General features: G+C 65.8%; 42 protein-coding genes (2 of these 42 cut by a window edge). 19 read left to right on the top strand and 23 right to left on the bottom strand.

Annotated features, from left to right (window positions below):
• Positions 1-1,042: the 5' portion of a cation:proton antiporter gene (locus K7W03_RS00685; RefSeq protein WP_025549230.1), read on the bottom strand. The gene continues 308 nt to the left of window position 1, outside the view; only the first 1,042 of its 1,350 coding nucleotides appear in the window; its start codon is at positions 1,040-1,042; its stop codon lies off the left edge, out of view.
• Positions 1,043-1,349: 307 nt separating this feature from the next.
• The gene (locus K7W03_RS00680; RefSeq protein ID WP_082718661.1) at positions 1,350-4,295 is read right to left on the bottom strand and encodes a TonB-dependent receptor plug domain-containing protein; all 2,946 of its coding nucleotides are present in this window, start codon (positions 4,293-4,295) and stop codon (positions 1,350-1,352) included.
• A gap of 291 nt (positions 4,296-4,586) precedes the next feature.
• On the opposite strand from K7W03_RS00680, the gene K7W03_RS00675 reads away from it, so the two are divergent.
• Together K7W03_RS00675 and K7W03_RS00670 are read left to right on the top strand one after the other, a co-directional pair.
• Positions 4,587-5,831: an MFS transporter gene (locus tag K7W03_RS00675; protein WP_025549233.1), complete on the top strand. Its 1,245-nt coding sequence runs from the start codon at positions 4,587-4,589 to the stop codon at positions 5,829-5,831.
• Positions 5,828-7,459: a glycoside hydrolase family 43 protein gene (locus tag K7W03_RS00670; protein WP_222885230.1), complete on the top strand. Its 1,632-nt coding sequence runs from the start codon at positions 5,828-5,830 to the stop codon at positions 7,457-7,459. Before K7W03_RS00675 ends, K7W03_RS00670 begins: the two co-directional genes overlap by 4 nt.
• On the opposite strand, the gene K7W03_RS00665 is transcribed toward K7W03_RS00670, so the two are convergent.
• Positions 7,423-8,466: a LacI family DNA-binding transcriptional regulator gene (locus K7W03_RS00665; protein ID WP_222885229.1), complete on the bottom strand. Its 1,044-nt coding sequence runs from the start codon at positions 8,464-8,466 to the stop codon at positions 7,423-7,425. The genes K7W03_RS00670 and K7W03_RS00665 overlap by 37 nt on opposite strands.
• A gap of 253 nt (positions 8,467-8,719) precedes the next feature.
• Here K7W03_RS00665 and K7W03_RS00660 point away from each other — a divergent pair, with 253 nt between their 5' ends.
• The 6 genes from K7W03_RS00660 to K7W03_RS00635 all read left to right on the top strand — a co-directional run bounded on the left by K7W03_RS00660 (position 8,720) and on the right by K7W03_RS00635 (position 19,115).
• A complete protein-coding gene (locus K7W03_RS00660) occupies positions 8,720-10,384 on the top strand; it encodes a carboxylesterase/lipase family protein (protein ID WP_222885228.1) in 1,665 nt (554 codons plus the stop codon).
• 22 nt (positions 10,385-10,406) lie between these two features.
• Positions 10,407-11,399 (top strand): glycoside hydrolase family 43 protein, encoded by a 993-nt coding sequence (locus K7W03_RS00655; protein WP_222885227.1) that lies wholly within the window; start codon positions 10,407-10,409, stop codon positions 11,397-11,399.
• Positions 11,400-11,690: 291 nt separating this feature from the next.
• Positions 11,691-13,310 carry a glycoside hydrolase family 43 protein gene (locus K7W03_RS00650; RefSeq protein WP_222885246.1) on the top strand — a complete coding sequence of 540 codons (1,620 nt, stop codon included), beginning with the start codon at positions 11,691-11,693 and terminating at the stop codon, positions 13,308-13,310.
• Between the two features lie 11 nt (positions 13,311-13,321).
• Positions 13,322-14,881 (top strand): glycoside hydrolase 43 family protein, encoded by a 1,560-nt coding sequence (locus K7W03_RS00645; RefSeq protein WP_222885226.1) that lies wholly within the window; start codon positions 13,322-13,324, stop codon positions 14,879-14,881.
• A complete protein-coding gene (locus K7W03_RS00640; protein WP_222885225.1) occupies positions 14,878-17,211 on the top strand; it encodes a glycosyl hydrolase family 95 catalytic domain-containing protein in 2,334 nt (777 codons plus the stop codon). Before K7W03_RS00645 ends, K7W03_RS00640 begins: the two co-directional genes overlap by 4 nt.
• Complete coding sequence (locus K7W03_RS00635; RefSeq protein ID WP_222885224.1) at positions 17,208-19,115, top strand: NPCBM/NEW2 domain-containing protein; 1,908 nt, start codon at positions 17,208-17,210, stop codon at positions 19,113-19,115. Before K7W03_RS00640 ends, K7W03_RS00635 begins: the two co-directional genes overlap by 4 nt.
• Before the next feature lie 15 nt (positions 19,116-19,130).
• Here the strand turns inward: K7W03_RS00635 and K7W03_RS00630 are convergent, their stop codons facing one another.
• The 4 genes from K7W03_RS00630 to K7W03_RS00615 all read right to left on the bottom strand — a co-directional run bounded on the left by K7W03_RS00630 (position 19,131) and on the right by K7W03_RS00615 (position 24,095).
• Positions 19,131-21,092, bottom strand: coding sequence for a sialate O-acetylesterase (locus tag K7W03_RS00630; RefSeq protein WP_222885223.1), 1,962 nt, complete (start codon positions 21,090-21,092; stop codon positions 19,131-19,133).
• Positions 21,093-21,205: 113 nt separating this feature from the next.
• Entirely contained in the window at positions 21,206-22,267 is a 1,062-nt protein-coding gene (locus K7W03_RS00625) for an alpha/beta hydrolase (RefSeq protein ID WP_226869592.1), read from the bottom strand.
• Between the two features lie 62 nt (positions 22,268-22,329).
• Complete coding sequence (locus tag K7W03_RS00620) at positions 22,330-23,349, bottom strand: cupin-like domain-containing protein (RefSeq protein ID WP_222885222.1); 1,020 nt, start codon at positions 23,347-23,349, stop codon at positions 22,330-22,332.
• A 2-nt stretch (positions 23,350-23,351) separates the two neighbouring features.
• Positions 23,352-24,095, bottom strand: coding sequence for a SapC family protein (locus K7W03_RS00615; protein ID WP_226869585.1), 744 nt, complete (start codon positions 24,093-24,095; stop codon positions 23,352-23,354).
• A 234-nt stretch (positions 24,096-24,329) separates the two neighbouring features.
• On the opposite strand from K7W03_RS00615, the gene K7W03_RS00610 reads away from it, so the two are divergent.
• From K7W03_RS00610 to K7W03_RS00585, 6 genes are all read left to right on the top strand, one after another.
• Complete coding sequence (locus K7W03_RS00610) at positions 24,330-27,218, top strand: TonB-dependent receptor (RefSeq protein WP_222885243.1); 2,889 nt, start codon at positions 24,330-24,332, stop codon at positions 27,216-27,218.
• Between the two features lie 83 nt (positions 27,219-27,301).
• Positions 27,302-28,846 (top strand): tryptophan halogenase family protein, encoded by a 1,545-nt coding sequence (locus K7W03_RS00605; protein WP_222885221.1) that lies wholly within the window; start codon positions 27,302-27,304, stop codon positions 28,844-28,846.
• Between the two features lie 80 nt (positions 28,847-28,926).
• Positions 28,927-30,057, top strand: coding sequence for a glycoside hydrolase family 43 protein (locus K7W03_RS00600; RefSeq protein ID WP_222885220.1), 1,131 nt, complete (start codon positions 28,927-28,929; stop codon positions 30,055-30,057).
• 101 nt (positions 30,058-30,158) lie between these two features.
• Positions 30,159-32,783: a glycoside hydrolase family 3 C-terminal domain-containing protein gene (locus K7W03_RS00595; RefSeq protein WP_222885219.1), complete on the top strand. Its 2,625-nt coding sequence runs from the start codon at positions 30,159-30,161 to the stop codon at positions 32,781-32,783.
• Between the two features lie 39 nt (positions 32,784-32,822).
• Positions 32,823-34,391, top strand: coding sequence for an alpha-N-arabinofuranosidase (locus tag K7W03_RS00590; protein ID WP_222885218.1), 1,569 nt, complete (start codon positions 32,823-32,825; stop codon positions 34,389-34,391).
• Positions 34,392-34,412: 21 nt separating this feature from the next.
• Positions 34,413-35,384 carry an alpha/beta hydrolase gene (locus K7W03_RS00585; RefSeq protein ID WP_222885217.1) on the top strand — a complete coding sequence of 324 codons (972 nt, stop codon included), beginning with the start codon at positions 34,413-34,415 and terminating at the stop codon, positions 35,382-35,384.
• A gap of 52 nt (positions 35,385-35,436) precedes the next feature.
• Here the strand turns inward: K7W03_RS00585 and K7W03_RS00580 are convergent, their stop codons facing one another.
• Positions 35,437-37,224, bottom strand: coding sequence for an FAD-dependent oxidoreductase (locus K7W03_RS00580; RefSeq protein WP_226869584.1), 1,788 nt, complete (start codon positions 37,222-37,224; stop codon positions 35,437-35,439).
• Between the two features lie 139 nt (positions 37,225-37,363).
• A complete protein-coding gene (locus K7W03_RS27655) occupies positions 37,364-38,755 on the bottom strand; it encodes a sugar transferase (protein ID WP_044661119.1) in 1,392 nt (463 codons plus the stop codon).
• Positions 38,756-39,046: 291 nt separating this feature from the next.
• On the opposite strand from K7W03_RS27655, the gene K7W03_RS00570 reads away from it, so the two are divergent.
• The gene (locus K7W03_RS00570) at positions 39,047-39,463 is read left to right on the top strand and encodes a hypothetical protein (protein WP_140043460.1); all 417 of its coding nucleotides are present in this window, start codon (positions 39,047-39,049) and stop codon (positions 39,461-39,463) included.
• 215 nt (positions 39,464-39,678) lie between these two features.
• Here K7W03_RS00570 and K7W03_RS00565 read toward each other — a convergent pair whose 3' ends face one another.
• The 13 genes from K7W03_RS00565 to K7W03_RS00505 all read right to left on the bottom strand — a co-directional run bounded on the left by K7W03_RS00565 (position 39,679) and on the right by K7W03_RS00505 (position 53,278).
• Positions 39,679-40,305 (bottom strand): response regulator transcription factor, encoded by a 627-nt coding sequence (locus K7W03_RS00565; protein ID WP_226869583.1) that lies wholly within the window; start codon positions 40,303-40,305, stop codon positions 39,679-39,681.
• Entirely contained in the window at positions 40,292-42,235 is a 1,944-nt protein-coding gene (locus tag K7W03_RS00560) for a PAS domain S-box protein (RefSeq protein ID WP_044661118.1), read from the bottom strand. Before K7W03_RS00560 ends, K7W03_RS00565 begins: the two co-directional genes overlap by 14 nt.
• Positions 42,236-42,490: 255 nt before the next feature.
• Positions 42,491-43,951 carry a lipopolysaccharide biosynthesis protein gene (locus tag K7W03_RS00555; protein WP_222885216.1) on the bottom strand — a complete coding sequence of 487 codons (1,461 nt, stop codon included), beginning with the start codon at positions 43,949-43,951 and terminating at the stop codon, positions 42,491-42,493.
• A gap of 10 nt (positions 43,952-43,961) precedes the next feature.
• Positions 43,962-44,519 (bottom strand): acyltransferase, encoded by a 558-nt coding sequence (locus K7W03_RS00550; protein ID WP_025547651.1) that lies wholly within the window; start codon positions 44,517-44,519, stop codon positions 43,962-43,964.
• Positions 44,516-45,046, bottom strand: coding sequence for an acyltransferase (locus K7W03_RS00545; protein ID WP_025547653.1), 531 nt, complete (start codon positions 45,044-45,046; stop codon positions 44,516-44,518). The genes K7W03_RS00550 and K7W03_RS00545 overlap by 4 nt, the downstream gene beginning before the upstream one ends.
• A gap of 4 nt (positions 45,047-45,050) precedes the next feature.
• The gene (locus K7W03_RS00540) at positions 45,051-45,281 is read right to left on the bottom strand and encodes an acyl carrier protein (protein WP_025547655.1); all 231 of its coding nucleotides are present in this window, start codon (positions 45,279-45,281) and stop codon (positions 45,051-45,053) included.
• A complete protein-coding gene (locus K7W03_RS00535) occupies positions 45,281-47,077 on the bottom strand; it encodes an HAD-IIIC family phosphatase (RefSeq protein ID WP_222885215.1) in 1,797 nt (598 codons plus the stop codon). The genes K7W03_RS00540 and K7W03_RS00535 overlap by 1 nt, the downstream gene beginning before the upstream one ends.
• A gap of 3 nt (positions 47,078-47,080) precedes the next feature.
• Positions 47,081-48,298 carry a polysaccharide biosynthesis protein gene (locus K7W03_RS00530; protein ID WP_222885214.1) on the bottom strand — a complete coding sequence of 406 codons (1,218 nt, stop codon included), beginning with the start codon at positions 48,296-48,298 and terminating at the stop codon, positions 47,081-47,083.
• Entirely contained in the window at positions 48,295-49,485 is a 1,191-nt protein-coding gene (locus tag K7W03_RS00525) for a glycosyltransferase family 4 protein (RefSeq protein WP_222885213.1), read from the bottom strand. The genes K7W03_RS00530 and K7W03_RS00525 overlap by 4 nt, the downstream gene beginning before the upstream one ends.
• Positions 49,482-50,213: a hypothetical protein gene (locus tag K7W03_RS00520; protein ID WP_222885212.1), complete on the bottom strand. Its 732-nt coding sequence runs from the start codon at positions 50,211-50,213 to the stop codon at positions 49,482-49,484. The genes K7W03_RS00525 and K7W03_RS00520 overlap by 4 nt, the downstream gene beginning before the upstream one ends.
• Positions 50,206-51,369, bottom strand: a complete 1,164-nt coding sequence (locus K7W03_RS00515) for an FAD-dependent oxidoreductase (RefSeq protein WP_222885211.1) — start codon at positions 51,367-51,369, stop codon at positions 50,206-50,208. Before K7W03_RS00515 ends, K7W03_RS00520 begins: the two co-directional genes overlap by 8 nt.
• A complete protein-coding gene (locus K7W03_RS00510; RefSeq protein WP_222885210.1) occupies positions 51,362-52,339 on the bottom strand; it encodes a glycosyltransferase family 2 protein in 978 nt (325 codons plus the stop codon). Before K7W03_RS00510 ends, K7W03_RS00515 begins: the two co-directional genes overlap by 8 nt.
• A 3-nt stretch (positions 52,340-52,342) precedes the next feature.
• On the bottom strand, positions 52,343-53,278 hold the full coding sequence (locus K7W03_RS00505) for a glycosyltransferase family 2 protein (RefSeq protein ID WP_025547665.1): 936 nt from the start codon (positions 53,276-53,278) through the stop codon (positions 52,343-52,345).
• Positions 53,279-53,521: 243 nt separating this feature from the next.
• Between K7W03_RS00505 and K7W03_RS00500 the strand changes: the two genes are divergently transcribed.
• From K7W03_RS00500 to K7W03_RS00490, 3 genes are read left to right on the top strand one after another with little or no spacing between them, the layout of a single operon-like run.
• Complete coding sequence (locus K7W03_RS00500) at positions 53,522-55,246, top strand: ArnT family glycosyltransferase (protein WP_222885209.1); 1,725 nt, start codon at positions 53,522-53,524, stop codon at positions 55,244-55,246.
• Positions 55,243-55,971, top strand: coding sequence for a class I SAM-dependent methyltransferase (locus K7W03_RS00495; protein ID WP_222885208.1), 729 nt, complete (start codon positions 55,243-55,245; stop codon positions 55,969-55,971). Before K7W03_RS00500 ends, K7W03_RS00495 begins: the two co-directional genes overlap by 4 nt.
• Positions 55,968-56,963 (top strand): NAD-dependent epimerase/dehydratase family protein, encoded by a 996-nt coding sequence (locus tag K7W03_RS00490; RefSeq protein ID WP_025547668.1) that lies wholly within the window; start codon positions 55,968-55,970, stop codon positions 56,961-56,963. Before K7W03_RS00495 ends, K7W03_RS00490 begins: the two co-directional genes overlap by 4 nt.
• A gap of 5 nt (positions 56,964-56,968) precedes the next feature.
• Here the strand turns inward: K7W03_RS00490 and K7W03_RS00485 are convergent, their stop codons facing one another.
• Positions 56,969-57,541, bottom strand: coding sequence for a hypothetical protein (locus tag K7W03_RS00485; protein ID WP_222885207.1), 573 nt, complete (start codon positions 57,539-57,541; stop codon positions 56,969-56,971).
• Positions 57,542-57,609: 68 nt separating this feature from the next.
• On the opposite strand from K7W03_RS00485, the gene K7W03_RS00480 reads away from it, so the two are divergent.
• Positions 57,610-57,671: the 5' end (the start) of a glycoside hydrolase family 5 protein gene (locus tag K7W03_RS00480; protein ID WP_222885206.1), read on the top strand. Its footprint extends 964 nt past the window's final position; the window shows 62 of its 1,026 coding nt (coding positions 1-62); it begins with the start codon at positions 57,610-57,612; the stop codon falls past the right edge of the window.

The raw sequence follows: 57,671 nt of genomic DNA, 5'->3' as shown, positions 1-57,671 counted from the left end.
TGAGCAGGAAGGAAAGCGAATTCACCATGTCGAGGCGCGTGTTCAACCCGGAATAGGTGAAGAACATCGGCAGCAAGATGACGACGGCCAGCGGTTCGACCTTCTTCCTCAGTTCCTCCACGAACAAACCGCGCGGCATGAATACGCCCAGGATGAAGCCGCCGAATATGCCGTGAATGCCGATCGCGTCCATGATGAAGGCGGACAGGCAGAACAGCGCCAGCGTGATCGCCAGCACGGTCATGCTCATTTCGCCCTGCGCCTCTACCGCGCGCCCCAGCGGCGCGAGCAGGCGCCGACCGAACAGCAGCAGGAAGCCGACATAGAGGAAGGCGCCGACGATCGCCAGAACGGCGACGCCGCTGCCGCCGCCGAACAGGGCGAGCACCACGGCCAGCACGCACCAGGATGCGGCGTCGTCGAACGCCCCGGCCGTCAGCGAAAGGGTTCCGAGCGGGCTGTCGGCAAGGCCGCGTTCGTTGATGATCCGCGCCAGCATCGGAAAGGCGGTCAGGGCAATGCATGCGCCCATGAAGAGCGTCGCGCTGCCCTGACCTATGCCCTCCGCGAAAAGGCCGGGAACGGTGACAAGCCAGGGCGTGATCAGGATCGCGATGACGAAAGGCGCGAACAGCCCCGCGCCCGACACCATCGCCGCGTTCCGGGCCTTCGACTGGAAATGATCCAGGCGCAGCGTCAGGCCGACGAGGAACATGTAAAGCGCCACGCCGAACTGCGCGCCGGCGTAAAGCACATTGTTGGTTTCCCTGGGAAAGATCATCGCCTGCAGGTCGGGCGCGACGACGCCGAACAGCGAGGGCCCCAGGATCACTCCGGCGATCATTTCCCCGACCACCTGGGGCTGCGCCAGGAATTTGCGGCAGAACCAGCCCACCCCCCGGCAGGCGAGGACGATGAGCGCGAGTTGCAGGAAGAAATGGATGCTGTAGTCGCCGGGAGCGAAACTCAGCAGCTTCGCGCTGACCGGCGGCCCGTGGGGCGCCAATATGTTCGTCAGCGACGGAAAAATATCCCCAGCCATCCCACCCTCTCGCCTCTTATCTTGGGAGCGCTACCACATAATCCCGGTGGAAGGAAGGGATTGCGCGCTTTACGGCCCGGCGCAAGCGGTCCGATGCCGCGGAAGAAGAGGGAGGAGAGGTATCGGGCAAGGCGGGGGAAGGGGAAAACCGCCGCTGCCCTGGCCCAGGCAAAGCTCTGGACGCAAACCTCTCCCCAGTTCATCGCCATGCTGCCGGTGTCGCTTCGACCCCGACAGCATGGTCTTCATTCAGACGTTGACCTGGTCATGAGCGGAAGACCGGTTCCCCGATTTCCCGTACCATGTCCTAGAAACGGAAACGAACGCCTGCCCGATACATGCGCCCGACGACATCGTAGAGCGCGGGATTGACGAAGAATGGCGACTTGGCCGGATCGCGATCGAACAGGTTGTCGACCTTGAAATAGGCGGTCACCTGCGGCGTGACATTATAGGTGCCACCAATGTCCATGTAGAAGGCGCCGGGCATGAAATTCTGGTCGATGGTCGGATGATTGTTGGTGGACGCAGGGCAGGTGCCCGGCTGGCAAACCACATATTGGTGGCCCAGCACGCCGTCGCTGAACCAGCGCTCCTGGATCATGAACGAGAATTTCTCATTCTCGTAGCTCTGGATCGCCAGGAACTTCCAGTCGGGCGTGTTGCCAGTATTGACGCCCGCGCTGTCGACCGGGATCGTGCCGATCAGGCCGGAGTCCGTCACGAACTTGCTGACATGCGTCGCAAGGCCGCGCAGGGTCAAGGTGCCCGGCAGGCCCAGAGGCTGCCGCCACTGGTAGCTCGCCTCTATGTCGAACCCGCTGGTATCGATCGACGCCAGGTTGAACGCCTGCACATTGATGAAGTTCGGCCCCTGCTGGTTGTTCAGGTTGAACGCGCTGCAGGTTTCGGGACGGACATTCTGGAAGCAAAGGTTGACGATGTCGCCCGCGCCCAGGCTGGAGATGACGTCCTTGATCTTGATCTTGTAATAATCGAACGAAACGCTGAGGCCCGGCAGCCAGGACGCGCCGGAAAAGGCGATGCCCGCCGTCGTGTTGCGCGCCGTTTCCGGACGCAGGTTCGGGTTGCCGATGCTGTTCTGGATCGCGAGCACATTAACGCCCCGGAACGGGTCGAAGAAATTGGGCAATGTCGTGGTGACCGGGGCGGCGAACAGTTCCGACAGGTTGGGCGCGCGGACGTCCTTGGACGTCACGCCGCGCAGGCGGAATCCTTCGATCGGGAGGTTCCATGTGCCGCCGACCTTCCATGCCCAGATGGTGCCGGACGTGCTGTAGTCGGTCACGCGCACCGCGCCGTTGATGTTGGCGCGACCGAGCGCGTCGCTGTTGAGGACCGGCAGATCGGCCTCGAAAAAGGCTTCCTTCACGCCATAGGCGCCGCCGCCGCTCTTGTAATTGCCGGCGTACCAGTTGTTGCCGCCGGGCAGCAGCGTGGGATCGAACGGATAATCGGGTTCGCTCGGTTGGAAATTGGTGCCGACGCCATAGGGATCGGCCTTCACGCGATAGAATTCGTGGCGATATTCGCCGCCGAAGGCGATCGACAGCGGCCCGGCCCACAGTTCCACCGGCGAACCGGAGATGTTGATGCTGACCACGTCCTGCGTCTGGCGGGTCCGCTGGCGGGGTCCGTTCTCCGGCATGATATAGGCGAGCGCAGCCGCCGACGGGTTGCCGCCGAAGATGTTGAGCGGCTGGCATCCGTTCGCCCGCGCCGCGGCGCTGGCGCACACCACAGCGCCGTTCAGCGTGGTTGCGTTGATCGCGTCGTTGAAGCGGTTGGTGAGCAGGATGTTCGACACATCGATGTCGGTATAGTTCGTGCCGCGCTCATAATAATTGTCGTACGACCATTCGGTGCCCAGGAAGTCGAACTGACCCTTGGCGCCGATCACCGCGCGATACTGGCGGCGGTCGGTGTTGACCTGCGTGTTGCCCAGGGCGGCGTTGCTGGTGCCATAGCCGAAGCTGGTGATGCCCGCCGTCGCGCAGGCCGCCTTGATCGACGCCGGCACGAACGGATTGGCGCACTGGATCGTCAGGCCCGGCTTGTTCATGCCGCCCACCGGCTGGTTCTGCGTCTTCACCTGGCCGAAGTTGAAGGTGAAGTAGAGTTCGTCATTGTCGGCAAAGTCGAAGCCGAGGCGTGCGTAAGTGTTGATGCGTTCGATGGACGACTGGAGCGAACGGCCCGCATCGACATTGCCCGACAGGTCTCCGCCAAGGCAGAAGCCGGGAAAGCAGCCGCGCACATTGGTCGTGCCGTCACGCGCGGGGACGCCGTTCGATCCATAGTTGAACTGGAACGGGTTGCCGTTCTGGTCGAACGCCGTGCCCTGCAGCGGGCCGGAGGTGATGAGGCCATATTTGGTGTAGTTATAGGCCTGCGCATAATCGCGCAGCACATAGCGCGGCGATCCGTCATTGATGACGCCACGGTCGATCAGGCTGGTCTGCTTGAACCAGTCGCGGCCGCCGGCCAGGCCGATGCCCCAGTCGCCGCCGCCCACGCCGTCTTCATTGGCATATTCGCCGCTGACGACCAGATGCGCGCGATCGTCCAGGAAGCTGGTGCCGGCCGCAAGCTGGACGAGCACCTGTTCATTGTCGTCATATTTGCTGATGCCGCCCTGGATATTGCCCTTCAGCCCCTTGAAGCGGGTGTCGGTGATGAAGTTGACGACGCCGCCCACGGCGTCCGATCCGTAGGAGGCCGACGCACCGCCATTCACCACGTCGACGCGCTGGATGAGCAATTGCGGGAACAGGCTGACGTCGGGAACGCCGGTCACGTTCGCGCCGACAACCCGCTGGCCATCGATCAGCGTCAGGGTACGGATCGCGCCCACGCCGCGCAGCGAGAAGGAACTGAGGCCCTGCTGACCGCTTGAGGTGCTGAAGGTGTTGACCGTGGTGCCGCTTGAGCCCTGAAGCGACGGCAACTGGGCAATGGTGGTGAAGATGTTGGGCTGCGCATTGGCCTGAATCGACGTTTCATCGATCACGGTCGTGGGCGTCGGCGCGGTATAGCCGCTGGCCTTGATGCGCGATCCGGTGACCACGATGTCCGAAGTGCTGGCGCGCTCTTCGCCATTCTGGGGCGCCGAAGCCTGGCTCGCCGCCTGTGCGAAAGCGGGCGCATGGACAAGGCCGATGCCGAGCGCGACCATGCTCGCCATGGCGCAACCCGCGCGCATCAAACGGCGTTGAAACTGGAAATCCGACATCCTGCTCTCCCCAATAAAATGATGCTTTGCATCTGAATGCGGGGCTGTCGCCCCGGCCGCGCGCCTTCACCGTCAAACGATAACAAGGAATCGACTGATTTTTAGTTAGCGCTAACAATGCCTATTGATTGGAGGAGGATTATTGTCAATACTCATACAAGATTATCGGGAGGGGATGTTGCTTTCGAACCACAAATGCCGCCGCCATGCCATGTCCGTAGAGGACGGCGGCCCGGCTCCCATCGCCCGAAAACCCAGGGGATTTCGCGGCTCGCGCTGGAGCAGGCCGCCATGTTGACGCTGGTCGGCAAGTTCCGCTGGACGATCATCGGCCTGTTTGTGGGCGCGATGGTCATCAATTATCTGTCGCGTTCCGTGCTGGGCGTTGCCGCGCCCGTGATCCTTGCCGAACAGAAGATCAGCAACGTCGAATATGGCTGGATAACCGGCGCCTTCCAACTGGGCGTGATGCTCCAGCCGGCGGCCGGCTATTTCCTTGACAGCGTAGGGCTGCGCATTGGCTTCGCCATATGCGTCGCGGTTTGGTCGCTCGTCACCATGGCGCATGGCCTTGTGAATGGCTGGTTCGGATTCGCCGCGCTGCGCGGGCTGCTCGGCCTGGCGGAAGGATCGGCCCAGCCCGCCGGCCAGAAGCTGGTGGCGGAATGGTTCCCCTCCAGGGAACGCGGCATCGCGGGCGGCATCTACAATATCGGCGCTTCCTTCGGCGCGGTCTTCGCCCCGCCGCTCGTCGCCTGGGCCGTCATGGTGCATAGCTGGCGGCTGGCCTTCGTCGTGGCGGGGGGCATAGGCCTCATCTGGTCGGTCCTCTGGTTCCTCCATTACAACAGCCCGATGCGGCACCGGCGGCTGAGTCAGGCGGAGCGCGACTATATCCTGAACAACCAGGAACAGCGCCTGGCCGCTCGCGCCGAAAAACCCGCTGTGCTCGCCCTTGCGCGGCGGCGCGACCTTTGGGGCATAGCGCTTCCCCGCCTGCTGGCCGATCCGGTCTGGGGCATGCTGTCCTTCTGGATGCCGCTCTACCTCGCGCGCGTGCGCGGCTTCGATCTTGGGCAAATCGCGCTGTTCGCCTGGCTGCCCTTCCTGGCCGCCGACCTTGGATGCCTGTTCGGCCCGGCCGTCGTCGCCTTCCTCCAGCGCAGGGGGATCGACCTTGTCGATGCGCGGCGCTGGGCCTTCACGCTTGGCGCCCTGTTGATGACCGGCATGGCCTTTGTCGGCTTTGCCACCAATCCCTATGCGGCGATCGCCCTGCTCTGCCTTGGCGGCTTCGCCCATCAGACCCTGTCGGTGACGGTCATCACCATGGCGTCCGACCTGTTCGCCAGGAATGAGGTGGCGACCGCCGCCGGCATGGCGGGCCTGGCCGGGAATCTGGGGGTGCTGGTCTTTTCCCTTTCCCTTGGGCAGATGGTCGACCGGGTCGGCTATGAGCCCTTTTTCATCCTGCTCGGCGTGCTCGACCTGGTCGGCGCCGCCATTTTGTGGACGCTGGTGCGCAAGCCTCGATGACAAACATTTCCAACCCCATTTTGCGGGGCTTCAATCCTGATCCGTCGATCGTGCGCGTGGGCGACGATTTCTACATCGCGACATCCACCTTCGAATGGTATCCGGGCGTGCAGATCCACCACAGCCGCGACCTGGTGAACTGGCGGCTCGTCGCCCGCCCGCTCGACCGCGCGGGGCAGCTCGACATGCGCGGCGATCCCGACGGCTGCGGCGTATGGGCCCCGGACCTCAGCCATGCGGACGGCCGCTTCTGGCTGGTCTTCACGGACGTCAAGCGTTACGGCGCCACCACCGTCCAGGGGGCGAAGGGCATGTCGTTGCGCGACTTCCCCAATTATGTCGTCACCTGCGAAACGGTCGACGGCATATGGTCGGACGCGGTGCACCTCAACAGCAGCGGTTTCGACCCGGCGCTATTCCATGACGATGACGGGCGCAGCTGGATGCTCAACATGCTGTGGGACCACCGGCCCGGCCATGGCCGGTTCGCCGGCATACAAGCGCAGGAACTGGACCGCGCGACGCTGAAGCTGGTCGGCGAACCGACGCTGATCTTCAAGGGCACGGAGCGCGGCTTTACCGAAGGGCCGCATGTCTACAAGCGTGGCGGCTTCTATCATCTGCTGGTCGCCGAAGGGGGCACGGGCTGGGATCATGCCGTCGTCATGGCGCGCGCGCCCGACCTGCTCGGCCCCTATGAAGTGCATCCGGATGGAGCCATATTGACCAGCGCGGGCCGCAAGGACGCGCCCATCGCCCGCGCCGGCCACGGCGATCTGGTGGAACTGGCGGATGGCAGCACCTGGCTGGCCTATCTGTGCGGCCGTCCGCTGCCGGGGCGCGAACGCTGCATCATGGGCCGCGAAACCGCGATACAACCGATGCTGTGGGGCGAGGATGGCTGGCTGCGCACCGTCAACGGGGACGCGCGGCCCGACGGGACGCCGCCTGCGCCGGACCTGCCGCCCGCCCCATGGGACATCGAACGCTGGGACGGGCGCTTCGACCTTCCCCAACTGCCGCGGGACCTGCAATGGCTGCGCAGCCCCGCCCCGGAACGGCTGTTCAGCCTGACGGCCCGGCCCGGCTTCCTGCGTCTTTACGGGCGTGAAACGGTCGGCAGCCTGTTCGAGCAGGCGCTGGTGGCGCGGCGGCAGACCGCCTTCCGCTTCACCGCGACGACCTCGCTCTCCTTCGAGCCCCGCAGCTTCCAGCAGGCGGCGGGCCTCATCTATTATTATAACAGCACCAAATTCTATTATCTGTGCGTCAGCGCCGAGGAAGGCCGGCGGCAGCTCCAGATCCTCTCCGCTTCGCCCGAAAATCCGGAGGGCAACAGATTCGACATCGTCGCCGACCGGCTGCCCGACGGCACGATCGATCTGCGCGCCGCCGTGGATGGCGACCGGCTGCGCTTCGCCTGGCGGGCCGATGGGGAGGACTGGCATATCCTTCCGGATGTCCACGACGCCAGCATCCTGTCGGACGAAGTCACCCACCCCGGCCTGCCCAACTTCACCGGCGCCTTCATCGGCATGGCCTGCCAGGACCTGTCGGGCCAGGCCCATCCGGCGGATTTCGCCAGCTTCGTCTATGTGGAGGAAGAGTTCGGCGCTCCGGTGGACTGACGCTGCACGATCCGATGCTCCAGAATCCTCTCGCGGGGAACGCGGGAACGGCGGGCGCCCGCCGCGATCTGAGCCACCAGCAGGTTAAGGGCCTCCGCCGCCAGATCCCGCACCGGCTGGTGCACGGTCGTCAGCGGCGGCCACAGCGTCTGGGCGGCTGTGGTATCGTCAAACCCCACGACGGTCAGTTCCGCCGGAACGTCCAGATGGCGCCGGTGCGCCACGGACACGACGGCCGCCGCCATGTCGTCATTGCTCGCGAAGATCGCCGTGGGCGGACTGGCCGCGCCCAGCAACTGCTCGGCAGCGGCGAGGCCGGACATATAGGTGAAATCGCCCTGCGCGACCTGCACCTCCACCCCGCCCCGTTCCCGGACAGCGGCGTAGAAGCCAGCCATGCGTTCGGCGCTTGCCGCCTGATCGGGATTGCCAAGGATGAACCCCAGTCGGCGATGCCCCATGTCCAGCAGCAACCCGGTCATCTGATAGGCCGCGGCCCGGTCGTCGATCCGCACGCAAATCGTATCGGGGGATTGATATGCGCCCACCGCCGCCATGACGCAGCCCCTGGCCCGCAGGACGCGAAGCACATCCGGCGCTTCGCCCAGCGGCGGAGCAAGCAGCACGCCGCTGATCCCCGATTCGATCCAGTCTTCCAGCGCGGCGGCGGACGGAGCGCGCCCCCCTTCCCCCTTCAGCAGCACAAGCCGCGCGCTGCAGGCGGACGCTTCCTCGAACACCCCCGTCAGAAATTCGCTCATGAACGCGGCGCTGGGATTGGAATAGATCACGCCGATGCGCAGTTCGCTGGACGTCACCAGGCTGCGGGCCGCGGCGTTCGGCGTGTAAGCCAACGCCTTGATCGCCTCCTCCACCACCGCGCGCGCCTGTGCGCTCACGCCCGCGCGCCCATTGATGACGCGCGACACCGTCATGGACGACACGCCCGCCCGCGCCGCCACATCGACGATCGTCGCCCCGCGCGCCGGACGCTCCGGTTTCGCCATGCCCACCCCATGTCTTCGACAAACCCAAAACGGTGATCTAAGCCAAGGATCGCCTGCGGCAAAGGGGCAAAGAGGACATGGATCGGCGGAGATGCCGGAGCCCGGCGAGAGGCGTTCGCCGGGTCATCCCCCGGCGGGCGACGGCGCATAAAATATTTGTGTGAGTTATTGACCAGCCCTCTGGATCGTATAGGATTTTAGCGCCGGTCGATCAGCAGGACACCGGCCTCATAATCGACAAAGGGGATGCTGGATGACCGAGCGGGCCATGCTTTTCGATCGACGTCAGGCGCTGTTGGCGTCGTCCCTGGGCAGCGCGGCGGCGCTGCTGGGTGGCGAAGCAGCGGCCGCTCCGCGCTCGACCGCCATTTCGGGCGGTGCGGGAACCTGCACCACGCCGCGCAACGCCATTGCGAGGACGCGCTATGGCCCGGTGCGCGGCTATGTCGCCGGGGACGTCTTCACCTTCAAGGGCATACCCTATGGCGACGATACGGGGGGAGAGAACCGCTGGCTTCCCGCCAGGCCCCCCAAGCCCTGGGCCGATCCCTATCCCGCGCTCGCCTATGGGGCGAACTGCCCGCAGACGCTGCACAGTTTTCGCGCGAAGGAACACACCTTCCTCCAGCAATGGACCGACGGCTTCCTTGGCGAGGACATGCTGAAGCTCAACATCTGGACGCCCTCGCTATCGGGCAATCGCCCCGTCATGGTCTATTTCCACGGCGGCGGCTTCGCCTTCGGCTCCTCCTACGAACTCGCCTCTCACGACGGCGCGCAGATGGCGCGGCATCATGACGTGGTGCAGGTGTCGATCAACCACCGCCTCAACGTGCTGGGCTTTCTGGACCTGACCGAGGTGGGCGGCGCGCCCTATGAGGAATCGGTCAATGTCAGCATGACCGACTGCATCGCGGCGCTACGCTGGGTGCAGGAAAATATCGCGGCCTTCGGCGGCAATCCCGACCGGATCATGATCTATGGCCAGTCGGGCGGCGCATCCAAGGTGACGACGCTGATGGGCATGCCGTCGGGCAAGGGTCTCATCCATCGCGCGGCGGCGCAATCGGGCGGCGGCGGCAATATTCCGGCGCTGGAACAATCGCGCGATTTCTCGCGCCGGGTCGTCAAGGAACTGGGTATCGGCGCGCGGGACATCGGCGCGCTGCAAAGGATGGACTGGGCGACGCTTTTCGCCGCGGGCAACAAGGTGGCCGAGCAGGTCAACGGCCCGCGCGGGGTGGGCGGCCCCTCCACCACTCCGCGCGTGGGCTGGAATCCGACAATGGACGGCCGGGTCATCACGGTGCGGTCCTTCTTCGACGTGGCGCCCGATGTTTCCCGCGACGTGCCGATGCTGATCGGCAACACCAGCGAAGAGGGAATGCGGTTCGGCCAGAATCCCGGCGAGGCGGAATGGCGCGCCGACCTCAGCCAACGCTATGGCGCACGGAAGGCGGACGCGCTTATCGCCCAGATGAAGCGGGACCACCCCGAAAAGGCGATCCGCACCCTCTCCTACGGCGTGGACTCCCTGGGCTACCGCAATCGCATCCAGACCATGGTTGGCCTGCGCGACAAGCAGCCGGGCGCCGCGCCGATGTACCAATATCTCTTCCAGTGGCAGTCGCCCCAGCTGGACGGAGTCGCTGGCGCATGGCACACCGCCGACCTTGCCTTCGTGTTCGACAATACAGCGCTGTGCGATCAGGGCACCGGCAATACGCCCGAAGCGCGGAAGCTGGCCCGCACCATGGCGAGGGCCTGGGCCAATTTCGCCCGCACCGGCAATCCCAGCCAGCCGGGGCTGAACTGGACGCCGACCGACGCCACGCGGTGCGCGACCATGGTCTTCGACAATCAATGCCGCATGGTCGACGATCCGCAGGGCGCGGCGCGCCGCATCATCCTGAGCTGAACATCAAGAGGACTGTCCATCCATGCGCCGGTCGCTGCTTCCCTTCCTCACCCTTGCCGCCATTGCCGCGCCTGCCCTGTCGCAGGACGCGGCGCCGGGGTCCAATCCCATCATCCGCGACAAGTTCACCGCCGATCCCGCGCCGATGGTCGATGGCGACCGCCTCTACCTCTATGTCGGCCATGACGAGGCGCAGCGGGACGAGATGTTCAACATGAAGGAATGGCTGGTCTATTCCACCACGGACATGCGGCACTGGACCGATCATGGCCCGATCATGAAGGTGTCCGACTTCAAATGGGCGAAGAAGGATGCATGGGCGTCGCAGACCATCCGAAAGAACGGCCGCTACTGGTTCTACGCCGCGGTCGAGCATGACAACACGCATCCGGGCAAGGCGATCGCCGTCGCCGTTTCGGACAGGCCGACCGGCCCGTTCGTCGATGCGAAGGGCTCCGCGCTGATCACCAACCAGATGACGCCAAAGGGCACTCACAGTTGGGAAGACATCGATCCCACAGTCTTCACGGACGACGATGGCACGAGCTGGATCGCCTGGGGCAATCGTCAGGCCTATATCGCGAAGTTGAAGTCCAACATGATCGAGCTGGACGGACCCATCAGGGAGATCACTCCGCCCCATTTCGAGGAAGGCCCCTGGCTGCACAAGCGCGGCAGATTCTATTATCTGACCTATGCCTCCCTCGACAGGGCGACGCATCGGGACGAGCGCATATCCTATGCGACCGCAACGTCCCTCGACGGCCCCTGGACCTATCGCGGCGAACTCACCGGCTCTGGCAAGTACAGCTTCACCATCCATCCGGGCATCGCCGAATTTAAGGGCGACTGGTATATTTTCCTGCACAACGCCACGCTTGCGATCGGCGATCTGAACGGCGCCATCGGCCGGCGGGCCGTCACCGTCGAGCGGCTGGAATATAATCCTGACGGCACCCTGAAACCGGTGGTGCAGACCGAGGCCGGAGTAACGGCGCGCCCTGCGCGGAACTGAGCATCCCGCTCGACACATATGATTGGTAGCGCTATCACTAAGCGAGCCGCACGGGATGGTCGGCACTTCCAGGAGAGATTGATCGTGACGCACCGGACCTTAGGGCCAATCGACATTCAGATGATGACGAGCCGAAAATGGTGGTTTTCCGTGACCCGCCGCGCAGCATACTCGAGGTATGTGAGCACCGGAAGCACGGAAAAGCGTCATTTGCAGGCCGTCAGGGCTGAATGTCGATTGGCTCTAGGCCTTTTACCCCTTCCTTCTGCGCTGCTGTCCTTTTCCCTGCTCATGCTGGGCGCCGCCACCGCCGAGGCGGCGCCCGCGCGGTTCGATCGCTTTGCCTATGAAGGAAAGTCGATCGAGAAGATCGCGGTCAAGCCGGGTGAATATCGCAATCCGATCCTCACCGGCTATTATCCCGATCCATCGGTCATGCGCGTGGGGGACGACTATTATCTCGTCAACTCCTCCTTCGCCCATTATCCGGGCCTGCCGATCTTCAGGTCGAAAGACCTCGTCAACTGGACGCAGATCGGCAATGCGATCGACCGGCCGGAACAGCTCGACTTCAACGGTCGCCGCATTTCGCAGGCCGTATTCGCGCCGGCCATCAGCTGGCACGAGGGCACTTTCTACATCGTCAACACCTGCGTCGAATGCAGGGGCAATTTCATCATCACGGCGAAGGACCCCGCCGGCCCCTGGTCAAACCCCATATGGCTGCCGTTCGAAGGGATCGACCCCTCCATCTACTGGGAGGGGGACAAGGCCTATATCGTCAACAACCGCGCGCCCAACGAACCGCCCCGCTATGACGGGCACCGCGCCATCTGGATTCAGGAATATGACTGGCGCGCCGGCAAGATGGTCGGGGAAAGCACGCAACTCATCAACGGCGGCGTCGACATCAGCAAAAAGCCGGTCTGGATCGAAGGGCCGCATATCTTCAGGAAGGACGGCTATTATTATCTGACCGCGGCCGAAGGCGGCACCAGCGTCAACCATTCGCAGGTCGTGTTCCGTTCGAAGGATCTGCGCGGCCCCTACACGCCCTATGAGGGGAACCCGATCCTCACCCAGCGCGATCTTGACCCCGCGCGGTCGAACTTCATCGGATCGGCCGGTCACGCCCAACTGGTGGAGACGCAGAGGGGCGACTGGTGGGCGACCTTCCTCGCCGTGCGCCCCTATGATGGCGACGACCATTACAATATCGGCCGCGAAACCTTCCTGCTGCCGGTGACATGGAAGGACGGCTGGCCGATCATCCTGCCGCGCGGTCAGGCGATCCCCCATGCGGCGAAGCGCCCCGACCTTCCGCCGCAGCCCAGGCCGGCGATCCCGACGAGCGGCGACTTTTCCTATGTCGAGGATTTCAACGGCACGCGCCTGCCCATGCAGTGGATCGGCATTCGCACCCCGCACAAGCCCTTCTACCGGATCAGGGACGGCGCGCTGGAACTGGAGAGCGGGGCGGCCATCGGGGACCTGAACGGCGTCCCTGCCTTCATCGGGCGGCGGCAGCAGCATGCCAATGCCACCTTCTCCACCACGCTGCGCTACACGCCGGTCAAGGACGGCGACCGCGCCGGGCTGGCCGCCGTGCAGAGCGACCGCAGCAACCTCTTCTTCGGCCTGACCCGCATCGCCGACCAGCCCGTCGTCGCGCTCTACACCCGCGATGCGGCCGACGCCGACACGCTGGTCGCCTCTGCCCCCGTCGCCACGAACGGACCCGTGACCCTGACCATGCGCGTGACCGGCGGGACGATGGCGTTCGATTATGGCGCCGGCGGCAAGACCCGGACGCTGAAGCAGGGGGTGGACGCCACGCTGCTCAGCACCCGGAAGGCCGGGGGCTTCGTGGGCACGGTTGTCGGCCCCTATCACTACACGCCCGCCCCATGAGGAAGCGCGCCATGCTCCGCCCCGTCGCCGTCGCGCTGGCCGCCAGCCTCTCCCTTGCCGCGCCCGCGCAGGTCTGGCGCGCCGATCAGGGCGACGGCACATATCGCAATCCCGTCCTCTTCGCCGACTATCCCGATCCCGACATCATCCGCGTTGGCGAGGATTTCTATTTCGTCTCCACGACCTTCGCAAACTCCCCCGGCGTCACCATCCTTCACTCGAAGGATCTGGTGAACTGGCGGATCGTCAGCCATGTGGTCGACCGGCTCGATGGCGACCCGCGCTATGACCTGAGGGACGGCGGCGACTATCGCCATGGTTTCTATGCCGCCAGCCTGCGCCGCCACAATGGCATGTTCTATCTGGCGGTCACGCCGGTCGGGCACAGGACCCGCATCTATCGATCGGCGACGATCGAAGGTCCGTGGACGTATCGGGAGATCGACCGCGAAGCCTTCGACCCCGCGCTGTTCATCGATGCCGACGGAACGGCCTATCTCGGTACCTCGATCGGCAGCGACGGCACGGTGACGCTGTTGACGCTCAACAAGGATTTGAGCGCCGTCACCGCCGCGAAGGTCACCTATTACAACAAGGGCGCGGAAGGATCGAAGATCATCCGCCACAATGGCTGGTACTATTTGTTCAATGCCATTCCCGGCAAGCTGGCGATGACCGTCTCCCGCTCGCGCAGCCTGTGGGGACCGTGGGAAACCAAGCCATCGATCGACGACAGGACCGGCGGTCATCAGGGCGCGATCGTGGATATGCCCGACGGGAGCTGGTACGGCTTCGTCATGGTGGATGCCGGCGCGATCGGGCGCATGACCAACATCAGCCCGATCTTCTGGAAGGACGACTGGCCCTGGTGGGGCACGCCCGACAGGCCCGATCACGTTCCCGAACGATCGCCCAAGCCGATCAAGGGCCATGCCTTTGCCGAACCGCCCGCCTCGGACGATTTCTCCGCATCGAAGCTCGGGCTGCAATGGCAGTGGAATCATAATCCTGACGACAGCAAGTGGTCGCTAACGCAGCGCCCCGGCTTCCTCCGCCTCCACGCCACGCAGGCCGACGGCATCTGGACCGCGCGCAACACGCTGACGCAGAAGGCGCAGGGGCCAAGGATGCGCGCCGTGACGAAGCTCGACACGACGGGCATCAGGCCGGGCGACATTTGCGGCCTTGGCAGCTTCGGCAAATATAGCGCCCAACTCTCGGTTATCGGCGGCGCAGGGGGTGCGAAGGCGCTGCGCATGATGCTGACCGAAAGCACCATGGACGGGCCGAAGACAGAGGTGCGCGTCCCGTCCCTGTCCATTGCCGGCCGCACGCTCTGGCTGCGCACCGACATGGATTTCGACGCGAAGCTGGGCCGTGTCGCCTACAGCCTCGACAACCGGAAATGGGCGGAGGTGGGCGGCAGCTTCCCGCTCGCCTTCGACTGGCGCACCGGCACCTTCCAGGGGCAGCAGATCGCGCTTTCCTGCTATAATCCCGCGCCGGCCGGCGGCTATCTCGATGTCGACAGCTTCACCCTCATGCCGCTTCCGCAGGGCGTGCGTCCATGAGCCTCAGCCGTCGTGAAACCATGATGGCGATGGCCGCCGGCACCGCCGCGCTCGCCGCTGCCCGGCCGGCAGACGCCGCACCCGCAGCGCCGCATCCGCTGACGCTCTGGTATCGGCAGCCCGCCGCGACGTGGACGGAAGCGCTCCCGATCGGGAACGGACGCCTTGGCGCGATGGTGTTCGGCGGGGTGGCGCGGGAAAGGCTGCAACTCAACGAAGGCACGCTCTGGGCCGGCCAGCCCTATGATCCGGTCAATCCGGAGGCGAAGGCGAACCTGCCCCAGGTGCGCGAACTCATTTTCGCGGGCAGGATCGCGGAGGCCGAAGCGCTGGCCAACAAGACGCTGATGGCAAAGCCGCTGGCGCAAATGCCCTATCAGACGCTGGGCGACCTGATCCTCGATTTTCCGGACGTCGGGCAGGCGGCCGCCTATCACCGCGAACTCGATCTGGACAGCGCGATGGCGACCACCCGCTTCACCGCCGGCGCCGCCGCCCATGTCCGTCAGGTGGTCGCCTCCCCCGCCGACAATCTGATTGCCGTCCGCCTCTCCTCGACCGGCAGGCTCGACGTCGACATTTCCCTCCGCTCCTCCCAGAGCGGCGTTCAGGTCGCTGCGGACGGCGCCACCGGCCTGCTGCTCACCGGCCGCAACGGCGCGTCCAAGGGGATGGAGGGCAAGCTCCGCTTCGCCGCCCGCCTGACCGCCCGCGTGGAGGGCGGCAGCGCCGCCCACGGCGCAGACGGCCGCCTCAGCATCCGGGGCGCGAAGTCGGTCACTCTGTTCCTGACCATGGCGACCAGCTTCAGGCGGTTCGACGATGTCGGCGGCGATCCCGTCGCCGGCACCGCCGCGACGCTTGGCCGTGCGCAAGACCGCTCCTTCGCGACCATCGCCGCGGATGCCGCCGCCGCGCACCGGCGGCTGTTCCGCCGCGTCAGCCTGGACCTTGGCACGTCGCCGGCCGCCCAGCTTCCGACCGACCGGCGCATCGCCGCATCGCAGACCAGCGACGATCCCGCGCTCGCCGCGCTCTATTTCCACTATGCCCGCTACCTGCTGATCTGTTCGTCGCGCCCCGGCGGTCAGCCCGCAAACCTGCAGGGGCTCTGGAACGACAGCCTCAATCCTCCCTGGGGCTCCAAATATACGATCAACATCAATACCGAGATGAATTACTGGCCAGCCGAGCCGGTCGCGCTCGGCGAATGTGTCGAGCCGCTGGTGGAGATGGTGCGCGAACTCGCCGTCACGGGCGCGCGCACCGCCCGGACCATGTATGGCGCGCGCGGCTGGGTGGCGCATCACAATACGGACCTCTGGCGCGCCACCGCGCCGATCGACGGTGCGCAGTTCGGCCTGTGGCCGACCGGCGGGGCGTGGCTCTGCGTCCATTTGTGGGATCATTATGACTATGGCCGCGATCGCGCCTATCTTGCGTCCATCTACCCGCTGCTGACGGGCGCGGCGCGCTTCTTCCTCGACACGCTCCAGCGCGATCCGGCGACCGGCTTCCTCGTCACCAATCCGTCGATGAGCCCCGAAAACCCGCACGGCCACGGCGGCACCGTCTGCGCCGGGCCGACGATGGACATGGCGATCCTGCGCGACCTCTTCTCCCGGACGATGGAGGCCGCGAAGATCCTCGGCCAGGACGCCGCCCTTGTCAGCGAAATGCAGGCCGCGCACGACGGGCTCGCCCCCTACAGGATCGGGCGGCAGGGCCAGCTCCAGGAGTGGCAGCAGGATTGGGACGCCGACGCGCCCGAACAGAATCACCGCCACGTCTCTCATCTTTACGGCCTGCACCCCTCGCGCCAGATCACGCCGGACGGCACCCCCGCGCTCGCCGCCGCCGCGCGCCGCACGCTGGAAATCCGCGGCGACCGTGCGACCGGCTGGGCGACCGCCTGGCGCATCAACCTCTGGGCGCGCCTGCGCGAGGGCGATCATGCGCATGAGATATTGCGCTTCCTGCTGGGGCCGGAGCGCACCTATCCCAATATGTTCGACGCCCACCCGCCATTCCAGATCGATGGCAATTTCGGCGGCGCGGCTGGGATCGTCGAAATGCTGATGGGCAGCCATGGCGACGTCATCGACCTGCTGCCCGCGCTGCCCGCGGCCTGGCCCGCCGGCGGCGTCACCGGCCTGCGGGCGCGGGGCCGCTGCGGCATCGATCTCCACTGGCGCGATGGGCGGCTGGACCGGGCCATCATGCGCCCCGAACTCAGCGGGCATCGCACCATCCGCCTCGGGACGAAGAGCCGCCCCCTCACCTTCAAGGCCGGCCTGCCGGTCACATTGACGCTCAAGGATTTTGCATGACCCTGCGCCGTTTCCTCCTGCCGACCGTGGCGCTGTGCGCCGGCACCGCGCTTTCCGCGCAGTCGCCGGTGCAGACCGCTGACCCGCTCGCCCCCACCGGCCGCTGGTCCGCCTATCGGGCGGGCAGCGCGCAGGTGCCGCCCATGGGCTGGAACAGCTGGAACGCCTTCTTCACCCATGTGGACGAGGAAAAGCTGATGGGCTCGGCTGAACGTATCCGCGACACCGGCCTCGCGCAGAAGGGCTATCGTTACATCAACATCGACGATGGCTGGTGGATCAGGCGCCGGGTGAGCGACGGCAAGCTGATGATCCGCACCGACAAATTCCCCTCCGCGCGGGTCAAGGGCGATCCCAGCTTCCGCCCGCTGACCGACAGGCTGCACGCCATGGGGTTCAAGGCCGGCATCTATTCCGACCTCGGCCGCAATATCTGCTCGCAAGCCTATGCCGATGGCAGCGAGCAGCTTCCCGAGGGCAGCGTCGCAGAACGCGAAGTCGGCCTTTACGGCCATACCGACCAGGATATCCGCCTCTTCTTCGCCGACTGGGGCTTCGACGCGATCAAGGTCGACGGCTGCGGCATCCGCGCCTACGCCGCCGACGCCGAGCGGGTGAAGAGCGGGCAATATCGCGCCCTGGCGCCGCTGATCGACCAGCACAGCATCAGCCGGTCGAACATCCCGGCGGTCAAGGCGCTGTTCGCCGACATCAACCAGTCGCTCGCCCGATATAATCCCGATGGCGACTATATGCTCTCGCTCTGCATCTGGGGCAGCGCCAATGTCCGGAGCTGGGGCAAGGATGTCGGCAACATCTCGCGCACCAGCGACGACATTTCGCCGGACTGGGGACGAATGCTCACCAATTACGACAGCGCCGCCCGCCGTGCCCTATACGCGCATCCGGGAAGCTGGAACGATCCCGACATGCTCTTCATCGGCAAGGGCGATTTCGACGCGAACCACCTGATCGAGGCGAAGTCGCATTTCTCGCTATGGGCGATGATGAACGCGCCGCTGCTGATCGGCGCGGACCTGCGCGTCACGCCGCAGCCGCTGATCGACATTTTCGGCAATGCCAACATCATCGCGCTCAACCAGGACCCGGCCGGCAATCAGGCGGTCATGGCTTTCGACGCGGACGGCTTCCAGATTCTCGTCAAGACGCTGGCCAACGGGGACAAGGCGGTCGCGCTCTTCAATCGCGGCCTTGCGCCGGTGGACGCGATCCTGACCGCCGATCACCTGAAGTTCCGCGCCGACCACCCGATCGCGCTCGCCAATCTCTGGACGGGGGAGAAGAGCAGCTTCACGCATGACATGAAGCTGCGCGTCGCTCCCCGCGAAACGGTCGTGTTCCGCGCAAGGGGCGACCGGACGCTGGCCGGCGGCCTCTACCTGTCCGAACAGCCCGGCATGGTGAATCCGGCGGCGGACGGCGTGGTGCAGCCCGAACCCGATCCCACCATCTATCGCTCGATCCCCAACTGGCGCGGCACGCGCGGGATCGGGGAGCGGCCGATGTATGCCGGCTGGGGCGGCGCGATGGCGGACTTCACCCCCTATAACCAGCCGCTCGTCATCGCGGGCAGAACCTATGGCTCGGGCATAGGCATTTTGGCCAACAGCCGGCTTGAAGTGCGCAACGCCGGCTTCGCCCGCTTTGCGGCGCAGGTCGGCGTGGACGACAGCGCGCTCGACGGGGATCAGGCGGTGCGCTTCTTCCTCTATGGCGACGGCAAGCCGCTCGCCAGCACGCCGCCGATGCGCCGGGGCGCGCCGGCCCAGGCGATCGCCGCGGATGTGAAGGGGATCAAGCTGCTGGAACTGGTCGCCCGCGCCGACGGCGCGAAGGGCAATGCCGTTCCGGTGAGCTGGGGGGATGCAGCATTGCTGCGCTGATCCCCCCTCCATCCGTTACCGCGTGATCGGCAGCTCGAACGATCCGACCGGCAGCGGCGCTTCGTCATAAAGGTTGATGACCGGCGATTCCGCCCAGGCATAGCGCACGCGCGTCGCCGGCAGGCCGTCGCCCGCCAGCACGATGCGCGTGCCTTCCACCCGGCCGGGTACGAAACGGCAGCTTCCGGCCGCTGCTCCGCACAGTTCGAAGCCGATGGCCTGACTGGCGCTGCGCATATGCAGCCCGCCGGTCAGCCCGGTGAACTCGACCGCCGCGCCGCCGTCCGTCGTCGCCACCGCCCGCGCCGCCTGCGGGCCGGTGCGCGACACCGGATCGCCATAGGCGACGGCGCGCATCGCCCGTGCCAGGCGGCGGCCGACCTCCTGCTTTTCGCCCGGATGGATGTCGAACGGGTCGCCCAGGTCGATGGCCGTGGCGAGGCCGCCATGCGCATCCCGCGCCATCGCCTGATATTGCACCTGGCGCATCGCCGCCCAGCCGCTTTCCCCCGGCTGCGTCACCGGCGCGCCGTAAGCGGCAAGCTGGACCGCGACGAAAGCGAGGTCGGGCGAACCGAACTGCCGCCGCCAATCCTCCATCATCGCCTTCATGCGGTCGGCATAGCCGGGCAGGTCGACGTCCGATTCGCCCTGATACCAGGCGACGCCTTTCAACCCTATCGACCCCAGCGGCGCGATCATGCCGTTGTAGAGCGTGCCCGAACCGGTCGTGTCGCCCCACGGCACGCGCGGCGCGCCCGCCGGCGACCTGGCCGGCACCGCATAGCGCCAGCCGTCGCCCAGCGGCAGGTCCCCGCCCTGCCCCTGCCCAAGCCCCAGTTTCATGACGTCCGCCGGGCCGGACAAGCCGCCATTGGCATAGTTGTCCTGCACATTGACGATCAGCACATTGCGTCCCGGCTTCAGCACGCCGGGGGGCACGTCGAACATGCTCGGCTGCCAGCTTCGGGCGCTCATCGCCACCGGCTTGCCATTGATCCACAGCCGGCCGACATCGTCCAGCAGTCCGAGGGAGAGGGTGGCCGCCTGCTTCGCCTGCGCCGCCGTCAGTTCGATCTCCCTGCGGAACCAGACCATGCCATTATAGTCGGCCAGCGCGGGAACGCCCCATTGTTCCCAAGGGCCTATGCTGGGCACGTCCTGCCATGCGATGCTGCTGTCCGGCTGCCAGGGTTCCTTGCCGGCGGCATCCCCGGTTTCCTTGCGCCACCATTTTTCCCATTCGGCGCTGGCCGCCCGCTCCGCCGCAAAGGGATCGCGCCCATGCAGCGATACGAGCGCCGATTGCGCCGCCTGTCCGACCGCCGCCTGCGCCCGCGCGCCCATCCACGGGCTGATCCGCGATCCGCCCCAACTGCTGGCGATGGCGCCGATCGGCACGCCGGCCGTCTTCCGCAATTCCCGCGCCATATAATAGCAGGCGGCTGAGAAATCGGCCACGCTGTCCGGTCCGGCCGGGCGCCAGGACGGCGCCTGCCGGAAGTCGCGCAACGGATCGTCCGCCACAGCGCGCGGCACCAGCATCAGGCGCAATCGGTCATCGGCCGAAGCGCGGATCTGGCCCACCGCATCCTGCGCATTGCGGACCTCCAGCTCCATGTTCGACTGGCCCGAACAGAGGAAGACGTCGCCCACCGCCACATCCTGCGCGACCGCGCTGCCCGAGGGAGCGCGGGCCTCCAGCGTCACCGGTCCTGCGGTGACGAGCGGGCCGAACTGCACCGCGAAACGGCCTTCGCCGTCGGCGCGGACCTGCCGGACCTCACCCGCCAGCGTGACCGAGACGGCTTCGCCGGGATCGGCCCTGCCCGTCACCGTCACCGGATGATCGCGCTGGATGACGGCATGATCGCCGAACATGGGGTCGAAGCGCGGCGCGGCCAACGCCGGAGCCGCGCTCAGCGCGACCAGACTGACGGTCAAACCCAAGTGCCAGATGATGTTGCGGGAAAACATAGGCCGTTCGCTCCTCCCTGTCCTGTCGGCCCTGTCCCGGGCCGTCACGCGCAGGGATAATCCATTTTCCTCCGGCGGCAACCGGATTTGTTATCGCTACCACTGAAAGGCGCCTATTTCGCCGTTCCGAAATCGAGATGGCTGGCGAAGAACGGGATCAGCTTGTCCTGAAAACGCCATGCGACCCGGTTCGTATGATCGCCGTCGTAGATTTCGAAGCTGTTGGCGATGCCATAGCGGTCGAGTGCTTCGTGAAGCGCCCGTGCGTCGTCCTTCAGCCCGTCCTTGTCGCCCACATCGATGGCAATCGCCCTGTAGCGGCGCAGATTGCCGATATATTGGTCGACGAAGGCCAGGGGCGCATTGGCCGCCCAGCGGGCGAGAACCTGCGGCTGCACCTGGCCGTCCTTGACCGGCAGGTCCAGATAGAGCGGCGGGTTCCCGGGATTGGGGGACCAGGCCGCGGCGGTCGCAAGCTGCGCCCTGAGGAGGAAAGGCAAGGCAGCCGAATCGGCAGGAGTCTTCACCGCCTCCAGCGCCTTCAACGCTGCCGCGTCCATCTGCCCGGCGCTGCGCGGGGACAGGCAACAGGGGCTCATCATGTAAAGGGCGCCGAACATGTCGGCATGTTTCATGCCGATGCGGCTGGTGCCGTAACCGCCCATGCTGTGTCCAGCAAGGCCGCGACTTTCGCGGCGGGGGATGGTGCGGTAATGGGTGTCGATATAGTGGACCAGATCACGCGCTATGAAGGTTTCGAAGTCTCCCGTCGTCATTGATCCCGAATACATCGACCCATTATGGACAGTCTTCGAATCGGGCAGCACCAGGATCATCTCCCGCGAGCCCTTCGCAAAGGCATTCTGCACAGTCGTCGGGACATGGATTTCCTTCGTCCATTGTTCCGCCCCGATGGAATAACCGTGCAGCGCATAGATGACGGGATAGCGCCGGCCCAATTCGCGGCCATAGCTGGGCGGCAACAGGACCAGGACGTCGCGGTCGGCCGCCTCCCCCTCCAGATTGCCTTCGATGGACGGCGCATGCACCTTGATCCGCTCCACGGTCACGGCCTTCGCGCCTGCCACCGCCGGCGGTCCGCCCGTCGCCACCTGCGTCCCGCCGGGCGCGGCGCTCATCGCCAATGCCGATCCGACCATCGCGGCCATGATCATCTTCTTCACATCATCCCCTTTCCATCGCATGTCATTTGTCTTCAAGCTCCTGTCTTCCAGGCTCAGGCGCCCCGCAGCATCCGCATGACCAATGTCCGGATACGGCCATAATTGCCCTTCGCCAGCGGCCCCAGGACGCCATGCCGCTCCTCCGGCAGATGCGCCAGCGGATGGCCGTTCGGCCGGAAGACGTAATGATCGAAATAGGCGCGCCACGCGGCGCGCTCACGCTCGGGCCGCTCGGCCAGGGCGATCATCGCCAGCAGCATCGCCGCATAGGGCGAATCGGGGCCCGCCGCGAACCCGTCCCACCAATAATTCACGAGGATGTTGACGTCGTCGAGCGCCTCTACCTGATGCCACCAGAGCTTGGGCAGATAGAGCGCGTCGCCCGGAGCGAGATCGACGACGAGGGCCCTTGCCCGCGCGGCCGCGAAACGGGGATAGGTCGCCGCTCCATCGGGTGCGCCCGCCGCCATGGAAACGGGCTGGCCGGACAGGGTATGGTCCACCGGTCCGACATAAAGATCCCCGATGGCGTCCGGCGGATAAAGGGTGAAGCGCCGCCGTCCCGCCACCACGCAGGCGAGATTGTCGTAACTGTCATAATGACAGGCGACCGTCGACCGGTTGCCGATCCAGAGGCGCGGATGAACGCCAGCGCCCACCAAATTGCAGGGATTCTCCTCTGCGAAACCGGGAAAATGGGAATCGGCGGGCAGCGATCCCAGATAGGCGGTTTCGCTCCCGCTTTCGGCATTGGCGGCGATCCGGCCCAGCGCATCGCCGATACTGGCCGTTTCCCGCGTGAAGTTGAAGCCGCCGGGGCCGTCGCCATAATGATAACGTCCGCCAAGCTCGGCGCCCGCGGTAAAATATTCGGCGCTCGAACTGGCGGCGAATCGGGCGACATAGTGCAGCGCCGCCGTCCCGCCCTGCCCGCCAGCCGCCACTGCCGGCCAGTTGTTGAACCGCCCGCGGATCACCGCGGGTCGGCACAGGGCAGCGAATGCGCGCAGATCGTCAGCCGCCGTCATATCGGCCGCCGCGAACGCCTCGATCACGGGGCTGGCGTCGCCCATGTTCAGGCCGGCACCGCCAGCCGTTCATTGCGGCGGCGCGCCATCAGCGCGATGTGCCGGAGCGAGCCGATCATGGCATAGGCGCTTTGCAGATGCCCCGCCCGGAACAGCTTGAGCACCGTCGCATCGTCCAGATCGCCAAGCGTATCCAGACTGATCGTGTAAAGCCCGTCGAGTCGCAGCCTTTCCCCATCATCGAAGTTGAGAGAGATGTCGATCGGCTCGATCAGGCGATGGGCCAGCATCTCCGCGATGAAGGCGTCGGTATCCGCGGCCCCTGCCATCAGGCGGCCCAAGGCATTCTGCACGGCCTTCAGCGATGCCGTCGGCGCGCCCTGCGCATCGAACAGCGATTCGCCCTCCCGCCCGGCAAAACGGTCATGAGCGGGATCGAAGGCGATGCTCTCCCCCAGAGCGAAGAAGCCCTCGCGATCTGCCTCCAGCGGCCGGAAGGCCGGTCGGCGGTCGGGCGAATCGATCAGGCATTCCCCTCTTTTGAAGCCCATCAGCGCCCCGGCATAGAAAGCGCCCGTCTCCGCATGTTTGGAAAACAACAGGGGACAGGCAGCAGCCGCAGCCGCAAATTCGCCGACCACGATGCGGACGAAGGGATCGCGTCCCTCGTTCGCGGGCCGCATCCGCAAGGTTGCGTGCAGTTCGCTGTTCAGCAGTTCCACCTCTTCCATATCCTCTCCCACCTTGTTGACGGCCGCTCGGCTTGCCGCTTCGGCCGGCTTTTTCCCCATGCGGAGGCTGCATCCTGGCGGATAATGATTACGCCTACAATTCCGCTTGATCGCGCGTTTAGATAGCGCTACCATTTTCAGCAGAAAAAAAGAAGACCTGGGTGAGGATGATCAAATCCGCTTAGAAAAGCGGAACAAATCACCCTGATCAAGAAAACATGATCGCCGCAGCAATAGTGCCGCGGCGTTCGGGCGAGATATTGTCTGAACAAGGGGAGGATCATGACGTATAGAATGACCAAGGCCGAACCGGCGCGCGGCCGTGCCGCGCTTGCGGCGACGGCAAGCCTGCTGGTCCTGGCCATCGCCGTTCCGGCCACGGCCCAGGACGCCGCGCCGGCCAGCGATGCCGACATCATCGTCACCGGTATTCGCGGCTCATTGCAGCGCAATCTCGACATCAAGCGCGATTCTTCCGGCGTCGTCGACGTCATTTCCGCGGAAGACATCGGCAAGTTCCCGGATTCGAACGTCGCGGCGTCGCTCCAGCGCCTGCCGGGCGTATCGATCAATCGCGCCGGTTCGCGTGGCGAGCCGGACGGCATCACCGTTCGCGGTTTCGCCGGAGACTTCAACGAAACGCTGATCGACGGCCGCAGGATTTCGACGGCGACCGGTGGACGATCGGTCGACTTCACCACTGTCGGATCGGACTTCGTGGGCCAGCTGGCAGTCCTCAAGACGCCCGACGTTTCCTTGTCGAGCAGTTCGATCGGCGCCACCGTCAATATCTCCTACCCCAAGCCCTTCGATCACCCCGGCACCCGCGTCGCGATGAGCGCGGCCGGATCGGTCCAGGACGATGCCGGCAAGATCGTGCCGACGATCGGCGGCCTGTTCAGCACCACCTTTGCCGACGACACAATGGGCATCCTTGTCGACGCGGTCTATACCCGCCGCGATACCCAGGTGAACCGCGTCTATGTTTCGGGTTGGCAGGGCGGCCGGTTCGCGCCGTGCCAGCTTGCAGGCAGCACCGCCGCAAGCTGTTCCCCGACGTCGAATCCAGAATCCGCCGCCTGGGCGACCCCGACCAACCGGCAGAATGTCGTCGGCTGGTATCAGCAGCAATATGGCGCCGACCAGCGCTATACCAAGGATGAACGCATCGACGGCCGCATCGCCTTCCAGTGGCAGCCTTCGGACGACGTGCTGCTGACCATCGACGACAATTATTCGCGCCAGAAGATCGTGACCGACATTTCCGGTTTCGGCATGTGGTTCAACCAGGGCGACCTGCGCAATGTGGAGCAGGACGAGAACGGCACGACGATCAATTTCATCCAGGCGGGCACGCCGACCGACTTCACGGCCGGCCGCGACAGCCGTCTGCTGGAAACCAATCAGGTCGGCGTCAACCTGAAATGGGATGCGACCGACAATCTGAAGTTCGAAGCGGACGCCTCCTACGCCAAGAGCCGGCAGAACCCCGGAAACCGGATCGGCAGCGAGAATGGCGACATCGGCTATGGCGGCTTGCTCGGCACGGCGCTGGGCGTCCGCGTGACCGGCGACAGCAAGAACAGCTTCCCCGAACTGACGACCTATGGCCCGGCCGGCGATCAGTCGCGCTGGAGCGATCCCACCATCATCGGTTCGCACGTCACCGTGCGGTCGGTCCAGAAGAACTCCGATGAGATCAAGCAATTCCGTCTCGGCGGCACCTGGGAGGACGACAGCTTCCGCGTGAAGTTCGGCGGCCGCTATATGGAGGACCGCTTCCGGCTGGAGAACCGCAACACCTTCGCCAATAATTTCTGGCAGGCCTATGCGGGCTACGGCACACCTTCGGGCCGGAATACGGGCGTGCCGATCCCGACCAGCCTTTATGGCCGTCCGATCAGCCTGAACAACTGGATTCCGGGCTTCTCCGGCAATCTGCCGCCGGAACTGCTGGCCTATGATCCGCGCGCCTATCAGGAATATCTGGAAGGGCTGGGCAATCCGCAGACGACGAACATCCCGGGCTTCAACTATGCCGATCCCACGGTCGGGCCGAATTTCACGGGAGCCTTCGACCTCGCGCTCGATCCCGGCAGCGTCCAGGACATCAGGGAACGAACCTGGTCCGCCTATGTCAGCGTGAATTTCGAACATGAGATTGCGGGGATGCCCTTCCGCTTCAATGCGGGGGTTCGCGAGGAGATCACCAACCTCACGTCCAGCGGCGTCGGTCGCCTGCCCATTGCCCTTACGGGCAGCGCCGCCGACCCGACGCTCCTCAACGTCACCTTCTCCGAAAGTCAGCCGATCTCGACGAAGAGCAGCTATTCCTATCTGCTTCCCAGTCTGGATATGAAGCTGGAGGTCACGGACAATTTCCACCTCCGCTTCGACGCATCGCGGACATTGACCCGTCCTTCGCTCAACACTCTGACGCCCGTTCTGAACGTCGGTGTGGGCCAGCGCGTCGGCGCGCTGACCGCGACCGGGGGCAATCCAAGATTGCAGCCTTTCCTCGCGGACAATTTCGACTTCGCGGCGGAATGGTATTATCAGCGCAACTCCTATGCGGCGGTGAACTTCTTCATCAAGGACGTGTCGAACTTCATCGTTGCCGGCACGCAGCGCCAGACCATCAACGGCGTGGTCGATCCGACGACGGGCCAGCCGGCCGTCTTCACCGTGTCGCAGCGGGTCAACGGCCCGTCCGCCACGATCAAGGGCGTGGAACTGGCATGGCAGCATGTCTTCGGCGACAGCGGCTTCGGCTTCAATGCCAACGCCACCTTCGTCGATACGAACAAGCCCTATGACAGGACCGACCTGTCGCAAAGCGGTTTCGCGGTGACCGGCCTTGCCAACAGCGCGAACTTCGTCGGCTTCTACGACAAGAACGGCTTCCAGATCCGTGCCGCCGTCAACTGGCGCGACAAATATCTGCAGGCCTTCGGCCAGGCGCAGAACAATTCGGCCTTCGGCGCCGAACCGACCTTCGTGAACGAGGCGTTGCAGGTCGACCTCAGCACCAGCTTCGACATCACGAAGCAACTGACCATCTTCGGCGAGGCGCTGAACCTCACCAACGAAACGGTCAGCACCCATGGCCGGTTCAGCAACCAGTTGCTTGACGTCTATGCCTATGGCCGGCGGTACACCGCAGGCGTTCGTTACCGCTTCTAACCTGTCTCGCCCTGGGGGGATGTCGGTTGACATCCCCTCCCTTTTTGGCGTTCGTTACCGCTTTCCCTATCAAGGCTGTCGCCATGGTTCATCCCGTCCGCAACATCGTGATCGTCGGCGGCGGGACCGCCGGATGGCTGACCGCCGGCGTGATCGCCGCCCGCCATCGCAGCCGCATCGGCAACGGCTTCACCGTGACGCTGGTCGAATCCCCCAACGCGCCGATCATCGGCGTGGGCGAAGGGACATGGCCGACGCTGCGCACCACCCTGTCGCGCATGGGCATTTCCGAAACCGACCTGTTCCGCGAATGCGACGCCGCCTTCAAGCAAGGGGCGCGCTTCGCCCGCTGGACGACGGGAACGCCTGACGACGGCTATTACCACCCCCTGATGCTGCCCCAGAATTTCGGGCAGGTGAACCTTGCCCCCCATTGGCTGGCGAGCGAGGGGGATGAAAGTTTCTGCGACAGCGTCTGTTCGCAGGGCCGCATCTGCGACGACGGCCTGGCACCCAAGACCATCGCGACCGCCGAATATGACGCGCTGGCCAACTATGCCTATCATCTGGACGCGGGCAAGTTCGCGCCCTTCCTGCAACGCCATTGCTGCGAAAAGCTGGGCGTGCGTCATGTCCTGGCCGATGTGGAGCAGGTGCTGATGAAGGAGGATGGCGACATACGCGCCATCCGCACCACCCAGGCCGGCGAGATCGAGGGCGACCTGTTCGTCGACTGCACCGGATTCAAGGCGCTGCTGATCGAAGGCGCGATGAAGGTGCCGTTCAGGGACTGCAACGACGTGCTGTTCTGCGACACCGCGCTCGCCATGCAGGTGCCCTATGAGCGGTCCGACAGCCCGATGGCGTCGCACACCATCTCCACGGCGCAGAGCGCGGGCTGGATCTGGGACATCGGCCTGCCGACCCGGCGCGGCATCGGCCATGTCTATTCCAGCAACCATATTTCCGACGAAGAGGCGGAACGGGAACTGCGCGCCTATATCGGTCCGCTGGCCGAAGGGCTGGGCGCGCGGAAAATCGCAATCCGTTCGGGCCATCGCGAAACCTTCTGGAAGGGCAATTGCGTCGCCGTGGGCCTGGCCGCGGGCTTCCTCGAACCGCTGGAGGCGTCGGCCATCGTCCTCATCGAACTGTCGGCCAAGATCATCGCCGAGCAGATGCCCGCCTGCCGCGAGGTGATGGACATCATCGCTTCGCGATTCAACGCCACGACCCATTATCGCTGGGGGCGGATCATCGATTTCCTGAAGCTGCATTATGTGCTGACGAAGCGCACCGACAGCGATTTCTGGCGCGACAATGTCCGGGAGGAGACCATTCCCGATCGTCTGAAGGAACTGATGCTGCTCTGGCGTTACCAATCGCCCTGGTTCCTCGACGAGTTCGACCGGGTGGAGGAGGTCTTCCCGGCGGCGAGCTACCAATATGTGCTCTACGGCATGGGATTCCGGACAGAGGTCGACCGGCCCGCCCTGGCGCGCGACGCCCATCTGGCGGACCGCGCCCGGCGGGAAAATACCGCCATGACGGCGAAGCTGCGCGCCGGCCTGCCGCGCCATCGCGATCTGATCGACAAGATCGTGGCCCATGGACTGCAACCGGTCTGACGGCCATATAATTTGTCGTACAAGATTGCCTTCGCAAAATGGTAGCGCTATCGTTGCGGGAATAACCAGAGAGGATCAGCATGCCCATGAAGTTGCGCGCATTGGAAGCCCTGCCGCTCGCCGCCCTGTTGCTCGCCGCCGGATGCCAGCAGTCGCAGCCGGCGAACGAAGCCCAGCCGAAGGCCGAAGCGAAGCGCGACGCATCCGAATATCTGTCGCAGCCGCTGGTCACGGACATCTACACCGCCGACCCGTCCGCCCATGTGTGGAACGGGAAGATCTACGTCTATCCCAGCCACGACATCGACGGGCCGACGCCGGAGGACGATCTGGGCAGCCATTTCGAGATGCGGGACTATCGCATCCTGTCGATGGACAGGATCGGCGGCCCCGTGACGGTCGGCCCGGTGGCGCTGGATGTGAAGGACGTGCCTTGGGCCGACAAGCAGATGTGGGCGCCGGACGCTGCGTACAGGAACGGCACCTATTATCTCTACTTCCCGGCCAAGGACAAGGCGGGCGCCTTTCGCATCGGCGTCGCCACGTCGAAGGACCCCATGGGTCCGTTCAAGGCGCAGCCGCAGCCGATCAAGGGCAGCTATTCGATCGATCCCGCCGTCTTCACCGATGATGACGGATCCAGCTATATGTATTTCGGCGGCATCTGGGGCGGACAGCTTCAGCGCAATGTCGACGGCAAATATGATCCCGATGGGTCGAAGACCGATCTGGGACAGGACGACAAGCCCGCGCTGGCGCCGCGCGTCGCGAAGCTGACCGGCGACATGCTGGAATTCAGCGAAGCGCCCCGCGCGATCCAGATCCTGGACGACAAGGGCAAGCCGCTGCTGGGCGGCGACCATGACCGCCGTTTCTTCGAGGCGTCGTGGATGCACAAATATAAGGGCAAATATTATTTCAGCTATTCGACTGGGGATACCCATTATCTGGTCTATGCCATCGGCGATTCACCCTATGGTCCCTTCACCTACAAGAGCCGCATCCTGGAGCCGGTGGAAGGATGGACGACCCATCATTCCATCGTCGAATGGAACGGGAAATGGTGGCTGTTCTATGCCGACAGCCAGTTGTCGGGCCAGACCCGCCTGCGCAACGTGAAGGTGACCGAACTGCATTATAATCCCGACGGCACGATCCGGACCATCAATCCCTTCGTCGCCAAGGGGACGAAGGACGGCGCGGCCCATTGAGCGCGCCGGGCGCGGGGGAAGTGCCATCCCCCGCGCCCCACCGACCAGGGCAAGAACTACCAGGCGACGCTGAAAACAGCGCGCTTCTTGGGGAGATAATCATGAAGACCGCTTTCGCCTTGCGCGCGGCCGGCGCGATATTGTGCCTCGCGACCCCGGCAACTGTCCATGCGCAGGCCACGGACATATGGGCGGAAGCCGACGGCAAGGCACGGGAGATCGTCGACAGGCTGACGCTGGACGAGAAGGTCGGGCAGCTTCTGAACGTCGCGCCCGCGATCCCGCGCCTCGGCATCCCGGCCTATAACTGGTGGACCGAATCCCTTCATGGCGCGATCGGGGCGGTGCCCACGACCAATTTTCCCGAACCCATCGGCCTTGCCGCCACATTCGACGCGCCGTTGATCAGGCAGGTCGCCGCCACCATCGGCACGGAGGTCCGGGCGCTGCATAGGCTGGGGCGGCAGACCGGGCATCTCGGCCGGATCGGCACGGGCCTCGACACATGGTCGCCCAACATCAACATCTTCCGCGATCCGCGCTGGGGCCGGGGGCAGGAAACCTATGGCGAAGACCCCTATCTGACGGCGCGGATCGGCGTCGCCTTCGTCCAGGGCATGCAGGGGGACGATCCGGACCTGCCTCTGGTGGTCGCCACGCCCAAGCATTTCGCGGTCCATAGCGGCCCCGAACCCAGCCGTCACACCGACAATATCTTCGCCACGCCGCACGATCTGGAGGACACCTACCTCCCCGCCTTCCGCGCCGCCATTGTCGAGGGCAAGGCCGGGTCGATCATGTGCGCCTATAACCGCGTCGACGGGCAACCGGCCTGCGGCAGTCATATGCTGTTGCAGGACTATCTACGCGGCGCATGGGGCTTCAAGGGCTATGTCGTGTCCGACTGCGACGCCGTGGTCGACATTTACGAACATCACAAATATGCGCCCGACGCCGCCACCGGCGTTGCCGTCGCGCTGCGCTACGGGGTCGACAGCGAATGCAACAATGCGACGCTGGGCGGACGCACCGACCTTGGCGATCGATACAAGGAATCGCTGGCGCGGGGCCATATCGGCATGGGCGACATCGACACCGCGCTCGTCCGGCTCTTTTCCGCGCGATACCGCAATGGCGACCTGCCGGGCCTGTCTTCCCGCAAGCCCAACGCGATCCCCCCGAGCGCGATCGGTACGCCGGATCATCAGGCGCTGGCGCTGAGCACCGCGGAAAAGAGCCTCGTGCTGCTCAAGAATGACGGCGTCCTGCCGCTGAAGCCCGGGACGAGAATCGCGCTGGCTGGGCCTTTGGCGGATGCGACCCGCGTGCTGCGCGGCAATTATTCCTCGGCCAAGAGCGCTCCACCCATTTCGGTCGCGGAGGGCCTGAAACAGGTCATGGGCGCGGACAGCGTGACGGTGATCCCCTTCAGCCCGTCGATCACGGACGGCGACCTCGTCCCCGGCACCGCGCTGTTGACGCCGGACGGCAAGCCGGGAATCAAGGCCGAATATTTCAACGCCACGGGCAAGGACCAGTTTGCAACCCGGCCGGTGCTGACGCGGACCGAAACCAGCATCGTATCGCGGGCGGCCGAGTTCAAACAGTTGTCGGACCAGCATCGGGTCCGCTGGAGCGGCTATCTGGTCGCGCCGGAAACCGGCCTCTATCGGCTGGCGCTGACCGGAGTGAAGGGCGAGGTCTCGCTGAACGGCAAGCCCGTCGTCTCCGCCAGCGAATATTCGCGCTGGGCGGAACCGCTGAAGCTGGTCGAGGTGCGCATGACCAGGGGCGAGCGCTACGCCATCCGCCTGCAGGGCGAGAGCGGCGTCGCCGCCAGCCCGGCGATCTTCTGGAAACGGATTACCGACGATCTCGACCGGGATCTGACAGCGGACGCGAAGGATGCCGATGTCGTCGTCGCCGTGGTCGGCCTGACCTCCGACCTGGAGGGCGAGGAGATGCCCGTCAAGGTGGAGGGATTCGACGGCGGCGACAAGACGACGCTGGACCTGCCCGCCGACCAGCGCGCCTTCCTGGAAAAGGCCAGGGCGCTGGGCAAGCCGCTGGTCGTCGTCGCCATGAATGGCAGCGCCATCGACCTGTCCTGGGCGAAGGAGAATGCCGCCGCCATCGTCGAAGCCTGGTATCCGGGCCAATCCGGCGGGCTGGCGGTCGGCAATGTCCTTTCGGGCAAGGCCGATCCGGGCGGCCGACTGCCCGTCACCTTCTACAGGAGCGTCACTGACCTGCCGCCCTTTACCGACTATAGGATGGAGGGGCGCACCTATCGCTATTTCAGGGGGAAGCCCGTCTATCCCTTCGGCCACGGCCTCAGCTACACCAGCTTCCGCTACGCCCCGCTGACGGTCGAGCCGGTGAACGGTTCGGTCGAGAATGGCCTGAAGGTGCGCACCGCCATCACGAACACCGGCGCGCGGCCGGGCGACGATGTCGCGCAACTCTACATCACGCCGCCACGGTTCGGGGGCGCGCCTCGCCTTGCCCTGCGCGGCTTCCAACGGGTGACGCTGAAGCCCGGCGAGACCCGGAAGGTGGAATTCACCTTGAGCCCCCGCGACCTCAGCTTCGTCACCATCACGGGCGAGCGCGGGCTGATACCGGGCGATTATGGCCTGAGCGTCGGCAGCGGCCAGCCGGACGACGGCGTGCAGGTCCAGCAGGCCCGCTACAGCATCGCCCGGATGATCCCGCTGCCCAAATAGGTTTCGCCCATCCGCCGCCATTTTCCGAAGAGGACGACCATGATCAAGACCCTGCGCCGCACGACCGCCGCCTTGCTTCTCTGCGCCAGCGCATTGGCGGCGACGACCGCCAGCGCCGACACCGCCGGCAAGCCGACCACCGCCACCATCCATGCCGACCGGCCCGGCCCGGTCTATGACCGCCGCATCTTCACGCAATTCGCCGAACATCTGGGCCATGGCATCTATGGCGGCCTGTGGGTCGGCAATGATCGGTCGATCCCCAACACCAATGGTTTCCGCAACGATGTGGTGGCGGCGCTGCGCAACCTCTCCGTCCCGGTGATCCGCTGGCCGGGCGGCTGCTTCGCGGACGAATATCACTGGCGGGAGGGCGTCGGCCCGAAGGGCAAGCGCCCGATCAAGGTCAACACCAATTGGGGCGGCGTGACCGAACCCAATAGCGTCGGCACGCATGAATATTTCGAACTGCTGCGGCAGGTCGGCGCGGAAGCCTATATTTCCGGCAATGTCGGCAACGGCACGCCGCAGGAAATGGCGGAATGGGTCGAATATATCACCGCGCCCGCCGGCAGCCTGGCCGATGAGCGCGCGAAGAACGGGCACAAGGAACCCTGGGCGCTGCCCGCCTTCGGCATCGGCAATGAGCTGTGGGGCTGCGGCGGCAACATGCGCGCCGAATATGCCGCCGACGTGACGAAGCGCTATTCGACCTTCCTGAAGGTTCCGGCGGGCAAGACGCTGGTGCGGATCGCGTCGGGCGCGAACGGCGGCGACTATAACTGGACCGAAGTGATGATGCGCGACGCGGCCAAGCAACTGGATGCGCTGTCGCTCCATTATTACACCCTGCCCCAGGGCGGCTGGCCGCCCAAGGCCGATCCGGTCAATTTCGACGAGACCGCATGGGCCGACACGCTGGCCGCCACATGGAAGATGGACGAGCTTATCACCGGCCATAGCAAGGTGATGGACAAATATGATCCGCAGAAGCGGATATTCCTGGCTGTGGACGAATGGGGCACATGGTATGCGCCCGACCCCAGCACCAATCCCGGCTTCCTGCGGCAGCAGAACACGCTGCGCGACGCGCTGGTCGCCTCCGTCAACCTCGACATCTTCGCCAAACATGCCGACCGGGTGCGCATGAGCGCCATCGCGCAGATGGTGAATGTGTTGCAGGCGATGATCCTGACCGAAGGGAAGAAGATGGTGCTCACCCCCACCTATCATGTCTTCGAAATGTACAAGCCCTGGCAGGACGCGACGGTGCTGCCGATCGACATCGACACGCCCTGGTACAACAAGGACAGGTTCGTCATGCCGGCGGTCAGCGGATCGGCGGTGCGGGCCAGGGACGGCAAGGTCCATGTCGGGCTGTCGAACCTCGATCCCAACCAGACCAATATGGTGACGGTGAAGCTGGACGGGCTGAACGCCGCCAATGTGTCGGGCCGCATCCTGACCGCCCCGGCGATCAATTCGCACAACAGCTTCGACGCGCCGGAGGTGGTGAAGCCCGCCGCCTTCACCGGCGCGCAGGTGAGCGGCGGCACGCTGACGGTGGCGCTGCCGCCCAAGTCGGTGGTCGTGCTCGACCTGCAATAACGATAATCACAGGAGGATGAGATGAAGCATCTATCTGCCCGGAAGGCATTGCGGCGCCCCTTCCGCTTCCCGGCGGCCCGCGCTTTCGCCATCGGCATCGCCGCCTGCGCCTTGACTGCTCCGGCGCTGGGTCAGGCGCAGGACGACAGGATGACGCCCATTGCCGCCCCGGCCCAGCCCGACGCGATCGAACTGGGCACCGGCGCACTTCCCGGCGCCACGGCGAAGGAAAGCTGGCACCGCCAATATGGCAGCCGCTTTGCCCGCAACGTCACCGTTGCGACGCTGACGCCCTTCCTGCCCGATCCGGCCAAGGCTTCCGGCGCGGCGGTCGTCGTCGCGCCGGGCGGCGGTTTCCGCACGCTTTCCATGGACAATGAGGGCTATGACGTCGCGCGGGCGCTTGCCGCCAGGGGAGTTGCCGCCTTCGTACTGAAATATCGGCTGCGCCAGACGCCGGCCGACATGGCGGGTTTCGAACGGTCGATGCAGGAGATGTTCTCCGGCGTGGCCAGGACGCCGCTGCCCGCTCCCGCCTCGGCGGCGACCGACCTTGCTCCGCAACTGGCGGATTCAACCGCCGCCTTCCGCCTGATCCGCGCACGGGCGGCGCAATGGCATGTCGACCCGGACCGGATCGGCATGATCGGCTTTTCCGCCGGGGCGATGCTGACCATGGCGACGGCGCTGTCGACGACGGAAGCGAAGCCGGCCTTCATCGGCAATATCTACGGTCCGCTGGGCAGCATGACAGTGCCGCAGGACGCGCCGCCGATGTTCGCCGCCATCGCCGCCGACGATCCGCTGTTCGGCAATCGCGACTTCAAGCTGATCGACGACTGGCGCGCGGCGCATCGCCCGGTGGAATTCCACCTTTACGAACAGGGCGGCCACGGCTTCGGCATGTATCCGAAGGCGACCACCAGCACCGGCTGGTTCGACGCCTTCGTGCGGTGGATCGACATGCACGGCATGCTCAAGCGGGCGCGGTAACATGGTGGAAGGGAGGGGTTGATCCCATGCCGTCGGATCGGCCCCTCTGTCCTTAGCCTCCCAGCATGCGGTTCAGCCGGAACTTCAGCCGCCGCCGATAATCCTCGAAGGCGGAAACGCCGTGGATGACGCCCTTATTGGCGACCAGCGCGGCCTGGAGTTCCGGCATCGGCACGTCCTGCACGTCGCGCACATTATCTTCGCCCAGCGCCATGGCGGCCGCCCTGCCCGCCGCTTCGCCCAGCGCCATGGACGTCAGTTCCATGCGGATCGTGGCAAAGGCCTGATGCGTCGCCGCCACGCAGAAGGGGACGATGAGATTGGTGCACTGGTCCCGGTGCGGCAGCATCAGGTCCATCGGCAGGGGCGAGCGTTCATATTTCCCGCCGGTCCGCAACATGATCGAGCCTTCATTGCAGATGCCCCATCGCCCCGCCCCGTCCTGCACCGCGATGCGCCGGGTGGAATGGCTGTCCTGCCAATAAGAGCCCATGGCGACGATGCCCTTGCGGCGCGGCTCCGCGCCGTCGACGTCCGACAGGTCCCTGCCCGACCAGTTCAGCCCATTGTCGAGCCGACGCGCTTCGCGGACATAGAGTTGCGGCGACCAGCCCGGCAGGTCGTTGGGATGCGGATGGATGTGCCGGCCCTGAACCAGGCCCCATTCGCGCACCTCGCGTTGCAGGCCCGGCGGAATGCGCGGGTCGCGGCCATAGGCCATGGCGTGGAACCAGCCCCGCAGATAGGCTTCATGCGCCTTCCAGATCTTTTCCCGCGTCGCATAGTCGGCCTGGGGATAGTCGTGGCTGAGGCCCACGGCATCGATGGACATCAGCGCGCGGTTGTTGACGTCGTAAATGCCCGGCGCGACCTCATCCGCCTTCACCAGATCGCGGGCGAAGGTCCAGTCGCGTCCATATATCCGCCCCTTGCGCTGGCGGGCGTCCAGGTCGCGGAACAGCAGTTCGTAGCGGGATTCGTCATAGCCATCGGGCGCGCGGGCGGGCAGGTCCTGCCGCAGGTCGGGACGGTTGGTCATGGTCAGGCGGAAACAATAGGCCTGCACCGCCTTGTCCGCCGCGCCCAGGGGAAGATCGGGCGCCGCCGCGACATGCGGCAGCAGCGCGCCGCCCTCGCCATTCCAGAAAGGGCTGATCGGCGCGATGCTATCCTCATCGGGACGGCCGCCGCGCACCAGATGGCCGTTTTTCGCGCCGCGATAGCCGTTGAGCGGATTGGCGGCGTCGGCCGCCTCCCGCCCCACCTTGAACGCGACGCCGGCACGCGCCATGAGATCGCCTTCATAGCTGGCGTCGATGAACATGCGCCCGCGCACGATCCTGCCCGATTGCAGGAAGAATTCGCTTATGCGGCGATCGACGAGCTTGACGTCCTCCACGCCGTCGGACCAGACCATCGGCACGCCCGCACTGGTCGTCATGCGCTCGAACAGGGGCACGGCAAGGGCGGGATCGAAGGCATAGCGGTTGCGCGGCATGCCGCCCGCCGCGGCGAGCCGTTCGATCACGGCACGGGCCAGGCCGCCAAAGGCGTCGATGTCGCGATAATCGGTCCAGCTCAACCCGCCGGACAGCATGCCGCCCGGCTGCCGTTCCCGCCATCCGCCGACGATGATCGCGGACGCGCCCATCTGCGCGGCGCTGACGGCGGCGACGATGCCCGCCGGCGTCGCGCCATAGACGACGACATCGGCGCGCAAGGTCCGGCGCCCGACCATCGGCCTGCGCGAGGATTGGACGATGCGCGGTTCATTGTCGCGCTGACAGGCCGCCAATGCCGTGCCGGCCAGCCCGCCGGCGAGGAAAGTCCGTCGATCCATGATGCTCCCCAATAATGGAAGATTTATTTCATGCGCGGCGCCGATGATCCATTCGGTGTGATCACTTACCCATTGCGGGGAAATGCGCATTCGGTCGTTCCGGGGAGGGTATCGATCGGAAATGCAGTCTTGCCAGGGATCAGAAGGCGTTTCTGTGCACCAGAATCTGAACGGTGCCGAACAGGATCACGATGTCGCGCATCAGGCTCCAGCCATTCATATATTCAAGATCGGCTTCCACCCGCTGCAAAATATCCGCCCTGGTTTCGGTGGCGCCCCTGAACCCGCGAATCTGCGCGAGACCGGTTATTCCGGGTTTCAGCGCATGCCTTTTCCAATATTGGCGGTCGACGCGCCAGAACAATATGTCCTCCGCCGTCGATCCGATGGCATGAGGTCTTGGTCCCACAAGGCTCATCTCTCCCAGAAGGACATTGATGAGCTGCGGCAATTCATCGATGCTGGTCCGGCGGATGAAGCGGCCGACGCGCGTGATCCTGTCGTCCGTCCGGCTGGCCGAGCGGACGCCGTCCATATCGCATCGCTCCACCTTCATGCTGCGGAATTTGAGGATGCTGAACAGGGTGTTGCCCCGCCCGATCCGTTGCTGACGGAAGAAGACGGGGCCGGGCGAATCCAGCTTGATCGCAACGGCAACGGCGATCATCAGCGGCATCAGCCCGATCAGCAGGGGCACGGTGACGAACAGGTCCAGAAGCCGCTTCGTCGCCCGGTTCGCCAGGTTCAGCGGCCCTCGCGCCACCACCAGCGTGGCCATGTCCTGCCAGCGCCCGACCGTCAGCGGCGCCATGGATTCGACTTCGGGAGAGACGATCTCGCCCAATATATTGCCGCCCTTCAGCATCTGCGCCCAGGTCACGCGGCGGTCGGCGGGGCATGCGACGACCACCCTGTCGTGATCGCGCAGCAACATGCCCAGCCGGTGCAGCATATAGGGGTCGTCCAGATCGGCGCGAAGGCCGATGGCCTGCGCGTCCACCAGGGCCATCTGGCCCGGATTTTCCGGAATCGGGCAGTCGTCCACGATCAGCAGTTCGGCAAACAGCCGGTCCCCGAAATGGCGTTCGAGAAGGCGGCTCAGCAGCAGCCGTTGCGCCAGCAGCAGCCCGCCCGCGCAGCCCAGCCCCGCCAGCACGGCGGCGCGGGAGAAGGTCGAGGTCGATTTCACCGCGAACAGCACGAGGAAGAAGATCAGCACCGTGCCGGCAAAGGCCCGCGCGGCATTGCGGCAACTGGTCGTCGCATTGGTCAGGCCGCGGGGATCATAGGCCTGATTGTGAAAGGCGATGATGAGATAGGCCATGAGCAGCGCCGCGACGGAGGCGCCGCTGTCGCGAAGCCCCCCGGCCACGGGCGCGAGCGCCAGTCCGACGCTCAGCCCGCATGTCAACGCCACCATGTCCCACAGCGCCAGGGCAAGGCAAAGCCAGATTCGCAAGGCGCGATGCGCCGCGGCAGGGCCCCGTCCGCCGGCAGGACGGGTCGCCATCGCCAGGTCAATTCTCGACATGCACACCTCATTTTGCGCGCCTGGAGGATTCTCCGTGCCCGTGGCACGCATTCGATCGAAACGCAGTTGATGCAGAATATCTGTTCCGGCGACCTGATCCTTATCAGCGCTAAATCAGACATAATGTCGCTTCAGGTGCAATCCGGGAGAATACAGAGGGTTGATCGACGGTCCGAAATATCAGCCGGTGCGTATTCCTGCGTAGATGACAGATGACGCCTTTCATCTATAGTTCATACAGGACAGCTTCGCGAAGCAGCCGAAAGAGCTGCGATTGGATGATGGAACAGGATGGCAATGATTATCGCGATGGCGGTCGTCTCCGGGATATGGATGCTTGGGTCCTGTAATCTCTGGCGATTGCAGAACAAGTCGCGGAACATTGTAAGGATTGGGTGGCGGGATCGGCTCTTCGCGCTGCTGTGGTTGCCGGCATCGCTTTATCTTCTGGTCATTTCACTGCCCTATCTCACCTGGGACCTTATCAGGCGGAAGCGGAGAGGACGCACATGGCGCCGGTCGGCGCAGGGCGCGAAACGGGCATCGCTGCGGCTGGTGAAATCATCCGCCCGGGTGGAGGGCCAGGACAGGCAATCGGGCCTGCCGCACCCCCCCTATGGCGGATCGCCATTGCAGGTCGTCAAGAGCAGGGCGGCGCCCGACGATGCCCTGTTCACGATCAGATCGCCGGCAGGACGGCGGCGCTGAAGTTTCAGGAGAGAGAGGAGAAGGCAGCGACGCGCCGGGGATCGGAGGACGAAGGCTCCGCATCCGGGCGCGGTGGAGCGGTTCGATCGGAATATGGCCGGTCGAACCGCTCCTATCGCTCATCCGGCCGCGAAATGCGGCGGAGGGCGGTCCATTTCGGGAGATGGCCCGATCCGGGCCGGAAACAATGGCCGCCGATCGCCGGCCCGTGTTCCTCAGCAATCCAGTTGCCTGCCGATCCCGGCGGCGAACGCCACGCGCAAGGCATCGGACAGGCTGCGCGTCTCCAGCTTGGACATCAGATTGGCGCGGTGGATTTCCACGGTGCGCGGGCTGATGCCCAATTGCAGCGCGATATGCTTGTTCGGCAGGCCCATGGTCAGCCCCGACAGCACGTCGCGCTCCCTGGGGGTGAGCTTCTCCACCATGGCCCCTGCGCGCACCGCCCGCTGACGGCGCGCGCCGGTATCCTGGAACAGCGTCCAGCAATTTTCGACCGCGCGCAGCAGCGTCTCCCGCTCGAACGGCTTCACCAGGAAATCGACCGCGCCCATCTTCATCGCCGTCACGGTGGAGGCGATGTCGCCATGGCCGGTCAGCATGATGATGGGGAAATAGAGTTCCGCCTCGTTCAGTCGCCGCTGCACCTCTATCCCGTCCATTTCCGGCATGCGCAGGTCCATGATCACGCACCCCAGCGGCTCGTTCGCGGCGGCCGCCAGAAAATGCGTGCCGCGCTGCCAGGTGCGGACCGTATAGCCCTCCAGCTCCAGCAGGAAGGCGGTCGCGGCGCGGACCGAATCCTCGTCATCCACGATGTGGATCAGCTTAGTGGGTTCCAATGGCGTTTCCCTTCTTGCGTCTGAGACTGAAACCGAAGCAGCTTCCCGTGACGCTCGGCTCCAGCCAGATCCGTCCGCCATGGGCTTCGACAATGGTGCGGCAGATGGACAGGCCGACGCCGGTCCCCTCTTCCTTGCTGCTGACAAAGGCATCGAAAATCCGGTCCTTGATCGCGGGCGGAATGCCCGAGCCGGTATCGGAAACCAGAAAATGCGTGGTGAGTTCGTCCGCCGCCGCGACCCGCACGGTCAGCCGCCGTTCCGGCTCCTCGCGCATGGCGTCGATGGCATTGCGGCAGAGATTGCCGATCACCTGCTGGATCTGGATCGGATCGGCAAAGATCGATCCGGTGCCCGGCGCGACGTCCATTTCGACGGTGACGTCCGCCGCCTCCGCCATGGCGGCGATCAGCGCCAGGCTGCTGCGCGCCACATCCTGCGCGTCGTGGATTTCCAGCAGCGCCTCTCCGTCGCTGGCGAAATCGCGCAGGCGGCGCATGATCGCGCCGGCGCGCACCGCTTCCTGCGCGGCGGAGCGGAAGATGCGGTTCAGCTTCGGCCGGTCCGCCTCCTGCCCGCGCATCAGCAGGATCGAACTGCCCTCCATATAGGCGGCGAGCGCGGTCAGCGGCTGGTTCAGTTCATGCGCCAGCATGGAGGCCATCGCGCCCATCGCGCTGTAGCGGGTGCCGTGCAGCATCTCCGTCTGGAGCAGTTCCAGCCGCGCCTTGGTCGCATCCTGTTCGGTGAGGTCGCGGATGAAGGCGGTATAGTGCGTCTCATGCGCGCCCTCCATCTTCACGAAGCTCATCTCGATGGGAAAGTTGGAGCCGTTGCGGCGGCGCCCGATCAGCCTGCGCGGATAGGATAGCGGCCCGTCGCTCTCCACATGGAGAGGCTCGTCGCGGACCTCTCGCGGCGGCTGCGCTCCGGTCAGCAGATGGTCGAACTCCGCGCCTTCCAGCTCGCACAGATTATAGCCGAACATGCGGCAGGCGGTGCTGTTCATATAGTCGATCCGCCCCGAAATATCGACGACGAACACTGCGTCGGGCGCGGTTTCCAGGATGGACCGCAATTCCGCTTCGCGTTCCTGAAGGGCGACTTCCTGCGCCCGTTCCGCCGTCACGTCGCGCACCAGCTTGGCGAAGCCCTGAAGCCGTCCCTTGTTGTCGCGCAGCGCCGTCACCACGCAGTTCTGCATGAAGCTGCTGCGGTCGTTCCTGATGAAATGGCAGTCGAATTCGCAGCTGCCATGCTCCTTGGCCAGGGCGAAGGCTTCGGCCATATTGTCTTCCATGCCGGGATGATGGGAATAGAGCAGCGATACCGGGCGGTTCACGATGTCGCGGCTGTCCCAGCCGGTGAAGCGTTCGGCGCCCCGGTTCCAGTGGACGACCCGTCCCTCCACATCGGTCATGTAGAGGGCGTAGTTGACCGATCCGTCGGTCAGCAGCTTCAACTGCTCTGTCAGGCGGTTGACATAGGCGCCCTGCCGTTCCGCCCGCGCACGCCAGAAGGTGGATTTCAGCGCCACCCCATTGGCCGCCACCATGACCAGCAGGAAGGCCAGGCCGTCCTCGCCGGTTCCGCCCCTGATCTTCACGTCGACAATGGCGTAGATGACCGTCAGCAGGCCGGCGGTGGTGACCGCGCCCGGGCCGATCCCCATCAGGGTGGCGACGGAAATCACGATCAGGGTGAGGACGGCATAGTCCCCGGCGGTCAGCGACGCGACGCCGTTGCGGAAAATCCACGAGGACGCGAGGAAGACGATGACCAGCGACGCGATATATTTGCCGAGGCCGCTCCAGCGCACTTCGGCAATCCACGCGGCCCACGCGGCGGGGACGAACCGTCGCGACGCATTACGCATGAATGCCAGCGAGAAACGCCGCTGAAGGCGCTCCCCGGCACCGGTTGCAAGCATAGTCTTTGACTCCGCGCTTATAGCCCAGAACTATTTCTTGCGACCTTGGTTTTTATTGGAGCAGGCCGGGATCGGCCCGACTCCACTCATGCGTCATCCCCATAAGCCAGCCCTTCCTAAGGGAAATAGCTTAAGGGGAATTGCTGCGTTGCAATAGTGGTAACAGCATGGTCACGGATTGCCTAGTAGGTATTGCTACGGAATTTTACATCTTTACGGCAATAAAATCGCGCAAGAGCAATATATTAACATAGGTTATGCCGTGCCGTAGCGGCCCCTGGCGAACATCAGGAGCTGAACCAGCGCGTTTCGCCCGAGCAACAGGAGCGCAACGCCATAGGCCAGCGCTCCGGTGAGGATGGTGACGGTCAGCGCTTCGGCCGGGGCCATCTGGACCAGAAAGGGCCGCGCGCCCAGAACGCATCCCGCCATGGCCGCGGAAGCGAACAGTCCCAGCCGAACGGCGCGCCAGTAATCGGCCCAGCCGATCGGCAGCAGCAGGACCACGCCCAGGACGGAGAGCGGGTAGAGCAGCCAGGCGCGCAGGGTGAAGGCGGCGGCGATCGCGCCCGGCCCCTGATCCGCCGTCGCGAAGAAGAGGGTGCAGTTCACCACGGCATAGAGGGCGGCGAGCCATGTCTGCCATTGCGGCTTGCCAAGGGCGAGCATGAGCGACTGGTTATAGATGCCGACCGCCTGGAGCGCGCCGAAGAGGCTGAGATATTGCATCACCGGCACCGCCTCCGCCCAGCGCGGTCCGAAGACGAGATGGATGAAGGGATCGGCCACCAGCGCCATGCCGACAAAGGCCGGGGTGGTGATCAGCGATGTCGCGGATACGAGCTTGAGGAAGGCGGCCGCCAGTCGCGGCGGATCGTGCTTGAGCTGGGAGAAGGCCGGGAAGGCCACGCGGGAGAGGGCCCGCGCCAGCAGCAAGTTGGCGGCCAGCAGCGCGCGCTTGCCGACCGTATAGACGCCCGCCGCCGCCGCGCCCAGCACGACGCCCACGATCAGCACGTCGGAGTTGGAATTGAAGAAATTGGCGATGCCCGTCAGCGTCACATGACGGCTGTAGAAGAAGATTTCCCGTCCCTTCTGCCGCGCGAAGCGGAAGCGCGGCCGCCGGGGGCACGCCGCCCAGAGGATCGCGGCGCCGATCAGGGCGGTCGCCAGATTCTGCATCACCAGCGCCGTCAGCCCATAGCCAGCCATCGCCATGGGAATGCCGACCAGCGCGCCCGCCATGGTCGACAGGGTGGATCGCACCGCCAGCGGCCGCATCATCAGCGCCCGCGTCAGCCAGGCCTGCGGCACGACGTTCAGCGCGGAAAGGAAATTGGCGATGCTGAGCCAGCGCAGCACCCATGCCAGGCCCGGCTGGTCCAGCGCCCGTTCCGCGACGCCGGCGCAGGCCAGGGTGAGCAGCAGCATCAGCGCGCCCAGGGCGAAGGCGATCCAGAAGGCGGTGTCGTCCAGGTCGGGATCGTCGCGCCCGGCGCTGACCATCGGGGCGCTGATGCCCGACAGCACCGTCATCTGGAAGAACTGCCCCGCCAGCAGCGCCATGGCGACCACGCCCAGCGCCGCGGCGTCGACATAGCGGGCGACGATCATGAAGGCGAGGAACTGAAGCGCCTGCACGCTCCAGCTTTCGACCAGCGACCAGGCCATGCCCGATCGGATTTTCCCGGCTATGCCGCCCGTGGTTGCGGACATGATGCCTCCCTTATTGTCTTATGAAATCGTCGCCCGCGCGGACATGCTTGACGAAACTGGCCGGATTGCCGCGCCAGAGCTGGCGGGGGGGAACATCCTGGAACACTACGGCGCCCGCGGCTATGACGCTGTGATCCCCGATCGACACGCCCGGCAGGATCGTGGCGTTGCGCCCGATCCAGACATTGCGGCCGATGCGGATCGGCCGGGGTCGGGCGGCATGCCCTTCATGCACGGCATGGAAGCTGGTGTCGAACAGGCTGGCATGATCCCCGATCCGGCTGAAGGCGCCGATCTCCACACTGGCGGCGCTGAAGATGGTGACGCCGCTGTTGAGCGATACCTGATCGCCCAGGACGATCCGGCCGCTTCCGGCGGTCTTCAGCCTGATGCGGGCAGGCTCGTTGCGCAGGCGCACAGCCTCCCCCAGGATAAGTTGCCCGGCGAGATAGGGGACGCCACCGCGCACCCGCAACGCCCGGCCCGCCTTGCCGCCCGCCGCCCGCAGGCGCCAGCGGGTCCATCGCGCATAGAGGTCGTCGAGCCGGGCGGTGACGAACAGTCTCATCGGCGCGTGAACACCAATTTGGCGGGATTGCCCGACATGACCGACATGGCCGGCACCCGGCCCGACACCACCGCATTGGGCGCGATGATCGCGCCATCCTCTATCTGGCTGTTGTCCAGGATCACCGCGCCCGCGCCGATCCAGACATTGTTGCCGATGCTGGTCGGGCCGCCCGACTGCAACCCCTGTTCGCGGATCAGCCGGTCGGCGCGGTCATAGCGGTAATTGACGCCGATGATGGAGACGTTCGGGCTGATCAGGCAGTCGTCGCCGATGACGATGCCATGGCTGTGCCCGGCGATGAACACGCCGCAGCCTATGTCGGTCCGCTCCCCGATCCGCACCGGCCCTTCGCTCGCCTTGATCTTCACGAAGGAGCTGATCTGGGACCTGCGGCCGATCTTCAGCAGCCTGCTCCATTCCAGTTCCGCGCGCGGGCTGACGATCGCGCGCCCGGCGAACAGATGGTAGAGGCTGTGCACGAAGCCCGGAATGGCGAAGCGGCGTATGGCGACACCCATGCGCATGGCGTCACGCCTCGCCCAATGTCCGCGACAATTGTTCCACCGTGCGGATCTCGGCGATCTGGTCCATGCTGAGGCGCACGCCATATTGCGCCTCGAACGCGGTGATGATCCGCAGATGGGCCAGCGAATCCCAGCCGGGCACGTCGTCCCGGTCGAGGCGCAGGTCGATCCGGGACGGATCGACTTCGATGATGTCGCCGACAAGGTTCAGCAGGTCGTCCATGTTCACAGCCATTATTTCGTCTCCAGCATGATCCAGTCGCAATCCCTGAACGCGACATCCGCCCGGCAAAGCGCATAGTCGGTGCGGTCGCCGCCATCGGCAGCGGCAAAGCCCTGATCGTCGAAAAAGCCGCGCACCGGGCCGTTCTTGGCCGTCGGAACATGGCTGCCGTGCAGGGATGCGGCGCCGCTTTCCAGAAAGCGGCGCTTGACATCGTTCATCACGGCATGTTCCAGGCCCCGGCCCATGGCGCGGCAGCTCATCAGGAAATGCCGGATATGGAGCGCCGCGCCCTCCCGCCTCAGGGCGCAGATCGCCACCGTGCCCAATTGCCCGAAGCGGTCGCGCAGATCCGCCACGATGAGCTGCCATGCCGGGTCGGTCATCATCGCCTCCACCTCCCCCATGGTGGGGCGGCCGGTGGTCAGGTTGAACTGGTTGGTCTTGTTGAAGAGCTGATGCACCCTCAACAGGTCGGCCGGCCCGGCGTCGCGGATCGCCGCGCGCATGTCGAGCCCGCGCAGATAGTCCATCGGGTCGCAGGACGCGCACAGCGCATCCCGCCCGGCGGCCAGCGCATAATGTTCGGTCCTGGCCCTGTCCTCCGCCGTCAGGCGGCTTTTCTCGAACCAGGGCAGCGCGTCCAATATGTCGACATAGTCGGATGGATCGGGCGGCAGCAGCACGGCATGGACATCCGGGCAATATTGCCGCACGGCCGCAATCTCCGCCGCGTTGTCGTCGAGGAACACCAGCGCGTCCAGACCGATGTTGAGCTGCCTCGCAATCTTCCCGATCCCCGTATATTTGCTGTCCCAGCCTATCGCCGTCGCCGCCATATCCGACAATTGCAGCGGCATGTCGTCACGCAGGCGAAACACTTCCTCGACATCTTCCGGATTGTTCTTGCTGCACAAGGCGAGCAGGATGCCGCGTTCCTTCAGCGCCTTGATCCTGAGCTGGAAGGCGCGGAACGCCTCCCCTACCATGTCGCCGCGGCCGACGCGGATGCCATGGGGGCCGTCCTCGCCCACCACCCCGCCCCACAGGCTGTTGTCGAGGTCCAGCACCAGGCATTTGCGCGCGGCGCCGAGCGCGCCGACCAGCGCATGGGCGAAGACCGCGCCGAATTCCCGCATCATCGCATCCGTCCAGCCCAATCCGGCGATATAGTGCATCCGGCGATCCACCGCCTGGCGGGTGCCGACCCGGCCCATCGCCTCGACCACGTCGAGCATCATGGCCCGGGGGCGCGCCCGCACGGCGCGGAGCAGCGCCAGGTTCAGGTCCAGGAAGAATTCGCGCTCGCCATAATCGCTGCTGAGGTCCGCGACGCCCAGCGCACTCGCAGGACAGGGGAAATTGGCGACCATCAGCGTCGCCGCGGTGCGCATGACCGCGCTGTCGATCCAGCCCTCCACCTCCGCCATCATGTCGTCGCGCAGGCGATGACGGTCCTCGACGGAGAGCTGGTGGAACCGTTCGAAGGCGTCGGGCCGCATCGCCTGCGCCGACAGCAGCAGGACGATGACATGGGGGTCGAAGCGCTGGAGCGCCTCGCCATGCAGGTCCTGCATATATTGGCCGAAGGGGCTGACATGGAATGCGGACATCTGGCCGACCTTCGCCGCCTCCACGCGCAGGAAGGGGGTGAGAAGGTCCAGCGTGACATTGCCCATCAACGCCACGTGCACGCCCGCCTGCGCCTCCATCTCGCGCAGCAGCCGGCCGGTCTTGCGGTAGTCGAGCGCCGCCGATCCGGCGTGCAGCGACTGCATCATCTCAGCAAAGCCCATCTGGGTGGTCATTTCTCAATCCTTTCCAAGCCGACGCCAGGCGAGGTGCAGCGTGAACAGCGTCGGGATCGCGCCGCCCAGCGTCGCCCCCCATAGCAGCCCGGTGATTCCGCAGGCGGCCCCGGCCAGCGCGCCGCAGACCGTCAGCGCCAGACCCACCACCCCCCATCCGTTGAGCAGCACCAGATCGGCGGGCGATCCCGCCGCCGTGAGCATCGCCCGGGGGAAGGCCATGGCGACCTTCCCCACGCCGTTCGCACAGGCGGCGAGGATCAGCGCCGGGCCGATGGCATAAAGGCCGCCTGTCACCATGGCGGCGATCCACGGGCCGCAGGCGACAAGGCCCGCCGTCGCCACGACGATCACCGCCAGCAGCGGCCGGGCCTCCGCCAGCACGACGGCCTGCCGGCGCGCCCGCTGCGCACCGATCAGGCGCGGGGCGAGGGTGAAGCCGACGCCGGACGCGAGCAGGCGGAAGGGAAAGATCGCGACCGACGCCAGCACGCCGAACAGCGCCAGTTCCTTCAGGTCCAGCGGAATCGGGATGATGATCCGTTCGACCTGAAGCGACACCGTGCCGAGGGCGACGAGGCCCAGCATCGATCCCGCCTCGCGCCAGCGGCGGGCGGGGTGGACGGCATCGCCGTCCTTCGCCCTGCGGCGCAGAAGGCCCCAGCCGATCGCGCCGAAGACGATGTTTCCGGCGGCGAATATGGCAAGAGGCGCCGTCCCGTCCTTCAGGCCGAAGGCGACGGCCGCGGTCCCGGCCAGCAACAGGACGAAACTGGCCGAAATCGCAAGCAGCATGGAGGCGCCGGGCACGGCCCGCGCGCGAAGGCCGGTGCTGGTCGCCGCGACCAGCCCGCCGCCGGCAATCGCCAGCGCGGTCAGCCATGCCTCCGCCGGATGCAGTCCGCCCAGCAGGCCTGCGGCCATGCCCACCACTCCGCCCACCACAAGGCCGGAGAGGATCAGGAAAGCCAGCAATCCTTTGCCCGCGCGCATCGGTCCGCGCAGGAACAGCTGGTCGACGCCCAGCGGCGTCAGCAGGCCGAAGATATTGAACAGGGCGACGGCCAGGGTGAAGCGGCCATAAGCTTCCACCGGCAGTTCCCGCGCCAGCAGCAGCATGCCCAGGGTGAAGGCCGCGCCCGACAGGCCGAAGCCCAGCGCGGCGAACAGGCTGGAGGCGGCCTTGTTGGTCGCCCGCGCGTTGGCGCCGACCGCCGTCATGCGGCCTCCAGCGCGGTGGGCGAAGGGGGCGTGCCCGCGTCCGGCGAAAGCACGGCATAGGCGCGCCGCAGCCGGTCGACGAAGGCGGCATGGCCATAGTCGAGCCGCGCCCTTGCGGCGGCGGCCTCCCCCAGCCTCGCCCTCAGCGCGTCGTCGGCGCAGAGCCGCCGCAACCCTTGCGCCAGGTCCTGCGCCGTCGCGGGCGTCAGCATGGCGCAACGCGCGTCCAGAACCTGGGAATGGCTTTCGATGTCGGTCGCCAGCAGCGCCTTGCCCGACGCCATGTAGGAGAAGATCTTCATCGGCGTGTTCCGGCCCTTCAGCCGCGGCGAACAGAGGATGTCGGCCTGCGCCAGATAGCGGCTGAGGCCATCGAGCGGGCGCGGGCCAAGCAGGCGCACATCGTCTTCCAGCCCGCATTGCAGGGCGAGTTGCCGATGCTGCGCGACATGATCCGCCTTGCCGCCGATCACGACCAGCGCGGGACGCTCGGCAGGCGCAAGCGCCGCCATCGCCTGGATCAGCAGGTGGACGCCCTGATAGGATTCGAGGTTGCCGACATAAAGCGCGAGCGGGCGATCCTTTGCGTTCGGGCGCAGGTCTTCGACCGGCGCCGCGGTGGCGGGCCCTTCCATCGCCACGTCGGGCAGCAGGTGGATGCGATCGGCGGCTGCGGAGCGGCTGGCGCTCTGCTGGATGGCGGGGCAGACGGCGATCACCAGGTCGCTGCGGCGGAAGGCGAATTGCTCGCACCGTTCGACGATCCAGGCGATGGCGCGGGCCCGGGGCCATTTTTCGACGATCTGCTCGCTGAGGATCGAGTCCGCGTCATAGACGAGGCGCGTTCCGAACAGCCGGGACAAGGGCAGCGCGAAGAAGGCCGCTTCCTCGACGGCATGGATGACGTCGGGGCGATAACGCCGAAGCAGGCCGACCGCGGCAAAGAGCATCCAGAGGTCGCAGACCAGCTTCCCGAGCGAAAAACCGATGGGGACATTGCGAACGCCCGGCGGGGCGGCGATGCGGTGATGCCGCACGCCGGGCATCGGCACGTCGCGCCCTTCATGGAAGCTCAGCAGAGCGACCTCATGCCCCTGCGCCGCCAGAGCTTCGGCCGCCATGCGCACGGCAATGGGCGTGCCGCGTTCCTCGTAAAAGGGCTGGGGCGCCAGCATCAATATCTTCATGAGGCCATCCTCAGGCGAAGCTGGTTGCCGAGGAAATGCAGCGGACCTGCGGGAGCGCCATAATGCCGCGCCTGCCGCCCGGCCGAACGGATGAGCGCGCGCAGGTCGCGTCCGGGCCGGTCGGCCGAAAGCCCGCCATGCAGGATGGTTCCGAAAGTCCCGATCCGCCGCGCATCGCCGCGCAATGGCAGGGGGTCCGATCCGCGCAGCACCGTCCGGTGGCGGAAGCGGCGTTCCGGCCAGAAGGCGGGGCGACCGCCATTGTCGCCCAACAGCAACCGGCCTTCCGGATCGCCGGCCAGCAGCCTGTCGACCAGCCGTCCTCGCGCGCCGGCCCATTTGCCGACGCCCCAGGGAAGGATGGTCAGCGCGTCCGCCGCGCCCATCGCCGCGACCAATTGTTCGGCCGGCGCGCCGTCGGCGAAACCGGCGGCGGTGGCCAGCGCCAGTATCTCCAGCCGTTCGGCGCTGACGACCTGCCGGCCGGCCAGCACCAATATGTCGGCGGAACCGGTTTCCAGCCACAGGCTTTCCGGTTCCGCGGTCGACCGCGCCGATGCCTTCAGCATTCCGAACGCGTCGCAGCCCTGCTGCTCCGCCAGCATGAAGACGGGCAGGCAGTCCTTCCCGGCGACCGCCATCATGCGCCCATGCGCCTGCATCAGCCGGTTCCGCGGATCGTCGCCGGGATGCAGATGGACATGCGCGTCGATCATCAGCTCAGGCATGGCGCGGCCGCCATCCGCCGGTTCGCGGCAAGGGCGCGGCGGGCCACAGGCGGCGCGCCACCTGTTCGCTCAGCAGCGGCGCGGTGGTCAGCTTGCCGCTGACCAGCATATGATAGCCCTCGGGCCCCGGACGCAGGTGCCGGTCGCCCGGATGAAGCGCCCGGCCGCTGCCGTCGCGGTCCGGCAGCAGGCCGGCATAGGTGGCCAGCACCGATCCTTCGTTCAGTTCGACATTGGGCAGGCATTGGCGGATGGATGAGAGGGCGGACCGGACATCCTCCGCCGTGGGTTCGGGCGAAAGGATGCCGGGCGCGGGACGGTAGAAAGTGCCGACGAGCGTCGCGGCGCCATAGCGGCGAAAGAAGAAGCTGCGTCCGCGCCCCGGCGTGGGCGACAGGGCGTAGGCGTCGCTGGCGGGGGGCGCGGGAATGTCCATCAGCAGGTTGAAGGCGAGGACCGCCGCGCTCGGAACCCGGCGCGCCGGCCCCATGCAGCGCCCCGCCTGCGCGCCGCCGCAATCGAACAGCCGGTCGGCGGCGATCCTCTGTTCGCGCCCGTCCCTTGCGTTGCGCAACTGGACGGCCTGGAGGCGACCGCCTTGCTCGATCATGCCGGTGACTTCGGTGGAGCGCAGCACGACGCCGCCGCGCTGCTCCACTTCGGCCAGCATTTCCCTCAACAGCGCGGGCGGGTTCAGCAACTGCGCATCGTACCAGACCGCACCGCCCAGCAGGCCATGGGATGCGACGTCATAGGCCTGCAAGACCTCCTGCCGCGAACAGGCGCCATCTTCGGGAAGCGGCACATGCTGGCCAAGCGCCGTTCGCAGCAGCCGGTCGAAGCCTCGCGCAAGGGCGAACAGCCGGGGCGAGCGGGGGGCGCCGGCATAAAGCGGCATCACGCAGCGCAGCGGCCGCACCTGATGCGGATAGCGGTCGATATACCAGTTCTGCGCGCGGCGGCTGCGCACCCAGCGGGGGATGTTCATCGACTGGAGGTAGCGCAGCCCGCCATGGACGATGCCATAGCTGTTGACGGACGCGCCGGAGGGCTGGTCGTCCCGATCGACGAGGATCGGGCATACGCCCCGTTCGAGCGCGGCGAGCGCCAGCGTGGCGCCCTGGATGCCCGCCCCTATGATGACGGTTTCAGGCATCGGCGGACACATGCTCCACGATCTTCTCGATCCGATAATGCTGCTTGCCGTCGCCGCGGGTGAAGATGACGATCTCCGCGATCAGGCCGATCGCCGCGATCTGGATGCCCAGCACCAGCAGCAGCACGACCAGCACCAGCAGCGGGCGGTCGCCCAGCGGGATATTGCTGACCTCCCGCTGGAACAGCAGGAAAGCCATCAGGACCAGGCTGCTCAGGATCGACGCCGCGCCCACCGTGCCGAAGAAGCGGAAGGGGCGCTGCATGAAGCGGACGAGGAAGCCGACCGCCATCAGGTCCATCATCACGTCGAAATAGACGCCCGGCTTGTGCTGCGGCCGGCCAGCATCGCTTTCGGCCTGCGGCAGGGTGAGCTGGACGACCTTGAAGCCATGCACCTCCGCCAGCAGGGGCAGGAAGCGCTGCTTCTCATCCTGGATCGGGATTTCGTCGAAGACGCTGCGGTGGACGGCGCGGACGAGGCATCCGGGGTCGTCATATTTGGCTCCGGCGAAGCGCGCCATCTTCTGGAAGCCCCAGCCGCGCAGCCGGTTGAACATGGCGTCCGCCCGCCTGTCGCGGCGGGCGGCGACGACGTCGGCTTCATCGAGATGGTCGAGAAGTTCGGAGATCGCCGCGCCGCCGATCTGGAAATAAGCGGGCAGGAACAGCAGGTGCCGGCCGGTCGACTGGCGGATGCCTTCGCGCAGGCAGGCGGATTCCCCGAACTCCCGGCCGAAGCGGATGATCTCTATGGGTTCGCCGTCGCGTTGCAGTTGTTCCAGCGTGGCGACCGGATAGTCCGGCTGTCCGTCGATGACGAAGATGAACTCGTAACTTTTCCCCGAGGATGCAACCCTGTCCCGATATTCGGCATAGACGCGGGCGGCTTCGTCGAAACGCTTGAGGACCGGGACGATGACGGAAATGTCCATGACTTCGACCAGGTCCAGCTTTGCCGTGGCAACCATTGTTCAATCCCCCAATTTGATTTGGGCCGACAGTTTCGCGCCCAGCGACGCGAAACCCGAAACATTGCCGGTCAGGCTGGCGAGCATCTGCCCGATCACCGCCCATCCCAGCAGGAACAGCGCCAGCGACAGCCAGAGCACGCCGATGGCCAGCATCGGCAGCGCCAGCCCCCCGCCCCAGACCGCCGCCGCGACGGACAGCAGGCCAAGCAGGGTGATGCCGACGATCATATGGCGCGGCCAAGCCATGGGCCGCCGCACGAAGCTGAGCAGGATGCGGATCGACACGATGTCCAGCATCACCTTGTAGATGCGGGAAAAGCCATATTTGGAGACGCCGAACTGGCGCGGATGGTGCCGCACCTCGATCTGCGCCAGACGCGCCCCGGCCAGGCGGGAGAGGGCCGGAATGAAGCGGTGCATTTCTCCATACATGGGCAATTGCTTGATGAGGATGCTGCGGAAGGCCTTCAGCGAACAGCCGCTGTCCCGCACCGCCACGCCCATCAGCCGGGCCATGATGCGGTTGGCGCATTTCGACACGAAGACGCGCAGCCCGCCATCCTGCCGCTTCCTGCGCCAGCCGACGACGATGTCGTGCCCGGCGTCGATCAGTTCGACCATGCGGGGTATGTCCAGCGGATCGTTCTGCAGATCGCCGTCCATGGTGACGATGATGTCGCCGCGGGCATTCTGGATGCCGGCCGCCATCGCGGCGGTCTGGCCGTAATTGCCGCGGAACTTGACGATGCGCACGCGCCCGTCCCGCTCAGCGACTTCCGCCGCGCGGATAAAGGTCGCGTCCCTGCTGCCGTCATCGACCAGCACGACTTCATAGCTGGGCCGGAAGTCGGTCAATGCATTGCTGATCGCTTCATGCAAAAGCCGTACATTGTCCTCTTCATTATAAAGAGGAACGACAATCGAAACATCGACCATGCGTCCATTCCTACAATATTATATAATATTGCCGGCGATGCCCCCTGTGATTTCCACAATCGGGTTCAACGCCAATCGATTCAGCGACCTTGGAAACACATTCACATAAATTTCAGAAACATACCATTATGTAGTCATACCTACGGCTAGGCGTTCTCCCCTATATTGACTTAAATTCGGTTAGATCGAATTCTTGCGCCATCGAACATCCTGTCGGCTTTTGCCGGATATGAGATCATATTCATGGCCACCACATCGGAGCATCTGGGATCGCATGCCGCCCTGCCGTCGCAGGATGGCCGGCGCGCGTCCATGGCCCTGCCGGGAGCGGCCCCTGCCCTGGCCGCGGGGTTGCTGGCCTGCCTGGTCTATGGGCTGACCATTCAGACGCGCCCCGCCCATATCGACGAATTCTACCATCTGCTGGCGGGGCGCAGCTGGGCCGCGGACGGCAGCTTCGCGATCCTGGACGGCCGTTACGAACGGGCGCGGCTGTTCACCGCCATCGTCGGCGGCAGTTTCGATCTGTTCGGGCGATCCGACCTCTGGGTGGCGCGCATTCCCTCGCTGCTCTTTTCGGGCATGAGCGTCGGACTGGTCTTCCAGTGGCTGCGGCAGAGCGGCGGCATATGGAGCGCGGTGGCCGGCACCGCGCTGTTCGGCCTTGCCGGCTACACGCTCGACATCGCGCATTTCGCCCGCTTCTACGCCCTGCACGCGCTGATGATACTGGCCGCGGCGGGAAGCCTTTTCCTCGCCACGCGGCCTGCGGGCCGGTTCAGGCCCGGCTGGCTGGCCGCCACGGCGCTCTGCCTGGCCATAGCGGCCCATCTGCAACCGGTGACGGCGATTGCCGCGCTGGCCCTGGGCTGCTGGCTGCTGTTCGACCAGCGCGCGACGATAGCGGCGATGCGCCCGCTGCACCTGATCGTGCTGGGCGCAATCGCGCTGGCCTGCGCAACCATCGCCCTGTCGCAGGCCGGGCCAGCGCTGGAAAGCTATCGCCATGCCGAGCGCTGGGCGACCGGATCGCAGGACGACGCCTTCTATTATCTGCGCGAATTCCGGGCGCAGATGCCCGCCATGCTGCTGCTCTGGCCCGTTGCGCTGGCGGCGGCGTGGCGGCGCAATCCCTCGCTGGCCAGCCTGTGCGCGATCATGGCGATGCTGTGCCTGACGCTCCACAGTTTCGCGGGGATGAAGGCGTGGCGCTACAGCTATTATGTCTTTCCCTTCATCTGCATGGCCTATGGCCTGGCCATCGGCGCGCTGGTCGAACGGTTCGGCGGCGGCGGAACGCTGCGTCCAGCCCTGCTGGCGGGCGCGGCGATGCTGCTGCTGATGGGCGGCGACGTCGCCTACCGCCATTCCGCCCGGCTGATGGCGTCGACCCTTGCGCAAGGGCCCGCCGCTCTTGCCGCGCCGGTGCCCGACGGCGAATGGGACAGGGCGGCGCCCGAATTGCGGCGGATCGCGCAAGGCAGCAGCCTGCTCGTCACCGGCGACGACCTGCGCACCCTGGCGCATATCGGGCCGTTCGACCTGTTCATCAGCCACAGCCGGCTGGGCGAGCTCAAGCCGCCGACCGACTTCAACAGCGATTTCCGCACGGGCCGTCCGCTGATCGACAGCCCGGCGGCCCTGTCCGAAGTCATCGACTGCACCGATAACGGCGTCGTCATCGTGTCCGATTATCAGTGGCGCAATCCCATGGGCGTGCGCCCCGAAATCGCCCGTGAGATCGAGCGGCGCCTGACCCCCGTCCCCACGCACAGCAGCTTCCACGTCTACAGCTGGCGGCACCCAACCGTGCGGCGTGCCTGCCCCCATGTCGGGAAGCAGGCCCTTCCCGGCACGGAAGGTGCGTCCGTGGTCAGGCCCCTGCCGCCCCGCGGGCGGTGCGTGCCGTCAGGCCAGTCATGTCCGCCTGCGTTCTTTGGCATTGCAGCAACCGCGGGTGCGGCATGACTGGTTTGCTTCCTCCCCCCGATCTGGAAACGGGGTCGGTCCAATATGCCCGCCGGTTTGCGGGGCCTTCGGGCGCCTATCTGCTTAACATCCAGGAACGCGGCCTGCGCGATCTGGTCGATGATGGGCCGCCCCTCCACCAAAGCGCGCTGGATGTCGGCGGCGGCCATGGGCAGCTTGTCGGCGGACTGCTGGACATGGGAATTCAGACGACGGTGCTGGGCTCGACGGCCGATTGCGCCGAACAATTGTTGCAGGGCGCCGATGCCGGCCGGGTGGATTATGTGACCGGCGACCTGCTGGCCCTGCCCTTCCTGGACGGCCGTTTCGACCTTGTCACCAGCATCAGGCTGCTGGCGCATATCGACGATCCGGACAGGCTGATCGACGAACTTTGTCGCGTCGCCCGCTACAGCGTCATCGTCGATTATCCGACATTGATGGGCGCCAATGCGCTGTCGGCGGCGACCTTCCCGATCAAGCGGCTGATCGAGAAGGACACGCGCACCTATCGCAGCTTCTGGCCCGCCCGGATCGAGCAGGCCTTCCGCCGCAACGGCTTCGCACCCCGACGCCGCTTCAAGCAGTTCAGCGCGCCCATGGGCCTCCACCGCCTGGCGGGGAAGCCGGTCCGCATGGTGGAGGAAGGATTGCGCCGCATCGGCGTCACCAGCCTGATCGGCAATCCGGTGCTCCAGCGCTTCGACCGGGAGAGGAAGGCATGAGCGCGGACGGACGCCCCATCGTCGCCGTCACCGGCGCGACCGGCTTCACCGGCGGCGCGCTGGCGCGGCGGCTGATCGGCATGGGCTATCATGTCCGGTCCATGACACGCCGTCCGCCCAGCGCCGCCGAAAGGGAGAGCGGCATCGAATGGATCGGCGGATCGCTGACCGACACCGATGCCTTCGCCCGGCTGGTGGAGGGTGCGACGGCCTGTTTCCACATCGCCGCCATGTACCGGTCGGAAGGCGCGCGGGAGGAGTTCCTGAGCGCCAATCGCGACAGCACGGCAGCGTTGCTGGCGGAATCGCGCAGGGCGGGGGTGGCGCGCTTCGTCTATTGCTCGTCCATCGGCGTGCATGGCGATGTGGCGGAGACGCCGGCGGACGAAAACGCGCCCTTCGACCCGCGCGACCCCTATCAGGAAAGCAAGCTGCTGGCGGAGGACCTGTGCCGCGACGCGATGATGCAGCCGGGCATGGACGTCGTCATCATCCGCCCCTGCGCCATTTACGGGCCGGGCGACACGCGCATGCTGAAGATGTTCCGCATGGTGCAGCAGGGCCGTTTCCTGTTCATCGGATCGCGGCGGCCGAATTTCCACCCGGTCTATATCGACGATCTGGTCGACGGATTCCTGCTGGCGATGACGAGCGACGCGGCGCCGGGCGGCACCTTCATCATCGGCGGCAAGACTTATCTGCCGTTGCGCGACTATGTCGCGACCGCCGCCAATGTGCTGAACGTGCCCGCGCCCCGGCGCACCGTGCCCTATGGGCTGGTCAACCTGGCCGCCCATGGCTGCGAACTGCTCTGCGCGCCGCTGGGGGTGCAGCCGCCATTGCACCGCCGCCGCCTGACCTTCTTCAAGCATAACCGCGCCTTTTCCATCGCGCGGGCGGAACAGGCGCTGGGCTTCCGGCCCGCCGTGGGGCTGGAGGAGGGCTTCCGCCGCACCGTCGCCTGGTATCGCAATGAAGGGCTGCTGGTATGAGCGCTTCAGCCGATCAGGCGCCTGACGCGGCCCCGGTCGCGCCGGCCCCGGCGATGGAGGCCGAGCGCCGCGACGCCCGCGACCATGCCCGCCAGCGCCGTGACGGGCGCCGCAACCCCGCACAGCGCGGCAATGCCGCAGGCCGCGCCCGCCCCGGCGCTCCATCGGACGAAGCGGGATGCGCCCGCGCCATAGTGTCGCAATATGCCCTCCAGATCGGCTATGGCGATCCAGTCCGGGCTGGCCGGCGGGCGCACCGCGACCGGCCGCACCGCGCCGTCGGGGCAGGTCAGCGACTTCACGAGCAGGAAATCGCCCGCCGCGATCGCCATGGAAAGCGGGACGGAAATCGACAGCAGCGCGCCGGAAGACCGCCGGTAATGGATCGGCCGCGTGCCGCCCGGCTGGGGCGCGCCGAGATCCACGACCATCCCCTTTTCCTGGAGCAGTCCCACCATGCCGAAATGGGTCGGCACGCTGTCGGCGCCCTGAAACCAGGGCAGGGCGTCCGCCGCCGTCCTGTCGGGGGCGTCGCCGGCTGGGGCCTTTGCGAGCAGGTCGCCTTTCGCGCTCATCATGTCTCCTTCCCTTCAGCACCTAGCGGGGAAGCAGGCGCATCGCCATGGCGACAAAGGGGCTTCATCCGATGAGTGTGGCGACTCGCCTCGCCATGGCGCCGCTGCTGATGCTGCTGGCCCTGCCGCTGAC

Source organism: Sphingobium sp. PNB, from assembly GCF_019873065.1.
Classification (GTDB): Bacteria; Pseudomonadota; Alphaproteobacteria; order Sphingomonadales; family Sphingomonadaceae; genus Sphingobium; species Sphingobium fuliginis.
This window is presented reverse-complemented; position numbering and strand designations above follow the sequence as displayed.

Coding starts and splice junctions, on each gene's coding strand:
- K7W03_RS00680 (WP_082718661.1), bottom strand. CDS start 4,295: ATGTCGGATTTCCAGTTTCAACGCCGTTTGATGCGCGCGGGTTGCGCC.
- K7W03_RS00675 (WP_025549233.1), top strand. CDS start 4,587: ATGTTGACGCTGGTCGGCAAGTTCCGCTGGACGATCATCGGCCTGTTT.
- K7W03_RS00670 (WP_222885230.1), top strand. CDS start 5,828: ATGACAAACATTTCCAACCCCATTTTGCGGGGCTTCAATCCTGATCCG.
- K7W03_RS00665 (WP_222885229.1), bottom strand. CDS start 8,466: ATGGCGAAACCGGAGCGTCCGGCGCGCGGGGCGACGATCGTCGATGTG.
- K7W03_RS00660 (WP_222885228.1), top strand. CDS start 8,720: ATGACCGAGCGGGCCATGCTTTTCGATCGACGTCAGGCGCTGTTGGCG.
- K7W03_RS00655 (WP_222885227.1), top strand. CDS start 10,407: ATGCGCCGGTCGCTGCTTCCCTTCCTCACCCTTGCCGCCATTGCCGCG.
- K7W03_RS00650 (WP_222885246.1), top strand. CDS start 11,691: ATGCTGGGCGCCGCCACCGCCGAGGCGGCGCCCGCGCGGTTCGATCGC.
- K7W03_RS00645 (WP_222885226.1), top strand. CDS start 13,322: ATGCTCCGCCCCGTCGCCGTCGCGCTGGCCGCCAGCCTCTCCCTTGCC.
- K7W03_RS00640 (WP_222885225.1), top strand. CDS start 14,878: ATGAGCCTCAGCCGTCGTGAAACCATGATGGCGATGGCCGCCGGCACC.
- K7W03_RS00635 (WP_222885224.1), top strand. CDS start 17,208: ATGACCCTGCGCCGTTTCCTCCTGCCGACCGTGGCGCTGTGCGCCGGC.
- K7W03_RS00630 (WP_222885223.1), bottom strand. CDS start 21,092: ATGTTTTCCCGCAACATCATCTGGCACTTGGGTTTGACCGTCAGTCTG.
- K7W03_RS00625 (WP_226869592.1), bottom strand. CDS start 22,267: ATGATCATGGCCGCGATGGTCGGATCGGCATTGGCGATGAGCGCCGCG.
- K7W03_RS00620 (WP_222885222.1), bottom strand. CDS start 23,349: ATGGGCGACGCCAGCCCCGTGATCGAGGCGTTCGCGGCGGCCGATATG.
- K7W03_RS00615 (WP_226869585.1), bottom strand. CDS start 24,095: ATGGGGAAAAAGCCGGCCGAAGCGGCAAGCCGAGCGGCCGTCAACAAG.
- K7W03_RS00610 (WP_222885243.1), top strand. CDS start 24,330: ATGACCAAGGCCGAACCGGCGCGCGGCCGTGCCGCGCTTGCGGCGACG.
- K7W03_RS00605 (WP_222885221.1), top strand. CDS start 27,302: ATGGTTCATCCCGTCCGCAACATCGTGATCGTCGGCGGCGGGACCGCC.
- K7W03_RS00600 (WP_222885220.1), top strand. CDS start 28,927: ATGCCCATGAAGTTGCGCGCATTGGAAGCCCTGCCGCTCGCCGCCCTG.
- K7W03_RS00595 (WP_222885219.1), top strand. CDS start 30,159: ATGAAGACCGCTTTCGCCTTGCGCGCGGCCGGCGCGATATTGTGCCTC.
- K7W03_RS00590 (WP_222885218.1), top strand. CDS start 32,823: ATGATCAAGACCCTGCGCCGCACGACCGCCGCCTTGCTTCTCTGCGCC.
- K7W03_RS00585 (WP_222885217.1), top strand. CDS start 34,413: ATGAAGCATCTATCTGCCCGGAAGGCATTGCGGCGCCCCTTCCGCTTC.
- K7W03_RS00580 (WP_226869584.1), bottom strand. CDS start 37,224: ATGGATCGACGGACTTTCCTCGCCGGCGGGCTGGCCGGCACGGCATTG.
- K7W03_RS27655 (WP_044661119.1), bottom strand. CDS start 38,755: ATGTCGAGAATTGACCTGGCGATGGCGACCCGTCCTGCCGGCGGACGG.
- K7W03_RS00570 (WP_140043460.1), top strand. CDS start 39,047: ATGGCAATGATTATCGCGATGGCGGTCGTCTCCGGGATATGGATGCTT.
- K7W03_RS00560 (WP_044661118.1), bottom strand. CDS start 42,235: ATGCTTGCAACCGGTGCCGGGGAGCGCCTTCAGCGGCGTTTCTCGCTG.
- K7W03_RS00555 (WP_222885216.1), bottom strand. CDS start 43,951: ATGTCCGCAACCACGGGCGGCATAGCCGGGAAAATCCGATCGGGCATG.
- K7W03_RS00550 (WP_025547651.1), bottom strand. CDS start 44,519: ATGAGACTGTTCGTCACCGCCCGGCTCGACGACCTCTATGCGCGATGG.
- K7W03_RS00545 (WP_025547653.1), bottom strand. CDS start 45,046: ATGCGCATGGGTGTCGCCATACGCCGCTTCGCCATTCCGGGCTTCGTG.
- K7W03_RS00540 (WP_025547655.1), bottom strand. CDS start 45,281: ATGGCTGTGAACATGGACGACCTGCTGAACCTTGTCGGCGACATCATC.
- K7W03_RS00535 (WP_222885215.1), bottom strand. CDS start 47,077: ATGACCACCCAGATGGGCTTTGCTGAGATGATGCAGTCGCTGCACGCC.
- K7W03_RS00530 (WP_222885214.1), bottom strand. CDS start 48,298: ATGACGGCGGTCGGCGCCAACGCGCGGGCGACCAACAAGGCCGCCTCC.
- K7W03_RS00525 (WP_222885213.1), bottom strand. CDS start 49,485: ATGAAGATATTGATGCTGGCGCCCCAGCCCTTTTACGAGGAACGCGGC.
- K7W03_RS00520 (WP_222885212.1), bottom strand. CDS start 50,213: ATGCCTGAGCTGATGATCGACGCGCATGTCCATCTGCATCCCGGCGAC.
- K7W03_RS00515 (WP_222885211.1), bottom strand. CDS start 51,369: ATGCCTGAAACCGTCATCATAGGGGCGGGCATCCAGGGCGCCACGCTG.
- K7W03_RS00510 (WP_222885210.1), bottom strand. CDS start 52,339: ATGGTTGCCACGGCAAAGCTGGACCTGGTCGAAGTCATGGACATTTCC.
- K7W03_RS00505 (WP_025547665.1), bottom strand. CDS start 53,278: ATGGTCGATGTTTCGATTGTCGTTCCTCTTTATAATGAAGAGGACAAT.
- K7W03_RS00500 (WP_222885209.1), top strand. CDS start 53,522: ATGGCCACCACATCGGAGCATCTGGGATCGCATGCCGCCCTGCCGTCG.
- K7W03_RS00495 (WP_222885208.1), top strand. CDS start 55,243: ATGACTGGTTTGCTTCCTCCCCCCGATCTGGAAACGGGGTCGGTCCAA.
- K7W03_RS00490 (WP_025547668.1), top strand. CDS start 55,968: ATGAGCGCGGACGGACGCCCCATCGTCGCCGTCACCGGCGCGACCGGC.
- K7W03_RS00485 (WP_222885207.1), bottom strand. CDS start 57,541: ATGATGAGCGCGAAAGGCGACCTGCTCGCAAAGGCCCCAGCCGGCGAC.